This is a genomic window from Staphylococcus caledonicus (genome assembly GCF_016238465.1).
Classification (GTDB): domain Bacteria; phylum Bacillota; class Bacilli; order Staphylococcales; family Staphylococcaceae; genus Staphylococcus; species Staphylococcus caledonicus.
Genome location: NZ_JABTXV010000001.1, coordinates 115,344 through 173,014, shown reverse-complemented (window position 1 = coordinate 173,014; position 57,671 = coordinate 115,344). Strand labels below are relative to the sequence as shown.

General features: G+C 32.9%; 56 protein-coding genes (1 of these 56 only partly in view). 10 read left to right on the top strand and 46 right to left on the bottom strand.

What is annotated here, in order from left to right; genetic code table 11:
• Positions 1-123 precede the first annotated feature (123 nt).
• The 4 genes from HS848_RS00840 to HS848_RS00825 all read left to right on the top strand — a co-directional run bounded on the left by HS848_RS00840 (position 124) and on the right by HS848_RS00825 (position 2,949).
• Complete coding sequence (locus tag HS848_RS00840) at positions 124-993, top strand: undecaprenyl-diphosphate phosphatase (protein ID WP_198610926.1); 870 nt, start codon at positions 124-126, stop codon at positions 991-993.
• A gap of 247 nt (positions 994-1,240) precedes the next feature.
• Entirely contained in the window at positions 1,241-1,915 is a 675-nt protein-coding gene (locus HS848_RS00835; protein ID WP_198610925.1) for a hypothetical protein, read from the top strand.
• A 6-nt stretch (positions 1,916-1,921) separates the two neighbouring features.
• Positions 1,922-2,383 (top strand): YaiI/YqxD family protein, encoded by a 462-nt coding sequence (locus HS848_RS00830; RefSeq protein WP_198610924.1) that lies wholly within the window; start codon positions 1,922-1,924, stop codon positions 2,381-2,383.
• Entirely contained in the window at positions 2,383-2,949 is a 567-nt protein-coding gene (locus tag HS848_RS00825; protein ID WP_198610923.1) for a TIGR00730 family Rossman fold protein, read from the top strand. Before HS848_RS00830 ends, HS848_RS00825 begins: the two co-directional genes overlap by 1 nt.
• Before the next feature lie 124 nt (positions 2,950-3,073).
• On the opposite strand, the gene HS848_RS00820 is transcribed toward HS848_RS00825, so the two are convergent.
• The 3 genes from HS848_RS00820 to HS848_RS00810 form a co-directional block, all read right to left on the bottom strand.
• On the bottom strand, positions 3,074-3,619 hold the full coding sequence (locus HS848_RS00820) for a GNAT family N-acetyltransferase (RefSeq protein ID WP_107507802.1): 546 nt from the start codon (positions 3,617-3,619) through the stop codon (positions 3,074-3,076).
• A gap of 105 nt (positions 3,620-3,724) precedes the next feature.
• Positions 3,725-4,021, bottom strand: coding sequence for a hypothetical protein (locus HS848_RS00815; RefSeq protein WP_107507803.1), 297 nt, complete (start codon positions 4,019-4,021; stop codon positions 3,725-3,727).
• Between the two features lie 361 nt (positions 4,022-4,382).
• Positions 4,383-4,910, bottom strand: coding sequence for an SA0632 family lipoprotein (locus HS848_RS00810; protein ID WP_198610922.1), 528 nt, complete (start codon positions 4,908-4,910; stop codon positions 4,383-4,385).
• 333 nt (positions 4,911-5,243) lie between these two features.
• Here HS848_RS00810 and HS848_RS00805 point away from each other — a divergent pair, with 333 nt between their 5' ends.
• A complete protein-coding gene (locus tag HS848_RS00805; protein ID WP_198610921.1) occupies positions 5,244-5,933 on the top strand; it encodes a DUF1129 family protein in 690 nt (229 codons plus the stop codon).
• 249 nt (positions 5,934-6,182) lie between these two features.
• Here HS848_RS00805 and HS848_RS00800 read toward each other — a convergent pair whose 3' ends face one another.
• The 10 genes from HS848_RS00800 to HS848_RS00760 form a co-directional block, all read right to left on the bottom strand.
• A complete protein-coding gene (locus tag HS848_RS00800; RefSeq protein WP_198610920.1) occupies positions 6,183-6,671 on the bottom strand; it encodes a DUF456 domain-containing protein in 489 nt (162 codons plus the stop codon).
• Positions 6,671-7,891 (bottom strand): sugar efflux transporter, encoded by a 1,221-nt coding sequence (locus HS848_RS00795; protein WP_198610919.1) that lies wholly within the window; start codon positions 7,889-7,891, stop codon positions 6,671-6,673. Before HS848_RS00795 ends, HS848_RS00800 begins: the two co-directional genes overlap by 1 nt.
• 97 nt (positions 7,892-7,988) lie before the next feature.
• Positions 7,989-8,843, bottom strand: coding sequence for a LysR family transcriptional regulator (locus tag HS848_RS00790; protein ID WP_198610918.1), 855 nt, complete (start codon positions 8,841-8,843; stop codon positions 7,989-7,991).
• 153 nt (positions 8,844-8,996) lie between these two features.
• A complete protein-coding gene (locus HS848_RS00785) occupies positions 8,997-9,599 on the bottom strand; it encodes a DUF402 domain-containing protein (protein WP_198610917.1) in 603 nt (200 codons plus the stop codon).
• Positions 9,600-9,907: 308 nt separating this feature from the next.
• Positions 9,908-10,393 carry a cupin domain-containing protein gene (locus HS848_RS00780; RefSeq protein WP_198610916.1) on the bottom strand — a complete coding sequence of 162 codons (486 nt, stop codon included), beginning with the start codon at positions 10,391-10,393 and terminating at the stop codon, positions 9,908-9,910.
• Positions 10,393-11,109 carry a YebC/PmpR family DNA-binding transcriptional regulator gene (locus HS848_RS00775; RefSeq protein WP_198610915.1) on the bottom strand — a complete coding sequence of 239 codons (717 nt, stop codon included), beginning with the start codon at positions 11,107-11,109 and terminating at the stop codon, positions 10,393-10,395. The genes HS848_RS00780 and HS848_RS00775 overlap by 1 nt, the downstream gene beginning before the upstream one ends.
• A 153-nt stretch (positions 11,110-11,262) precedes the next feature.
• Positions 11,263-11,607: a transcriptional regulator, SarA/Rot family gene (locus HS848_RS00770; RefSeq protein WP_408642063.1), complete on the bottom strand. Its 345-nt coding sequence runs from the start codon at positions 11,605-11,607 to the stop codon at positions 11,263-11,265.
• Positions 11,608-11,766: 159 nt separating this feature from the next.
• Positions 11,767-12,960 carry a hypothetical protein gene (locus HS848_RS12655; RefSeq protein WP_232806046.1) on the bottom strand — a complete coding sequence of 398 codons (1,194 nt, stop codon included), beginning with the start codon at positions 12,958-12,960 and terminating at the stop codon, positions 11,767-11,769.
• A gap of 14 nt (positions 12,961-12,974) precedes the next feature.
• Positions 12,975-13,916: a helix-turn-helix transcriptional regulator gene (locus HS848_RS12650; protein ID WP_232806045.1), complete on the bottom strand. Its 942-nt coding sequence runs from the start codon at positions 13,914-13,916 to the stop codon at positions 12,975-12,977.
• A 448-nt stretch (positions 13,917-14,364) separates the two neighbouring features.
• Positions 14,365-15,042, bottom strand: coding sequence for a Bax inhibitor-1/YccA family protein (locus tag HS848_RS00760; protein WP_198610914.1), 678 nt, complete (start codon positions 15,040-15,042; stop codon positions 14,365-14,367).
• Positions 15,043-15,551: 509 nt separating this feature from the next.
• On the opposite strand from HS848_RS00760, the gene HS848_RS00755 reads away from it, so the two are divergent.
• Positions 15,552-16,379, top strand: coding sequence for a LysM peptidoglycan-binding domain-containing protein (locus HS848_RS00755; RefSeq protein WP_198610913.1), 828 nt, complete (start codon positions 15,552-15,554; stop codon positions 16,377-16,379).
• Between the two features lie 241 nt (positions 16,380-16,620).
• Here the strand turns inward: HS848_RS00755 and HS848_RS00750 are convergent, their stop codons facing one another.
• The 7 genes from HS848_RS00750 to HS848_RS00720 all read right to left on the bottom strand — a co-directional run bounded on the left by HS848_RS00750 (position 16,621) and on the right by HS848_RS00720 (position 23,943).
• On the bottom strand, positions 16,621-17,625 hold the full coding sequence (locus HS848_RS00750) for an inorganic phosphate transporter (protein WP_198610912.1): 1,005 nt from the start codon (positions 17,623-17,625) through the stop codon (positions 16,621-16,623).
• 14 nt (positions 17,626-17,639) lie between these two features.
• On the bottom strand, positions 17,640-18,257 hold the full coding sequence (locus tag HS848_RS00745; RefSeq protein ID WP_011276491.1) for a DUF47 domain-containing protein: 618 nt from the start codon (positions 18,255-18,257) through the stop codon (positions 17,640-17,642).
• 275 nt (positions 18,258-18,532) lie between these two features.
• Positions 18,533-20,422 carry an FtsX-like permease family protein gene (locus HS848_RS00740; RefSeq protein ID WP_198610911.1) on the bottom strand — a complete coding sequence of 630 codons (1,890 nt, stop codon included), beginning with the start codon at positions 20,420-20,422 and terminating at the stop codon, positions 18,533-18,535.
• The gene (locus HS848_RS00735) at positions 20,412-21,173 is read right to left on the bottom strand and encodes an ABC transporter ATP-binding protein (RefSeq protein ID WP_198610910.1); all 762 of its coding nucleotides are present in this window, start codon (positions 21,171-21,173) and stop codon (positions 20,412-20,414) included. The genes HS848_RS00740 and HS848_RS00735 overlap by 11 nt, the downstream gene beginning before the upstream one ends.
• Before the next feature lie 124 nt (positions 21,174-21,297).
• On the bottom strand, positions 21,298-22,338 hold the full coding sequence (locus HS848_RS00730) for a sensor histidine kinase (protein ID WP_107507133.1): 1,041 nt from the start codon (positions 22,336-22,338) through the stop codon (positions 21,298-21,300).
• Positions 22,331-23,005: a response regulator transcription factor GraR/ApsR gene (gene graR, locus HS848_RS00725; protein WP_198610909.1), complete on the bottom strand. Its 675-nt coding sequence runs from the start codon at positions 23,003-23,005 to the stop codon at positions 22,331-22,333. The genes HS848_RS00730 and graR overlap by 8 nt, the downstream gene beginning before the upstream one ends.
• Positions 23,006-23,019: 14 nt before the next feature.
• The gene (locus HS848_RS00720) at positions 23,020-23,943 is read right to left on the bottom strand and encodes an NAD(P)H-binding protein (RefSeq protein WP_107507135.1); all 924 of its coding nucleotides are present in this window, start codon (positions 23,941-23,943) and stop codon (positions 23,020-23,022) included.
• A 112-nt stretch (positions 23,944-24,055) separates the two neighbouring features.
• On the opposite strand from HS848_RS00720, the gene HS848_RS00715 reads away from it, so the two are divergent.
• Positions 24,056-24,562, top strand: coding sequence for a GNAT family N-acetyltransferase (locus HS848_RS00715; protein ID WP_107507136.1), 507 nt, complete (start codon positions 24,056-24,058; stop codon positions 24,560-24,562).
• Between the two features lie 250 nt (positions 24,563-24,812).
• Here the strand turns inward: HS848_RS00715 and HS848_RS00710 are convergent, their stop codons facing one another.
• The 12 genes from HS848_RS00710 to HS848_RS00655 all read right to left on the bottom strand — a co-directional run bounded on the left by HS848_RS00710 (position 24,813) and on the right by HS848_RS00655 (position 40,706).
• Entirely contained in the window at positions 24,813-25,859 is a 1,047-nt protein-coding gene (locus tag HS848_RS00710) for an alpha/beta hydrolase (RefSeq protein ID WP_198610908.1), read from the bottom strand.
• A 137-nt stretch (positions 25,860-25,996) separates the two neighbouring features.
• Positions 25,997-27,064 carry a YkvI family membrane protein gene (locus HS848_RS00705; protein WP_107507138.1) on the bottom strand — a complete coding sequence of 356 codons (1,068 nt, stop codon included), beginning with the start codon at positions 27,062-27,064 and terminating at the stop codon, positions 25,997-25,999.
• A gap of 338 nt (positions 27,065-27,402) precedes the next feature.
• The gene (locus HS848_RS00700) at positions 27,403-27,903 is read right to left on the bottom strand and encodes a hypothetical protein (RefSeq protein WP_107507139.1); all 501 of its coding nucleotides are present in this window, start codon (positions 27,901-27,903) and stop codon (positions 27,403-27,405) included.
• Between the two features lie 100 nt (positions 27,904-28,003).
• A complete protein-coding gene (gene dhaM / locus HS848_RS00695) occupies positions 28,004-28,384 on the bottom strand; it encodes a dihydroxyacetone kinase phosphoryl donor subunit DhaM (protein WP_198610907.1) in 381 nt (126 codons plus the stop codon).
• Between the two features lie 289 nt (positions 28,385-28,673).
• Positions 28,674-29,690, bottom strand: coding sequence for a FecCD family ABC transporter permease (locus tag HS848_RS00690; RefSeq protein ID WP_198610906.1), 1,017 nt, complete (start codon positions 29,688-29,690; stop codon positions 28,674-28,676).
• A complete protein-coding gene (locus tag HS848_RS00685; RefSeq protein WP_198610905.1) occupies positions 29,687-30,691 on the bottom strand; it encodes a FecCD family ABC transporter permease in 1,005 nt (334 codons plus the stop codon). Before HS848_RS00685 ends, HS848_RS00690 begins: the two co-directional genes overlap by 4 nt.
• 32 nt (positions 30,692-30,723) lie before the next feature.
• Positions 30,724-31,521 (bottom strand): ABC transporter ATP-binding protein, encoded by a 798-nt coding sequence (locus tag HS848_RS00680; RefSeq protein WP_198610904.1) that lies wholly within the window; start codon positions 31,519-31,521, stop codon positions 30,724-30,726.
• A 547-nt stretch (positions 31,522-32,068) separates the two neighbouring features.
• Positions 32,069-32,902 (bottom strand): YitT family protein, encoded by an 834-nt coding sequence (locus HS848_RS00675; RefSeq protein WP_198610903.1) that lies wholly within the window; start codon positions 32,900-32,902, stop codon positions 32,069-32,071.
• Positions 32,903-33,462: 560 nt separating this feature from the next.
• The gene (locus tag HS848_RS00670) at positions 33,463-34,695 is read right to left on the bottom strand and encodes a NupC/NupG family nucleoside CNT transporter (RefSeq protein WP_198610902.1); all 1,233 of its coding nucleotides are present in this window, start codon (positions 34,693-34,695) and stop codon (positions 33,463-33,465) included.
• A 327-nt stretch (positions 34,696-35,022) separates the two neighbouring features.
• Positions 35,023-37,191 carry a bifunctional glycosyltransferase/CDP-glycerol:glycerophosphate glycerophosphotransferase gene (locus HS848_RS00665; RefSeq protein WP_198611669.1) on the bottom strand — a complete coding sequence of 723 codons (2,169 nt, stop codon included), beginning with the start codon at positions 37,189-37,191 and terminating at the stop codon, positions 35,023-35,025.
• Between the two features lie 27 nt (positions 37,192-37,218).
• Positions 37,219-38,709, bottom strand: a complete 1,491-nt coding sequence (locus tag HS848_RS00660; protein WP_198610901.1) for a glycosyltransferase — start codon at positions 38,707-38,709, stop codon at positions 37,219-37,221.
• A gap of 269 nt (positions 38,710-38,978) precedes the next feature.
• Complete coding sequence (locus HS848_RS00655; RefSeq protein WP_198610900.1) at positions 38,979-40,706, bottom strand: ABC transporter ATP-binding protein; 1,728 nt, start codon at positions 40,704-40,706, stop codon at positions 38,979-38,981.
• 187 nt (positions 40,707-40,893) lie between these two features.
• Between HS848_RS00655 and pbp4 the strand changes: the two genes are divergently transcribed.
• A complete protein-coding gene (pbp4, locus tag HS848_RS00650) occupies positions 40,894-42,186 on the top strand; it encodes a penicillin-binding protein PBP4 (protein ID WP_198610899.1) in 1,293 nt (430 codons plus the stop codon).
• Positions 42,187-42,292: 106 nt separating this feature from the next.
• On the opposite strand, the gene tagD is transcribed toward pbp4, so the two are convergent.
• The 4 genes from tagD to HS848_RS00630 form a co-directional block, all read right to left on the bottom strand.
• Positions 42,293-42,691, bottom strand: coding sequence for a glycerol-3-phosphate cytidylyltransferase (tagD, locus tag HS848_RS00645; protein ID WP_107507149.1), 399 nt, complete (start codon positions 42,689-42,691; stop codon positions 42,293-42,295).
• A 110-nt stretch (positions 42,692-42,801) separates the two neighbouring features.
• Entirely contained in the window at positions 42,802-43,866 is a 1,065-nt protein-coding gene (locus HS848_RS00640) for a glycosyltransferase family 2 protein (RefSeq protein ID WP_198610898.1), read from the bottom strand.
• A complete protein-coding gene (gene tarB / locus HS848_RS00635; RefSeq protein WP_198610897.1) occupies positions 43,863-44,948 on the bottom strand; it encodes a teichoic acid glycerol-phosphate primase TarB in 1,086 nt (361 codons plus the stop codon). Before tarB ends, HS848_RS00640 begins: the two co-directional genes overlap by 4 nt.
• Before the next feature lie 131 nt (positions 44,949-45,079).
• Positions 45,080-45,892, bottom strand: coding sequence for an ABC transporter permease (locus tag HS848_RS00630; RefSeq protein ID WP_107507152.1), 813 nt, complete (start codon positions 45,890-45,892; stop codon positions 45,080-45,082).
• A 318-nt stretch (positions 45,893-46,210) separates the two neighbouring features.
• Here HS848_RS00630 and tagH point away from each other — a divergent pair, with 318 nt between their 5' ends.
• Positions 46,211-47,005, top strand: a complete 795-nt coding sequence (gene tagH, locus HS848_RS00625; protein ID WP_107507153.1) for a teichoic acids export ABC transporter ATP-binding subunit TagH — start codon at positions 46,211-46,213, stop codon at positions 47,003-47,005.
• Between the two features lie 835 nt (positions 47,006-47,840).
• Here tagH and tarA read toward each other — a convergent pair.
• Positions 47,841-48,602 (bottom strand): N-acetylglucosaminyldiphosphoundecaprenol N-acetyl-beta-D-mannosaminyltransferase TarA, encoded by a 762-nt coding sequence (gene tarA, locus HS848_RS00620; protein WP_198610896.1) that lies wholly within the window; start codon positions 48,600-48,602, stop codon positions 47,841-47,843.
• A gap of 212 nt (positions 48,603-48,814) precedes the next feature.
• Here tarA and HS848_RS00615 point away from each other — a divergent pair, with 212 nt between their 5' ends.
• The gene (locus HS848_RS00615; protein WP_198610895.1) at positions 48,815-49,558 is read left to right on the top strand and encodes a M50 family metallopeptidase; all 744 of its coding nucleotides are present in this window, start codon (positions 48,815-48,817) and stop codon (positions 49,556-49,558) included.
• 95 nt (positions 49,559-49,653) lie between these two features.
• Here HS848_RS00615 and HS848_RS00610 read toward each other — a convergent pair whose 3' ends face one another.
• From HS848_RS00610 to HS848_RS00570, 9 genes are all read right to left on the bottom strand, one after another.
• Positions 49,654-50,301: a metal-dependent transcriptional regulator gene (locus tag HS848_RS00610; RefSeq protein WP_107507156.1), complete on the bottom strand. Its 648-nt coding sequence runs from the start codon at positions 50,299-50,301 to the stop codon at positions 49,654-49,656.
• Positions 50,302-50,538: 237 nt separating this feature from the next.
• The gene (locus HS848_RS00605; RefSeq protein ID WP_107507157.1) at positions 50,539-52,581 is read right to left on the bottom strand and encodes a cation:proton antiporter; all 2,043 of its coding nucleotides are present in this window, start codon (positions 52,579-52,581) and stop codon (positions 50,539-50,541) included.
• A 319-nt stretch (positions 52,582-52,900) separates the two neighbouring features.
• Entirely contained in the window at positions 52,901-53,380 is a 480-nt protein-coding gene (locus HS848_RS00600; protein WP_198610894.1) for a Na+/H+ antiporter subunit G, read from the bottom strand.
• Positions 53,355-53,657 carry a Na+/H+ antiporter Mnh2 subunit F gene (gene mnhF2 / locus HS848_RS00595; protein WP_107507159.1) on the bottom strand — a complete coding sequence of 101 codons (303 nt, stop codon included), beginning with the start codon at positions 53,655-53,657 and terminating at the stop codon, positions 53,355-53,357. The genes HS848_RS00600 and mnhF2 overlap by 26 nt, the downstream gene beginning before the upstream one ends.
• A complete protein-coding gene (gene mnhE2 / locus HS848_RS00590; protein ID WP_198610893.1) occupies positions 53,654-54,136 on the bottom strand; it encodes a Na+/H+ antiporter Mnh2 subunit E in 483 nt (160 codons plus the stop codon). Before mnhE2 ends, mnhF2 begins: the two co-directional genes overlap by 4 nt.
• A complete protein-coding gene (gene mnhD2 / locus HS848_RS00585) occupies positions 54,133-55,632 on the bottom strand; it encodes a Na+/H+ antiporter Mnh2 subunit D (protein ID WP_198610892.1) in 1,500 nt (499 codons plus the stop codon). The genes mnhE2 and mnhD2 overlap by 4 nt, the downstream gene beginning before the upstream one ends.
• Positions 55,625-55,972 (bottom strand): Na+/H+ antiporter Mnh2 subunit C, encoded by a 348-nt coding sequence (gene mnhC2, locus HS848_RS00580; RefSeq protein ID WP_103166131.1) that lies wholly within the window; start codon positions 55,970-55,972, stop codon positions 55,625-55,627. Before mnhC2 ends, mnhD2 begins: the two co-directional genes overlap by 8 nt.
• On the bottom strand, positions 55,969-56,394 hold the full coding sequence (mnhB2, locus tag HS848_RS00575) for a Na+/H+ antiporter Mnh2 subunit B (protein ID WP_107507163.1): 426 nt from the start codon (positions 56,392-56,394) through the stop codon (positions 55,969-55,971). The genes mnhC2 and mnhB2 overlap by 4 nt, the downstream gene beginning before the upstream one ends.
• On the bottom strand, positions 56,381-57,671 hold the 3' portion of the coding sequence (locus HS848_RS00570) for a DUF4040 family protein (protein WP_198610891.1). 1,118 nt of this gene lie beyond the right edge of the window; 1,291 of the gene's 2,409 nt are visible here — the last part of the coding sequence; the start codon falls outside the window, past its right edge; it ends in the stop codon at positions 56,381-56,383. Before HS848_RS00570 ends, mnhB2 begins: the two co-directional genes overlap by 14 nt.

The following is a 57,671-nucleotide window of genomic DNA, read 5'->3' as shown; positions in this document are numbered from 1 at the left end:
TTCTTCTTTATAATCATTAGCAAAGTCGCAATTTAATGTGATATTATAGTAAAGTGAATTTTGACAACAATCTATTTTTTAAAACTATAAAATTAATTTTTAAATAAAAGAAAGAGGTTTCTTATGATTATTATTGAGTTTATCAAGGGGCTTATTCTAGGTGTCGTTGAAGGCTTAACTGAGTTTGCTCCGGTATCTTCTACTGGCCATATGATTCTAGTTGATAACATGTGGTTGAAATCAACAGAATTTTTAGGTCCCCATTCCGCTTTTACTTTTAAAGTCGTCATCCAATTAGGTTCAGTCTTTGCAGCCGCATGGGTCTTCCGTGAACGTTATTTCGAAATGTTACATATCGGAAAATATAGACATGCTTCGATTAATGAAGAGTTTCGTTCTAAACCACGTCGTTTGAATTTATTACATGTGTTAGTAGGTATGATTCCAGCAGGTATTTTAGGTGTCTTATTCGATGATTTTATTGAAGAACATTTATTCAGTGTACCTACTGTTATGATTGGATTATTCCTTGGTGCAATTTATATGATTATTGCTGATAAATACAGTGAAAAGGTTCGCAATCCTCAAACTGTAGACCAACTTAGCTATGTTCAAGCCTTTGTAATTGGGATTTCTCAAGCCGTAGCGATGTGGCCTGGATTTAGTAGATCTGGTTCAACTATTTCAACAGGTGTCTTAATGAAGTTAGATCATAAATCAGCTTCAGATTTCACTTTCATTATGGCTGTACCTATTATGTTAGCAGCGAGTGCATTATCATTAGTTAAAAACTACCAATATATTGAACTTGCACATCTACCATTCTATTTAATCGGATTTTTAGCAGCATTTATTGTTGGTTTAATCGCGATTAAGACATTCTTACATTTAATTAACAGAGTTAAATTAGTTCCATTTGCGATTTATCGTATTGTATTAGTAATCATTATTGCTATTCTTTACTTTGGCTTCGGCATCGGTAAAGGAATTTAATTTTTCTAAGTAAGTGTGAAATCTATATTTAATAATGATAAGCTTGAAGATGAATTTCAAATTAGAAATAATCTTCAAGCTTATTTTTATATCGTTATTGTATAGTCGGTGATTTTTACATTAAAATACAGGACACGCTTATGTTATGAAGTGATCAATGATATGAGTATTATAGCTAGTGAAACCGTTTAGTTTCATGTATCATAGGGTATTGAAGAGAATAATAAATCTAATGGAGGCAACGCGTATGGACAAAAAGAAGATGATTAAAACAGCGATTAATGTATTACCAATTTTTATTGTGCCACTAGTAGTGGAACGCAAACGTATTAAATCGCATCCTGAGGTTCAAAAAGCGACAAATGCTACTACAAACGCTGGTCATACAATTGCTAATAAAGCTTCAGATGTAAAAGACTATGTTGGCGATAAAAAGCAAGAGTTTGATAATAAACGCGAATTGAAAAAAATCGCTAAAGAAAATGATCCTGAATACATCGAAAAAAAAGGCGAAAAATTAGCGAAGAAAAATCGCAAAGAAGCTGACAAAATGAATAAAAAGCTTCAAAAAAATATTGAACAACGTCACAAAGATGAAGAAAAAGCCCGTGAAAAGAACGAAAAAGAACGTATTAAAGACATGAAAAAAACTCAGAAATATCAAGAACAAGTAGGTTTAACACCTGGTAAACTTGATGAAGATACTGAGAAAAAAGGCGAAAAGCTAGAGAAAGAAAATAAAAAAGAAGTTAACAAATTAGATAAAAAACTTCAAAAAAATATCGAACAACGTCATAAAGACGAAGAAAAAATCCAAAAGCAAAATGAAAAAGCGCGTATTAAAGAAATGAAAAAATACGAGGATTATGATGCAGATAGCGTTGTTACACAAAATAAATTAGACGACAATAATAAGGCGTAATTTATTATGACAACGGTACTTATTGATGGAGATGCTTGTCCAGTAGTTGATTCAGTAATTGAGTTGACTACTGGGACAGGCATTTTTGTTACGATTTTACGCAGTTTTAGCCACTATTCAAATAAGATATACCCTGAACATGTTAATACGCTATACATTGATGACGGACCCGATGCCGTCGATTACAAGATTGTTCAGCTCGTTACTAAAGACGATATTGTCATTACGCAAGATTATGGTCTAGCTAGTTTATTATTAACTAAAGCTAAGATTGTAATGCATCATAAAGGACATATATACAATCATAGTAATATAGATATGTTACTTCAACAGCGTTATAATAATGCTCAGATTAGGAAACAAGGCGGTCGACACAAAGGGCCTCCCCCTTTTTCAAAGGAAGATAGACATCAATTTAGAATGGCATTTAATCATGTAGTGAATCAACTTAAGGAGGATGATGTGTAATGAAACGTATTGCAGTGTATTGTGGGGCTAGTAAAGGTAAAGATGAGACTTACGTTAAAGAAGCGTATGAATTAGGTAAATATATGGCTGAACAAGGTTATGAACTTATCTTCGGTGCTGGGTCTGTTGGTATAATGGGCGCTATTCAAGACGGCGTGTTAGACCATGGTGGCCACGCTATTGGTGTCATGCCCAAAATGTTAGATGAGAAAGAAATTACAAGCCAAAATGTCAGTGAACTCATCTTAGTCGATTCCATGCATCAACGTAAAGAAAAAATGGCGGACCTTGCTGATGCATTTGTCATCGCGCCAGGTGGTGCTGGTTCACTTGAAGAATTCTTTGAAATGTATAGTTGGGCACAAATTGGTATTCACCAAAAACCAATTGGCGTCTTTAATTTAAATGGTTTCTTTGAACCGCTTCAAGATTTAATCGAGCATATGATTAAAGAAGGATTTATTGATGAGAAATATAGCGCACTTGCGCCTCTATATGATACTAAAGAAGAATTAATCGAAGGATTACTTAATTACAAACCACTGGGTGTTCGTACGTACGATTAATTGCTTACGAGGTTTAACATTTATAATTACAAAAATAAGCCGTGGCATAATAGTCAATCTGAAGAAGTAAAAGAATTTCACCCTTGTCTTCTATTCAGCACTATTGATGCCACGGTTTATTATCTTATAGTGATAAGTCTTTATAATAACGGACTTGTCTTTTTAACATATGATATTTACTAAGCTCTGGCATTTCAAAGTTATCATAAAAAGTCATCCCAATTTTTTCCATTACTTTTCTGGAAGGCAAATTATTCTCAGCTGTAAAACTATACACCTCGGTGATGCCTTTCTCTTTGGCATATTTTAACACGGCCGTTGCGCCTTCTGTAGCTAGGCCATTTCCCCATACTTCAGGAATAAGTCGCCAACCAATTTCATAAATAGGCAATTCGTCAAAGGGATATTTACTATCGTCCGGCAAATAGTTCACGCCTATATAACCAAGCCATTCTCCAGTTTCTTTTAATTCCACTGCAAATAACCCTATTTTCTCTTTTTTAAGAATATCGTCCATCTTATGCATATCCAATTCAGAGCGACGATAGCTTAACAAGCTTGGAAAATAGCGTCTTACTTGTGGGTTAGCATTCATTTTTTGAAATGGCAATAAGTCAGTTGCCTCCCAATCTCGTAACTTTAATCTTTCAGTTTCAATGTAAACTACCATAATCAACACTCCATTGCAGAGAAAATACAATTAATAAAAAAGTGCGATATGGGTACTGTTCCATAACACACTTAATTTATAATTAATTTTAATTAATATGTTTTATTAAGCTTTAGAAATGTAACTTACAAGTTTAATATGGACAGGTATTTCTTTTAAACGATTGCGTTGATCCTTTGGTGCAACAACAGTAGCATCCACAAAATCATTGCGGTGATTAAGTTTGAATGTTGCGACAAACGTATCTGTATCTGATTCGAAATTTGGTAAATGTGCTACAACACGTTTAATTTCTCCTGTTGAATCTACAATTGTACGCCCAGTGATATTTTCAATTTCACGGCCTAATTCTGGTAAGGTCATTTCACGACCTTCTAAAATATGAAAATCTTGTTCATGCATATCTCATCTCTCCAATACATTATTTATGTTTTTAAATTATCAAATATTAAAACTATTCTAGCTTATATATTCTTAAAATATGTAACCGTATCGAGGTTGGGACAAAAGTGTTTAGGATTTGAGCAAAACCGAACGATGAGCAAAATTGTTCTTCAAATTTTGTCGAATTGTGACGGTATCTGCCGAGAATCCTACTTTTGGGACACCGTTTATCGGTTTTCCAGAGCACAAATGATTAATGTCTTAGTCTCAAGTTTTACCCTTCGCATCCTCTAGTCAAACTTAATCGCCTATTAATATTAGGTGTTGGACACAATTTATCGTTTTCCGAGAACACAATACATTAAAGTTTCAACTTCACTTATTCATTACTACTTTGCGTTCCTTCATCAGAACTACTTTGTTCGCTAGAAGTATTAGCGTCTTCAGTTTCACTTGAATTGTCCTCAGTAGAACTGTTTTCAGTAGAGTTTGCAGATTGGGTCGTAGTCTCATTTGAGTCAGAAGAGTTAGCGTTACTATTAGCATTCATACTTTTCGAATCACTATTTGACTGGTCATCAGACGACATACTACTTTCAGATGAACTAGCATCGCTTGTATCATCGGAAGATTCATCCGAACTATTATTACTCTCTTTATCCTCATCATCTGAACTTGCTTTAGACGACTCATGGGCTACCGATTCATCAACCTCTTTTTGTAGTTTTTCACGTTGATCATTCAATTTTTCTTTTTGTTTTTCTAAATCTTTCTTTTGACTTTTCAAATCATCATTTTCTTTTTGTAATTGCTTAATATCCTTTTCCAATGATGCTCTTTCATCACTTTTACCACATGCTGACAACATAATCGTAGCAGACAGTAAAAGTACCAACCATTTTTTCATGCTTTTCTCCTTTAAATACAAGTCAATATAACTTATTTTAACATGAAATTGCCGTCTAATCATTTATTCACTCACTGTCCCCAGCAAGTTTTCACACATTTATTATTGAACAATTATAGTCGCAAATCTATTTTTCTTGTTTTTTGAAAAGAAGTATCGCTGCATTCAATATCGCGAAGAAAGAGTAAAATATTATGTCTATATTTAAATATCGTTGAACTCCTTTTCAATATTATAATCTCAACTTATCTATGATATGATTATTCATAATTCACATATATTAACCTACTATTTTAAAAAATAAAAAGTTTTAGACGTTGAGGAGTTTAGCGAATGAAATCCACTGCAAAATTAACACGTGAAAATAACGTGAAATCATTGCGCCTAAATAATACAGATAGAGAGATTTTCGAAAATTATATGACCTATGTACGAGCTGATTTACGTGTAAATCCTCATGACAGTGAATTAATGCTAAGTCGCATACTAAAGAGGCTATTAGCGGCTGAAGACGAAGGCACATTGGCGTTAGAATTCTTTGAACATAACCCCAGAGCACATGCTGAAAAAGAAATTAAATCTTTACCGAATGAAACGTTCCAAAATATTATTAAATATATTTGTAGAAATTTTATCTTTCTTATTGGTATATTTTGCTTTTTTAAAGGGTTTATTGGTTTCTTTATTGGTGGGAATAATAACGAGGTTTATTTATATACCTTCCCACTTATCGTTATTGCAGGATTGTTTATTATCTTCTTATTTATCTTAGTTATTTTTAAGACCGTTCAACTTCAAAGTTTTAACAATTCTCATTGGGTATGGTGGTTCAATTATTGCATCATTGCACTTTTATTAGTAGCACTTTTCTATGTATTTTTCATACCACAATCATTTTTAGCTTTTGGACCATTTATATTAATCAGTAATTGGTCATTTATTATACTATCTTTAATTATTACGCCTATCGCATTTTATATTGAACATCATTTTGGAAATAAAAACTCAAACACAGTACTATAATTTTCAATCAAAAATAGGAGCGAAACTGAAATGTCGTGTACTTCACGGATTTCTAGTCTCGCTCCTCGTTATATTGGTTCTATACTAAATTGAACTGATGAAAATCAGTTCAATTTTTTTATGTCTTTAAGAATATAAAAATGGCGCAAATATCTCTATAATTGTAAGTGCCTAAACCAACAATAAGGAGAGATATTGCGCCTATAAATGATTGTATATCAAAAATACTTGGAATTAAAGATGTTATATTTATTTAACTAAAAACACATCAATAAAGAACCAAATTACCATAATAATCATGATAAGTGCTTGGGCCACTGTACTGGCTAAGAAAGCCATGAGTGATCCTAAGCTTGCTTTTAATGCTTTTCCAAAATTAAAATCTTGTATCAATTCAACAATTAAGACAGCTAAGAAAGGCACGATGATAATACCGAATGGTGGGAATACAAAGCACCCAATAATAACTCCAATAAGCGCTGCATATTCACCTAGTTTCGAACCTCCAAAGCGATTGACAAAGTATTTATTCATTAAAAAGTCTGATACTAGAATAAATACTGTAAAGAGTACCATGGCTACGTAAAATATCCATGACAAACCTTGGTCACTAAATCCAAATTGATAGATTAAAAATCCTACCCATAGTACTAACACTGAAGGAATAATCGGCTTAATTAATCCAACAAATGCCAGAATAAACGCTAAAATAATTAATATCCATAAAATCGCTGCCATTATTTCACACTCACATTCTCTTTAGTATATTTTTGTTCTTTCGTAAAGAATATTAAGATCATGCCTAGGAAAATAGATGATGCTGAAACGTAAAAGACATTTTCCAAGCCAACCCAATGACTCATAGCCCCACCTAATAAATTTCCTAACAGTTGTCCAATAACCATTGCGTTCGCAAATAATGTGGATGCATAACCCGGGAAATCAGGTAAAATATCTTGAAAGTAACTAATCCCTAATCCTAAAAGAATGGCTAAGAAGAGTGCTAAAAAGATTTGGCCAACCATCATCATATAAATGTTCTCAAAAAATCCGATACTAAAGTAAAATGTTCCGCCACTAATCGCGCCAATAATTAATAATGTGCGCGTTTCAAGTTTAGACGCTAGAACGCCTAAAATAACCATAAATGGCACTTCTAAGCCAGCACATAGACTCGCTAATGTTCCGACATAACCTTCTTGTTCTTTTAAATAATCAGTCACGAATAATGGCATATTCATCGTATACATCCACTGGCCAATATGTAATAAAATAAAGGCAATAAAAGGCACAAATAATGTTTTATCTTTAAACATATTCGGTGCAGTTTTCTCGATATTGGTAGTGCCACTTACATGTTCAGTTGGCGCTAAATTCAAATCTTTATAGAAAAAGATTTGTAGTATTAATGTGAATAGTAAGATGCTTACTGTGCCTCCGAATAAACCAGCATATCCTAGAAACTGAATTAAATAGGCGCCGATTAATGGACCAAATAAAAAGCCAAATGAAAACATTGAACGTAAGACGGTATTAGCGAACTTCGCATTATCTTTAGAGGAAGACACATTGATAGATTCTCGTGCAGATGCATACAGTTGAGGCATTGCCGGCGCAAATAGTCCTTGGAAGATTGCATAAACAATGATAAACAACCAAATATGATGGATATAAAAATAAATTGAGAAACTGATAGCACCCATTAATAAAGCGCTAATAATTAAAAATTTCCTGTTAATATTATACGTATCTGAAAATCGGGCTACAATTGAATTGACAGTAAATTGACTTACCGCAGCTAAAGCGAGTAGGATACCAAATTCATTCGTCGACATCCCTAATTCTTTTGTCGCAAATAATACGAAATAAGGTACGGTAATGGCGATACCCATTCCTAAAAGCATCATATTAACAACAAACAATTTATAGTTTTTAATTTGTAATAGTGCTAAAAACATAATTTCTACCTCTATTCCAGACTTTAAACAAACGTTATTACGTTTCATTATCTTGTGCATTACTGAGAAGATGGAGGCGAATGTAGCATTTCTCCATCTATCTGATGAAATTAAGCATGAGCGTCACAAATGATTCAACTTGTGGTAGTTGTAACATACTACCGTCATAACTCATATAAGTTGAACGTATTAGAGGTTGAGAATCAATATTTACCTTTTCAAATTCAAACATATTCTTATCTATATTCTTCATCATTATTTCAGGTAAAATAGTTACTCCTACACCACTCACTAACATTTCTTTGCAAGTAGCAACTTGGTCAACTGTAATGGTGGCATGATAATCTTGACCAAAGTTTTCGTTATACCATTCTTTAATCTGACTAATATATATAGGATCAGCTTGAAATTCTATAAATGGTAATTGCGCAACCTCGTCTTTCTTTTCTTTCGGAAAAATAAAATAATGATCATCATCAAATAAATGAGTATTCGTTAAATTCATTACTTTATTACCTCGCGTAATCATCACATGATAATCTCGATGATTAGCTTTAATTTGTTCCGTCGAGCCAACTTGTACTTGAATTTCAACATTTGGAAAGTGAGAATTGTACAAACTAAGCACCTCAGGTAATAAGGTTTGCCCAATCAGTGATGAACAGCCAATTGAAATCGTTCCATTCACTTCTCCAATATGTGCTTGCATTTTATCGAAAAATAATCGCTCACGTTTTAACATATCACGTGCATGTTCAATAATCATAACGCCCTCAGTCGTAGTGATTAATTGCTTTTTTGTACGAATAAATATATCTACGCCAAATGAGTTTTCAATAGCTTTTAAACGTTGTGTTACAGCAGGCTGCGAAATATATAGAATCTCTGCTGCTTTACGTAATGTTTTAGTTTCATCTAATGTAATTAACAATTGATAATCTTCAATTTTCATAGCGTTCCCCCTACTTATGTTTATCCATGAACGTGGCTATGAGCGATAAATTTCAATTCAGAAACTTTAATCTTACGTTCGTGAAGCCTATTTTTGATTCGCTTTCTTATTTTATTTCTCTATTTTCATATAAAACTAAGTATAAAAACATATTTATTTTGTATGGGAACTATGATGTTTAATATGTTCTTTATATGTTTTATGATTTTTCGGTTTCTTCAACTTACTAATCATCTTGTTATAGCAGTGCATAATACGATGATGAACATCCTCGAAATTTTCATTAATTTCTATCATTAATTGATGCGCTATAATATATGCTTCATGATATTGTTTCTGAGTGATTTGCCCATTTTGCAATGCAAGTTCTAAATCTTGTTCATCTACTAATTCATATTCACCCGTGGAGGGTAAAACTAGAACATCTAAAAATAAATCTAAGGTTCTAGCGTTCCCCTTTTGAATAATATTTTTTATATTAATATCGAAATAATATTCCAATGGATTACCTTTATCATCAAACATTGCAGTAATACTATAGCGTTTCTTTTCTGGCAAAATCTGTAACCATTGATAATTGTCATTAGCAACAATTATGTTCTGGCCAACCACCGTCACCTCTAGAGGCTCACGGACCTTCTTCATCGTGACCAATCCAATAATACCCTTGAATCTATTATTATTTACCTTAACTTCTATGTAATCACGTTCTATAAGGCGACGCCAGTGACGTTTATCTATATATTTAATTTTCATAAAGCCACCAACTCCTTGTAATTATTATATTAAACTGACCTATTGATGTCATCTTTAGTCATTCCTATTTGAAATACGCACGTAAAATCTTTTAAATTTTCATATTTATTTTACTACATCTCTACAAATTTTAGGGAATATTGATAAAAATACTCGTATTTAATAGGTAAATTCTTTTTTATCTTAACTTTTAGAAAAACACCTAAATTAAAGAAAGGCTAGATAAAGCCATAAAGAAAAAGCTACATGAAGCCTTGAAGTCATGAAAGTAACCACCAGGCTGTATGTAGCTTTATCTGGACTGCATATTATTGTTTATTTTTAAGCGCATAACGCTGAATAATCTCTTTATGTTGAGGATACTCATCGAGTAGTTCTTGTTGGCTAAACAACTCAAAGTGATTGAAGTCGAATGCTGGTTGACACATACATCCTACCAAACTGTATCCTTCTGTCTCTATTAAACTAGAGGCAAAGATTGTACCTTTAGGCACGATACACTGCATTACATTGCCTTTTGATATAAAAGGACCTAGATCTACCGATTGATAGTCACCTTGTGGTGTAATCATATGGATTGTTAACGGTACGCCAGCATGATAATACCATATTTCATCAGCATCAATACGATGAAAATGTGAAATGTCACCTGTTTTAAGCATAAAATAAATACTGCTAACGGAACCACGCATTTGGTTAGTAGCGTCAGTTCGTATAGTTTCTTTATAATAGCCTCCTTCAGGATGTGGCGTAAGGTTAAGCTGTTGTACCCAGTACTCCGCACTAAAGTCCATTATTTTAAGTCCACGTTGTGGAAGACATTTTGTACATCTTCAAGGTCTTCAAGCGCATCTACTAATCTTTCAAACGTTGCTTGGTCATCTTCTGATAATTCGATATCTGTTTGAGGTAACATTTCGAATTCAGCAATTTTAAAGTCTTCAACGCCTGATTGACGTAACGCGTCTTGAACTTGGGCAAATTGATCTGGTTCTGCATAAACGATAGTAATATCGCCTTCCTCAGTGACATCTCTAACATCGACATCTTGTTCCATTAGTACTTCTAACACATCGTCAGCTGATTTACCTTCAAAACCAAAGGTAGCGGTATGATCAAACATATAGGCTACTGAACCTGATACACCCATATTTCCGCCATTTTTACCAAATGCTGCTCTAACATCTGAGGCTGTACGGTTAACATTATTTGTTAAAGCATCAACAATTAACATTGAACCACTTGGACCAAAGCCTTCATAACGTAAGTGGTCGTAATTTTCTTCGCCAGCACCTTTCGCTTTATCAATTGCTCTTTCAATGATGTGGTTAGGTACTGAATAAGTTTTAGCTCTTTCAAGTACTAATCTTAAGGCTTGGTTAGACTCAGGATTAGGTTCACCTGATTTAGCTGCAACATATATTTCTTTACCAAATTTTGCATATATTCTACTTGTATTTTTATCTTTTTGGGCTTTTTTCTCTTTAATGTTGTTCCATTTACGTCCCATAATGTCATCTCACTTTCATACTCAATAATCACTATTATATAGCATTCATAGAACGTTGTCTAAAGTGATAAGCAACGACCATGTATTTCATTTTAAACATAAAAAAATACTGACAAAGCATTGCCTCTGTCAGTACTCTCCCAATTAGTACAATTAAATGTTTAAAAATTCTTCAACATCATTAAATAAAGCATCGAATTTTTCGTTATTCGTTTCATCCATATAAATAAAAATTTTACGTTCATCTTCAGTGGAACGAACTTTACTTAATCTCTCTTTTTCTATAAGTCTACGTATTGATACTAATAATTTAGTTCTACTTAAATCTAACTCGTCTATTGCAATTTTTAAAAATGATTGCATAAGTATTTGATCATCAATCGTATATTTATGAGCTAATTTTAATAAAGCTAAATCATTTAATGTCAACTTATATTGTTTATCTATATATTCTGATAATGCTTTATATTGTTTGTAAAAATCTAATAATTTATTCATCTTGTCATTGTTCAATGCTACTTGCACCTCCAAATATAAGCAGACAACTTACTATCCATTATCCTTTATATTTGAAAGCCTGTCGTTTTCATTTGTTTTGAAATTTTTGTTAAATTTACTAACAAAGTCAAATATTGTTGTGCAATACTCTTTTCGTCATCATCTTTTTTTGTAAATTTTGATAATATAAAGTGAATTATAATTTAGTTTTATTTTTAGCGGACCTTTTTTAAAGTTATGTTCTCGAATTTTATATGCTGGGTGGGTTAAATCATTCATATTGCGTAAAAATTTTGTAGACCATTGGTATTTTTCTCTAATATCTGGCGAAATAATATGGTTAATATTGCCATGATAGTCATCTATCTTTTGAATCTTCACAAGGTATTTATCTTTTAAATCTGCGTTTTTAAAATCTATGTGTGTGTCTGTTTGTTCATAATCTACCTCACGCGACTCACTTTCTAATACACGCCAATCATACAGAAATACCGTATAACTGTCCTCGTCATTAACAATAATATAATTATCTTTAATCAATTTTGGTTGTATATTTACTGAAACCAACTGATCTATCATGGTTCCTAAAATAGATTTGAAGCCATTTTCATCAAATAAGTACAATGCGTTAAACAAATCAGTGTAATGTTTAAAATTAAAACTAATGCCATTAAAATACCTAGCTGTTTTTACGATTGTTTCTATTAATAATGGTGCACTATTATTTAAATTGCCATTTTGATTATTTATAAAATTATGATTTTCAAAGTTAAGGAATATTATTTTCTTATTTTCTAAGTCTATTTGCTGTAAGATTTCTCTAATATTCTGATAACGTAATATATTTTTAACTAAAAGACGCTCATTTTTCTCAATTAAGTATGGCATTTTCAATTTAGCATTATCTATATATAAAAACTCGAAATTAATACGTTTAATTTGCGATTCTATCGTTTTAAACAGTACGGGGTCATTTAATAGTTTACTAATTTCTAGACCGAAAGAAAAACGACTTGTTTTATGTTGAATTTTTAATATGACACGATAGATGGTTTTTAAATCTATTTCATCTAAATCAAATACAAGACCTAGCTCATGTCCACCGTCCACCGGAATGTTATTCGCTTTGAAATGGTCCATCACATCTTCATAATTAGATTCTAGAAAATCAACTAATCCTAAATCTTCTAATCTGAAAATTACATTTAAATCATTTTTTATAATGTATTCGAACATAAGTTGACGCTCATAAATGGTGAATTGGTCTTTTATATCACGCATGTCCACTTTTAAATAGTACATAAGTGAAGAATTTTCATGATGTAACGGTCTCGCAAAATCTTGTAAGAACAATAATTTTATTTCTTCTATGGTATTAATTTGTAATACCAAATAGTATGGTTCGACGACTTCTTCTGTCTCCGAATCGACATATATATTATATTCAATTTTTCTTGGTAATATTGGTGCTTAGAATGTATAAGATGATTGATTTTTTCAAGACTATCGTCTATATGACTTTCATAGTCCATATCAATATCTTTCTCGTATTTACTACAGGATCGATAATCATTTGGCGTGATGCCCACGTAGCTTTTAAATGTTTTAGAGTAGCTCGACGCATTACTAAATCCTAAGTTTTCACTAATCAAACTAATTGTATAATCGGTAGTTAACAATTGCTCAAACGAAGTGGCTATTTTAAGCGTATCGACGTATGATTTAAACCCCATATTTAACACTTGATTAAACTGTGCCGACAAATTAGATTTTGATGTAAATAAATGAGATGAAATATCTTTTAAAGTTAATCGTTTATCTATATTTTTATTAATATATTCCAATACATCGCTTAACTCACCATAATATGAAAAATGATACTGATTATTAGCAATACTTTTTTCCATACTGCCCTGTTTACCAATAATATTAACAATATCTCTTATATGTTTTGCATCTTCAGAGACATTAGCATCTTTTAAATGATTAATTGCTAATTGAAGTAACGCCTTTTTTATGGCATTCACTGATTTAAGCAGATTTGTAGAATATTTATAATCGAAGAAATCGAACCCTTCGTCTCTAAACCAGTCGCTAGCAATATAAACCATCAATGTTTTACTATTCTCTTTTATCGAAAAGATATCCGTATTATTGATAATATATATTTCATTTTCAATTGTAATATTTTTGGTAAAGTGCTGAATTTTCAGTTGGCCTTCTATTGGAAAAAGTAAAATAATACCATCTTGACAGCGCGTCATTTTATACTCATGTTTGGTAAGTAAATGAAAATAGGCATTAGACATATATTAACCTCTTTCTATTCATGATAGCCTTTCTTTTAATTGTACTAAATTATCTTCAAGAACATAACTTATATATATTGTTTAAATGTAAATCTACCACAATATTAATTCTAAATCAAAAACACAAGTAAGAATATATTAATTTTTTTCTAAATTGGGTATCTACTAATTTTAAAAAAAGATGTTACGATATTGCCTCAATTTTAAATGATTTGTAGGAGTCTCAGTCATTTATAATCAAATGTGCTAGACTGCTTAATTTGGCAATAGTTAGTCGAAATGATCACATACTACAACTTCGATTGTCATTTCTAGTTAAGTTTGCCGGAACAGGACGGTGAAATCTTTCAATGCATACTGGATTTCTGCACCACTCCCTACAAAATCGAAAATGAAAACAATTCGTCAACATCTTAAATTCGTAATAATGGATTATATGTGTTTTTGTTTAGTTTTTAAAGCGATTGGCTAATCGTAAAACGTCTTTAATAATATTAAGCAGGTTAATAAATAAGTTAAAGCCCATTTCCCTAGGCGTAAAACTACCACGCTTCATTCTATTAAAATCATATAATGTGTACATTAAGAATAAAATTAAGCCGATAATAGTAATCGCTGTATGATAAATTGGATTATGAACAAACATTCCAATTAACCCACCAATGATTAAAGCAATAAAAGCTACAAATAAGTATTTACCAAGACTTGAGGCATCATTGATTATAAAGTACCCCAATATTCCGAAGATGATAAATGCGCCAATTGCTAGTAATACATTTTTATAAAATACATCTGGACCTAAGTTTTGCATATAGGTTGTAAAGGTAGCGTAAGACAATAAGCCTACTATAATGGCATAGATATGTGAAATGACTAGACCGTACTTACGTGCGCGTTTTATAAATAAAGTCGCTAGTATAAGTACGAATAAACCAATTGATAATGGTCGTCTCCATTCCATTGGTAAGTATTGGCCAAAGTAACAACCGATACCAAAGATAATCCAGTAATATGTAAAGAATAACCACACTTTAGCATAAGCGTGAGTACTTTGGCTATGATGACTTTTATTTTTTACTTTTTTATTAGACGCTGCGTTTTGCGCCGTATTTGAAGACTGAGACATTTTTGACCCCTCTTTGATTTTCATACTAAATATTTATCTTGATTGTACATTATCTTACTAAAGATTAAAAAGGTTTATTTTATCTACTTTTACAGTACCCAATTATCTTTAAATTATTTATTTTCAAATTAATCCACCTTTTTAAAAGTGTTTATTGCAACTATGTTTTTTACAACTATAAAGCCCATTGTTGAGCCATTTTTAGTACTTTTAATTCACAAGTAAATTGTCATTTTTCGAGCTGAAATGTTACAAATTTATTTTCTTATAAAATTTATATATTATTTCCACAAGGCTTCACATCATGTGTGCCAATGGTTATAGGACTTTTACATATAATAGGACAAATATTAACAATATTACAAGATAATAACAACGCCCACAGTAGTCTACATTTTTGATAGTATGAATACGTGATATACGAATTAATTTATAAAGGATATATAAAGAGTTTGGAATGATAAATTCTAATTTTTATAAAATAAAAAGTTTCAAGGAGGACATCAAGTTTGAAAAAGTTAGCAGTCGCAGTTTCTGTTGCATCCGGGGCAGTAGCAGTATTCTCGCATCATAACGCTGAAGCATCCACACAACATACGGTAAAATCTGGTGAATCTTTATGGAGTATTGCTAGTAAATACAACACATCAGTAAAAAATATTAAGCAAAGTAATAATTTATCTAATAACGTGATTTTACCTGGCCAAGTACTTACTATTGGGGGCAATAATAGTAATAGTACATCAAATGGAAATCCAACGACAGTAGCTTCATCATCTACTTATACAGTTAAAGCTGGTGATTCACTTTATGCTATCGCTAATAAACATGGTGTTTCAGTGAATGCGATTATAAGAACGAATAAGTTATCTGGATATTTAATTTCACCTAACCAACAATTAAAAATTCCAAATAGCTCTACAACGCCTAAAAAGACACTAACTAATCCAAACCCTAACAATGCTACTTCAAACCAAAGTAACGGTTATCAAAGTCCAACTTTTAACCATCAAAACTTATATACTTCTGGTCAATGTACTTGGTATGTATTTGATCGTCGTGCGAAAGCTGGAAATACTATCAGTACATATTGGTCAGATGCTAAATATTGGGCTGGCAAGGCTGCTGCAGATGGCTATAGTGTTGATCATAGACCAACAGTAGGTGCGATTATGCAATCGACTTCTGGTTATTATGGTCATGTAGCCTATGTTGAACGTGTGAATGCAGATGGTAGTATTTTAATTTCAGAAATGAATTATGCTAATGGTCCATATAACACAAATACACGTACCATTCCTGCGTCTGTAGTTTCAAGTTATAATTATATTCATTAATATCAAATCCGATAAAATTAGATTCGTTAAAATTATGAACGTATAAAACAATATTCAAATATACAAACCATAAGCCTATCAATATTTTTCAGTAGAAAAATTTATTGATAGGCTTATTTTGTATCGTTTTATAGTTTCAGTTAACTACAGTATGAATTACTTAGACAAAAAATGAGGTTGAGACATCAATTGTTTATACGCTAGAAAATCGATAAACGACGTCTCAACCTCATTTTAAATGTTATAAGAAAATATTCATTATTAAATAAATAATTGCTGCTAAAATTGCAGATATAGGTAATGTAATGACCCATGTAATAATCATACGTTGTGCAGTACTCCATTTAACACCTTTAGCACGGTTAGAAGCCCCTACACCAAGGATTGATGAAGATACAACGTGTGTTGTTGATAATGGGAAGTGTAATGATGACGCTACGAAAATAGTTAACGCTGATGAAATATCAGCTGCCGCACCATTAGCTGGGCGGATTTTCATAATGTTTCCTCCCACTGTTTTGATGATTTTCCAACCACCAATAGCCGTACCTAGACCCATTGCAGTCGCACAAGCAATTTTAACCCAAAGTGCTGGCTCTACATTTGCAGGGTCTTGTATATTAGCCACAATTAAAGCTAACGTAATGATACCCATTGATTTTTGCGCATCATTCGTACCATGTGAGAATGATTGTAATGCTGCAGTAAATACTTGGAAGAATCGGAAATTACGATTCGCTCTAGTAAGGTTTGCATTCTTAAAGACAATTTTTACAATTGTATACATAATAAAACCAACACAGAATGCAATAATTGGTGAAATGATTAATACAATGATAATTTTAGTAAATCCTTGATAATGTAATACACCAAAACCTTGAGCCATTACTGCTGCACCAGCAATTGAACCAATTAATGCGTGCGATGAAGAACTTGGGATTCCATATAACCATGTTAATAAGTTCCAAATTATCGCTGCTAAAATGGCCGCTAGTACTACTACTAATCCGTTATCTAATTTAAATGGGTCGACGATATCCTTTGTGATGGTACCGGCAACTCCAGTAAACGTTAAAGCACCGACAAAGTTCATAATCGCTGCTAAGAAGATAGCAGTTCTAGGGGTCAATGCTCGTGTTGACACTGCTGTAGCAATCGCATTGGCTGTATCATGGAAACCATTGATAAAGTCAAAGATTAAAGAAAATATAACGATAGCTATAGTGATGATTAATACGTACTCCATAAATTAAAACTCCCTTAGCTATTTTTCATGATAATCGTTTCGAAATTATTTGCTACAACCTGACATTTATCAGCGATTTCTTCCATACTTTCATAAATATCTTTTATTTTAATTAATGTGATTGGGTCAGTTTCGCTGTTGAAAATGTGTTTAATTGATTGGCGTAAAATACCATCACAATTTGTTTCAAATTCTTTAATATTAATTGAATGAATACGCATGTGAGATAATTTCTTTTCAACTAATAAACCAACAGCTAACTTCATTTCCGCTACTGCTTTTTGGATATTTTCTACGAATTCAGCCATGTACTCATCAGTATATTCAATTGAATACATTTCAAACATTGCAGAAGTTTCTTCCATTGCGTCAAGCACATCATCAATGGCATTACATAATGATAAAATGTCCTCACGCTCAATAGGTGTAATGAATGTTTGATTTAGATCCGTAATAACTTGGTGCATAAGTTCATCACCATGTGACTCATAAGTCTTGATATTGTCAGAATAAGCTTTGAGATCTAAATGCGTATTGAAGTCCATTTTCCCGAATTCAACGGCTGCACGGTCCAAGTTGAATACCATTTCTTCTAATTGAACCATGAACTTATCCTTTTTCTTAGTAAACATTATAAAGCCTCCATTATAGCGATTGTTATCAATCACATTGTTAATTTTTTTATTCTTGTAAGACAACTTAAATCAAGAATACATTTACAATAAGAACTTTTCAAAAGCCTATTTTCTGACTATTTGTAAATTTTATGTAAATATAATGTTTTACTGTTTTTTACGTCATACTCCATCATTGAATTTGTTCCTATTTGAAAATATCACAAAATTTACATATCCACAATTGCATTTACAAATTCTTTACAAATACGAAACATTCCTTCAACTTTAGCTTAAATTGAGTGGTTAATCGTCCGTTTTGAATGGTTATAAGCGATGATTGCAAAGATGCTATAAATAACCGTATAAATCGCCATTACCACAAATATTGGCGTTTGATTTGCGAACCCAATGAGCTTCATAAAAACGAGTGAAGCAAAATAGGCATGCAATAGTGCAATAATTAAAGGCAGACCGAAGTTAAATGCGACTTTAAGCATTAACCCTCTCGCTATATCTTTCTGTGTAAATCCTAATTTTCTCAAAATTGAATAACTCTCTAGTTCATCTTCTGTCTCATCTATTTGTTTAATATAAATAATACATCCTGTCGCAATTAAGAACGCTATTCCTAAGAAAGATGTAACAAATAATAAAATTCCAGTTAAACTTGAGGCTTCACTCACTACTTCGCTTCGTGTTTGTACATCTCCACTAATTCCGCTAACTATTTTTTCTAATTTTGGAATATCCTTGTTATGTTTCAGGTCAAAGCCATATTGAGGCACAATATATTTATTTTTAGCATGGGCTTTCAAATAATTATATTCTTTATCACTAAGAACTAACGTTGGTCCTCCCAAATCTATACTCTCTTTAAAGTATATTTTATTTATCACTTTATGCAGTTTTACATTTACATGTGTTTTCTTAGTTCCTATTGCCATAGTGCCATTTTCTCTATGTTTTGCTAAATCATGAATTAAACCTTCTGGGATAATTAAATTCGCTTGTCCCTTTTCCAAAGAAATATTAGGAAAATATTTGTCACTAGTCACTGTAACTGCATAAGGCTGTGCTTGACTCACATCGAATAAATGATCTTTATACACTTTAGAATAAACCACTTCTTTAAAATCATATTGATACGCGATATGATGTCTTCCAAGTTCAAAACCCAGTTCATTAGCAATATTTTCATCTTTCAATGTCACTTCATGAGGAGATTCTAGTAATACTTCATTACTTAAAGAGCCCCGGCTAAGCGCTGCGAAACAAAGAACAGATACAGTAATCGCCGAAATAATTGCCATTACGGTAAGTGAAAATGCATTCTTTCGAATACGAAACATGAGCGATGATGTAAAAATAACATCATTTACAGTCACATTTCCACCTTTAAAGTGTTTGATGATTTTTAGTATGAGAGAAACTGTACTTCTAAAGAAGAAGTACGCACCGATAACAGTTAAAAATAAAATTACGAATGGTAACAAAATATGATCTAATAATTCCATAAATCGTGTTGATAAATAATAACCTGCTAAGATAAATAAAATGCCAAGGATACCTAAAACGACTTCGCCCAATGTAATATTAACTTGGCTTTCTTCTTTCGTATCTTGAAAACTCATCAAACTTTTTATTGAATTTTTATTTAGATAAATCCACGCTTGCACAATGATTAAAATATAAGAAATGATCAAAATAAATAATGTTTGTGCGATGGCTTGAAAACTAAAAATAATAGACACCGAGGTATGAATACCTAATAATTTCAACACAATCATTAAAAGAATTTTAGATCCTAACACGCCAATGATCATGCCTAAAATAGCTGTAATCAAGAATATAAATAATTGTTCTAACATTAACATGTAAATAATGCGCTTTTTATTTAAACCAATCGTTTGTAATAACCCAAACTCATAACTACGCCGTTTAATAAACAACATATTCGTATACATAATAAAGACGATAATAATTATGAATAAAAAATAACTGCCGACTTGCGTACCTTGTTTAATAACCGACATGGATTGATGTAAATGTAGATGATGTACATATTTAATCGTTATAAAGCTATAAAATAAGACGATGCTTAAAATTAATGAAAAGATATAAATCGCGTAATGCGTAATATTTTGTTGGAAATTTTTCCAAATAATGTGACTAAAACTCATACATCATGCCACCTAAAATACTTTGCGCACGCAATATTTCTTTATGAAACACTTGTTTATCATCTTCACCTTGATATAACTCTGTGAAGATTTGGCCATCTTTTAACATGACAACCCGATCTGAAAAACTTGCCGCAAGAGGATCATGTGTCACCATTACAATCGTCGCATTATACAATTGATTAATTTTTTGAAAACGATGTAACAAATCTCGCGTATTTTTAGAATCTAATGCTCCTGTGGGTTCATCTGCAAAGATAATCTTTGGATGTGTGATAAAAGCACGGGCAGCTGACGCACGTTGACGTTGGCCTCCTGAAATTTCAGATGGGTACTTATCACTAATATCAAAAATATTAAGCGTTTCTGTAATTCGTTGATAGCGCTCATTCATTTCTTTTTTATTCAATTTTTGTACGGATAAGGGTAATACGATATTTTCTTTTACTGTTAATGTATGAAGTAAATTGTAATCTTGAAAGATAAAACCGATATCCTTTTTTCTAATTTCCGATAAAGCTTTGTTAGATAATTTTTCTAATTGTTGATCACCCAAGACGACTGATCCATGAGTTAAATAATCGATAGAACTCAATACATTTAGCAACGTTGTTTTGCCTGACCCTGAAGGCCCCATAATAGAGATAAATTCTCCCGCTTCAATGGATAAATCTATCCCTTTCAAGACTTCTTGTTTCATATTTTTTGCACCATATGTTTTGGTTACTTGTTTCGCCTGTAAAATGGTCACGTCATTACTTCACCTCCTCATTCATAATTATTTTCCTCAATTTTGATATTTTCACCTTTAATTCACTTTAATTATATAGGTTGTGTTCTATTGAAAAATGAAGATTAAGTAACAAATTGCAGGTTTAAAATGACAGTGTTGTCACTTCAGACATACGTTTTAATATTTCATTTTGCTTAGGAAACGTCAAAATAAAAGTAGTGCCTTGACCAACCGTGGAGTCTACTTTTATTTTAATGCCTAGTTGTTTTTTTACACTATCGACTAAATACAAGCCAATCCCAGAAGACGTAGTTTCATTACGGTTGGCTGTTGACGTAAACCCACGTTCAAATATACGAGGTAAATCTTTGTGACTGATGCCTCTTCCTCTATCAGTTATTTCGAGAGCGACATGCCCATCTTGTTCAAAAGAACGAATGCGAATATCCTGACCTTGTGAATACTTCAATGAATTAGATAAAATTTGACGAATCATCATGCGACACCATTTCACATCGGTGTAGACAGTTGGATTAATGTCAAAGTTCAAATCATATCCTATACCTTTCGTTTGACTAATATGACGCGTCAATTGAATTTCCTCGATAACAAGTCGTTTTAGTGCTACTTCTTCGAAATACATATCGCGATTTTTAGACTCTAATCGTGTGAGATACAATTGCTTGTCTAACAATTCATTGATACGCGCCCATTCGTATAGCAACGCTTTTTTTCGTTTAACGTCCTCTTCTTGATCAATCAGCAATTTCATTGCAGTAACCGGCGTTTTAATATCGTGCACAAATTCGGTTAATGATTGTTCAGACGTTTGAATATGTAATTGTTGCTCAACGACGCGTTCTTTTTGACTTGTTAGTTTGCGATATAGATAATTTACGATTTGTTGTTGAAAAGGATCTTCAGCTAAATCTTTATGTTTAATTTCTTCAATTTCTTTATTGTTGTATAAATGTTGATATAGTTTTACTTCTTTTAGAAAAGCAAAAATTAGAAACAGACATGTTAGACCAAGGTTTAACATGACGATATAGCTCACACTTTCAATCGAAATATCGTAATCGATATAGGCCATACCTAATAAGATAAGATGTAAAAATACTATCCAAAATATCCAATTACTGCGTGTCTTAAGAAATAACCAAAACCACTTTACATTACTCATGAGCCATATAACCTTTACCTACTTTAGTTTCAATCTGCGTATCCATGTCGATTTCGGATAGCTTTTTACGCAGACGGTTCACGTTAACGGTTAATGTATTATCACTTACAAAAGCCTCATCATCCCACAATACTGTAATTAATGTGTCACGTGTGACGATCTGATTTTGCTTTTTAATCAACATTTCTAAAATAATCATTTCAGTTTTAGATAAGTAAATAATTGTATCGCCTTTTTGGATACTGTCTTTCGATAAATCAACAAGCGTATCTTGCCAATTAAGCGTGCGCTTTTCTTCTGCACCGAATTCGTAAACGCGACGATAAATCGCTTGTAATTTGGCTATTAGGACATTGGTATAAAATGGCTTTTGCATATAATCATCTGCACCTAGTTCCATACTCATTACTTGATCCATTGGATTGTCACGGGAGGATAAAAATAGTATAGGCACATTAGAAATTTGTCTAATTTTGCGACACCAATAAAATCCATCATATTTTGGTAATTGTATATCCATAATCACAATTTCAGGCTTAGCTTCTTCAAACTTATCCATTACAGCACTAAAATCATCGATGCCCGTAACATAGAAATCCCAATGTTCTAATTCTTTCTTCAACTCTTGGAATAATGTTTGATCGTCTTCAACTAATAATATTTGCATGAGTGTATCACCTGCTATTTTGTATATTTCATTTTCTCGCCTGATTGCACACGTCCATTAAAGTGCTTAATACGACAATCAATTTCAAAACCTCTCATTATTAATCCTTGTAGCGGAGCTTGGACAAAATAATAAATAGGCCAAAACAGTCTTGGAATATAATCATATAAATGCACAACAACTAGACGTGTTCCTTTAATATGTCGAAATTCTAATTTACCTTGTTTCTTCAAGTTCGGTTTTATCATTGATCCGCCAACTAAATGAAATGTTATAAAATCTTCAGCATTAGTTACTTTTTTTAAAATTAACAACGGCTTAGATTTCTTACGCGAATATACGATATAATTATCATTTTCTTTATACGTATGCATGAATGTTCCACGTGTATCATTAATCCAAGTCATAAAGTAGTCGACTAAGTGAGATAATGTCCATTTCCTAGGTAATACCATTTTTAATGCCGTACGTACATCGTCGTATTTTGAAACTTGTAATTCAACATTAATATGAGGACGTTTGATATAGGTTTGCGTCGTTTCAACGGGCACACCATAACTTTCTAAACGTTGAATCGTTTCATTATCAAAACGGCTTCCTTTTACATAAACAATTTTATCTAACCCTTGTTTCATTGCCGCTCTGGCAAAATTATCTGCAGCAATAAGGTTCAAATCACGCGCTGTAGCTTGTGTTAATTTAGCCGAATGTTTATTTGGATCTAAATAGAAATAGGCGATATCCATGCCTTCCATTGCCGTTACCACGTCTTCATAGTTATAGATATCACGTTTGAGCCAGATAATTCGAGTATCTTCTTTCTTCTTAGAATGAGGATATTTGGATAATGCATAGACATTCGCATCTTTTTCAAGTGCATTACTTATATATTTACCAATATAACCACTACCACCAGCTAATAAGACATTTGGTTTCATGTTAGAAATTGCCCTTTTATCTTTTGAAAATTTATAATTATATGTATCGTTAAGATTTATTGCTATAATGTTATGTAAGGCAATATAGCTTAACATATTGGGAGGAAGCCGCATGGCTCATAATATTCGTGAAATCAGTATAAAAGACGTTGAGAATTTTATTAAACTTTTAAGCAAGATTTATGATGAATCTGACTATACATTATATAATCCTGGTGAATATACACCAAGCATTTCAAGCGTTAGTGACCATCTAGAACGTATTATTACGTCTCCAAGAAATACAATTTACGTGGCAGAACAAGATGACCAACTCGTAGCTTATGCTTTTGTGACTACTGAAGATTATGAACGTACACGTCATCAAGCTTTTATCACTATCGGTGTAAAACAACTCTATCAGAAACATGGTATTGGCCTAGCGTTAATCAATGCCGTTGAAGCCTGGTCTATTAATCATAATATTAGACGTATCGAAGCTTCGGTTGTTCCTGAAAATGCTCGCGCCGTAGAACTCTTTAAAGGCGCTAATTTTAATATCGAAGGTGAATTAAAAGACAAATTATTCATCAATGGCACTTATTACAGTCAATATGTTATGGCTAAATTACTCATTTAAACTATTCGTTTCGTATTTATTATACTCTAGTCACTATAATATTAAACTATCTTAGCGAGATGTTTAAACAATTATCATCTAAGAAAGTAAAATTCATATACTTATCTTGAAGATAGAGGAATATAGATTACAAAAGGCGTAGAAGAGTTTGGGACATAAATCTCAAAATAATAGCGTAGAGATGATTGAATCACCTCTACGCCTTTTATATGGAGACTTCGTATTGTTTGGCTCGCGTTTCAAACCTAATTTAATATGGAGATAATGAAAAGTTTTTATCTGGTTCTGTAGCACCATCGAATGGTGAACGTTGATTTTGTTCCACACCAGATGACGAAGTATTTCGGCTTAGGAATGCTAGTACTCTTTTCATATTTTCTTTAGATTCCGGTTTATCTAGATGAAATTGATATTGATGATGTAAATGATGTGAACCATCATAGAATAAAGTATTAACAGGAACCTCTTCTTCTTTTAACTTACGATAAAATGCAATGTTTTGACTATAGAATGGATCCGCATCGCCTACTGATAAATATGTTGACGGATAATCTTTTGTTACCTGATTAACCGTTGACATCTGAGAAATGTCTTTAAAATCCGTTTCCCAATGTGTAGCTCCAGTATAACTATGCATAAACATTTTAATTCTTGGGAATTCTGTAGCTCTTACAGTCTTCATATCATAAAATCCACCAAAGAAGATGGCCCCTTTAAGTTGTGAAGGCATAAATTGCTGTTCAAAATTCATCTCTTGGCGTAATGCTTCGTTGGATTGCATTGCTACATATTGACTTGTAAGCTGCGCACCTGCAGAGTCCCCACCTATAACTACTTGATTTAAATCAATTGGGAAGCGCTCTTTATTATCTTTAATGAATTGGACTGCATCGTTTAATTGAATGAGTGGCGTCGGATATTTATTATGTGGCGCTAATGCATAATTGACATTGACCACTACATAACCTTGCTCAGCAATTTGTGCGAGCAACGGATTTTTATATTGTTTATCCCCCGCAACATACCCTCCGCCATGCATCCAAAAGATAACTGGTAATCGAGTCTTACTATTGAAGTCAGAAGGCATAATAATATCTAACTGACTATTCGGAATATGTTTGTTATAAGTAATATTTTGAAATAACTTAACATTAGGATTATTAATTTGTACCTTTTCATGTTGTTGTACGTTTTTTTTATTTTGTTGATAATGACTGTATAAATTCCATGCGATTAAAGCTCCGACCATAATTATGAATACAAATGTAATTATCGTCCACTTCCGTTGATTATTCATTTCTTGCAGTCCTTTCAACTCTTTATATAATAGATTACTTCTCTTTTTTAAAAAGAAAAGCAATCCGTGACGTTATCACGAATTGCTTTTAAGATTAAAACATTCAATTTAAATTGTAAAGTTTAGTTATTTTAAAACTAGGCAATGTGGTCTTTGTTATCATTTTTACGAACGTAGTACTTAATAAGTACTGCTACAACGATAAATAAGCCAACTACACCCATAATATTATATAAGAAGTTAATTAAGTCTGCGAAACCAACGAAACTTAGGATAAATGCAGCAATCATCATAATAACGATGAAAACATGATATTTTTTACTGTATGTTTCTGTAAAACGTGCAGCAAATGAATAGCATAGACCTAAAATTGTGTTATACATTACCGCAAGCATAATGATAGTTAAAACAAGACCAATCCATGGATTAATATCATTTGCAAGTGTGAGCGTTGGAATTTCTGCGTTCTTAATTTTTGGATATTCTGATTGTAATGCAAAGTTGATTAATGCAAGTAAGATAGTATAAACAACGCCACCGAACATTGCGCCTGCACCAGAAACTTTACGTTTAGATGCGTCGCCACCAATGGCAACTACCGTACTGAATCCGACAGCAAATGCTAGTCCACCGTACATTAATCCTCTAACGGCACCCCAGAATATACTTGTTTTTTCTACTGTACTATTAACTTCACTTATTGGAACACTACCTGCAAATAAGTAGTAAACCGCAATAAGTACTACCATAATAATTAAAAATGGTGTAACGATTCCAAGTGCACTAACGATTTTATTAAAATCTAATAATAGTGTTAAGTAAATCACTACTGTCATAATAAGTGCACCTAACCACGTTGGAATTCCAAAACTTTCTTGGAATGTAGAACCCGATCCGGCAATCATAGTTACTGCTATACCGAATAGGAAGAATACAAGTATATAGTCGAAGATTTTACTGAACTTCTCTCCAAATAAATATTGTAACGTTGACTCGTGATTCGTAGCTTCAAAGGCAGTACCGATTTTAGCTACTTGTCGGCCAATAAAGCCAAGGATTAACCCTGAAATTAATACACCTATATATGACCATAGACCATAAGGCGTAAAGAATTGCATTACTTCTTGGCCAGTTGAGAATCCGGCACCAACTACGATGCCGACATAGGCGAAACCAATTTTTACAGCTTCTCTATTTAAACCCATGCGAAAAAATAACCTCCTTAAATTTGACACATTGAGAATTATAACGTACTAAAAATATTATGCAATAGCGTATAACAGTAGCAACTCAACCTTTATCGGCTGAAAGTACTGAGCTAAATACTATTAGAAAAGATTGAAAAAAATTGAAAAACTATTAAATTTGTTAACAAATTCATAAATGAGTAACTAGTAGTGGGCATAATTGTTAAAGTCTTATAATTAAGAGAAGCTAATTTATAATAAATGATAACCAATAAAAAAACGATATGAAAACGTAAATGCTGTCTTCATACCGATATATGTAGCTTAGTATTGGGTTATATGGTGATAATTAATGATTATTGTGAGCCACCATATTGTTGTAGTTCATTAATATCAACGACTACATTATCCATACGTTTTGCCGTTTCTTTTAGTGCGTTTCTAGCGACATGGTTACTTGGGTCTAATTTCAAGATTTGTTTCGCTACTTTAAATGCTTCAGAATCTGAAATAACGGGCTCAGGTATAGCATGTAATAATAACATTTGTAACAAGCTTTTGATTTCTTTTCCATTGGTTAATTGGATGGAAGATTGTGCGTGGTAATATGCAGAATCTATTGCACCTTCCACTTCACTCAATGGATATACTAATAAAAGAAATGCTAAGTCATGTAACTCTGCCGTTTCTTCGAATTTAATCATATATAAGATACATGTATAAAACATCATACTTTCATGTTCATGTGCACATGAAATGTAGGCTTCTTCGAAATCCATAAAATCAGCTTGAGACATTATTTGTCTCACCTGTTCAAATTCGCCACTTAACACATATTGTTCAATGCTTTCTTGCATGACAAGGCTCACCTACTCTCCACCTATTTTGCAATACTACTATTCTATCATAATTAAAGTTCATTTTCATATTATAATAATTTAGTTAAATTCAACTGTTTTATTTAAATGCAGTTGTTTTAAATGAAGTTTTTTCTACTTCTTGTATAACTTCATCTGTAGAACCACCCACTGATAATTTAACAGCAGCCGTAAAACTACCTTCTACGATAGGAGCGTTCATTTTCTTAATATTATACGGCCCTTTATATCTTTCAATGGCTAAGTTAATATTCATTTCCGAAGATCCTAAATCGTAAAAACATAAAGCATCCTCTTCCACACTATTAATGAGTCGTTGTACTGCACTAAATGACGTGCCAATCTCCCCATCGACACCACCATATGCTAATATATTAACACTACTTGCCATCTTATTCAGTAGTGCTTTAGTCCCATTTGCGATATCTTCACTATGACTAATAATGATAATTGAGGTCACTTATATTCATCTCCAATTCATGCATTAATTTCTTATATCATATTGTTTATCTAGCGTTATATCGTAAATTAAAACATTCGATTTTCTTCTATTTCTTCTCTCTGTCATTCCATTATAGATTAAGTACTATAGATGTGCTAACTTTTGAATAATTTAGCGTTTAAGCCTATACTCTTTTACTTTTGAAAATTAAAAAAATACACTTCAAAAAGTTGGATGATTAGCCATTTTCACTAAAAAATGGTTAACGATAACCCAACCTATTGAAATGTACATTAAACTACAAATACTAAACACTTTTAGATTTATACATTAAATAAATAAAATATGGCGCGCCGATAATCGCCACAACAATCCCAGCAGGAATACCAGTTGGTTCAAGAATGATTTTACCAAGTGTATCTGCAAATACTAATAAGAATGCGCCTACTAGTATAGAAATTGGTAAAAAGAGTTGATGTCGTGGTCCCACGATAGACTTAGCGATATGAGGACCCATTAAACCTATAAATGTAATCGAACCTGCTACGGCTACCGCTACTGAAGATAATACTACGGCAATGAAGAAGAGAACGATACGTTCACGCTCAATTTTCACACCTAAACCTTTCGCAATATGCTCGTGTGTATTAACTAAATTCAATACATTCGATTTATACATTAAGAAAGGGAACAGAATAATTATCCATGGCAGAGTAGCAATCACAAAGGCCCATTCATCGCCCCAAATATTACCAGCAAACCACGTTGCGATAAATTCAGATTGATCTTCATCAAATTTAGACATTAGGGTAATAGAGCCACCATATAAAGCTGTTTGCATACCTACACCAATTAACACCATACTCGCTGGCGTAATACCATCTCTTTTATTCATGCTAAATAAAAAGATAATAATTGCAGTTGCCACACCACCAATTACACTAATAATTGGTAGAAGATAAACAAAATTGTCAGGGTCGATTTGACCAACTGATAAGAATAAAGCAATCGCAAACCCACCGCCAGCATTAATACCTAAAATACCTGGTTCGGCAATTGGATTCTTAGTCACACTTTGAATAATCGCACCACTTAAACTTAAAGCTGCACCAGCTAAGATAGTGATTAACATTCGTGGAAAACGAAATTCCATTAAAATTAATTGATCATAGTATTCACCTTGGCCAATCAATGTTTTAAAGAAATGATCTACTGGAATTTTGTATTCACCAGATGCCACACTCCATGTGCATGCTGCAAATAAGAGTATCGCAAAAATAATAAAGGTAATAATTTGTTTGCGTCTCAATTTAGGATGTATCATATTGTGCGGCCTCCTCTTTTAACTAAGTATAAGAAGTAAGGCACACCAATAAATGAAATTACTGCGCCGACTGGAGCTTCACCTAGCATTCGCGCTACTGTGTCGGCTACTATCATTAATAAACCGCCTGATAAAGCTGTTAATGGTAATACCTTAGCGTAATCTGTACCGACTAAAAATCGTACGATATGAGGTACCATTAGACCTACGAAGGCAATCTGACCAACCATAGATACGGCCACACCTGCAAGAATCATTGTTAACACTAAGCTCACACCTCTTATCAGTGTGATATTTTGACCTAAACCTTTAGCTAATGTTTCTCCCAAATTTAGAATCGTTAATTGCTTACTCATTGTTAAGATAATGACAACTGCAATAACAATGACTGGCCCGCTCCATAGTAATTGTTGCCAAGTTGTTCCTGAAACACCACCTGCACTCCAATATGTAAGTGATTGATTCAATTTAAATGTTAGTGCTATACCTTGGCTAAGTGCTGTTAATAGCGCACTTACTGCCGCACCGGCTAATATAATCCTCATAGGGTTAAACCCATCGCGTCTTGAGCGCCCAATCATTAAGACAATAAAGCCACCTAACATTGCGCCAATAAAACCAGCGAACATTAACATTAGAAATGGCGCTTCAGGATAAAATGCGAACGTACATGCCAATGCAAAGGAAGCACCTGAATTCAATCCGATTAAACTTGGATCCGCAAGACCATTTTTTGTAACACCTTGAATAACGGCGCCCGCTACTGATAAAGCCATTCCTACTAACACTGCTCCCAAATCTCGAGGAATACGAATTTCACTAATAATATTGTGTTGCTGATTCTTGGGGTTATAGTGAAAAATAGCATCGCTTATTGTAGATAAGCTGATTTTAGCGTCACCAATTAAAATAGAAACTAAAAGGGCACCAAATAATAACACTAAGACTAAAATAATATAGCCTATAAACCCAAAATTAACTTTCTTGTCCTTCCCTGTCATATTAAAATCCCTTTTCTTTATTTGTTTTTAAATTATGAATAATTTTTTTGGAATAGATCATAAGTTACTAAAAGCGGTTTCCCAGTTCGTGGGTCTGTACTAAGTACCACATCAATATTAAATACTTTTTCTAAAATATCTTTAGTTAGCACATCTTCTGTCGCACCACTTGCTACAATTTCCCCTTTTTTCATTGCAATGAGGTGATCTGAAAAACGGATAGCTTGGTTGATATCATGTAACACCATAATAATCGTACAACCTTGTTCTTCATTTAATCGTTGTACTAACTCCAATATTTCTAGTTGATGCGAAATATCTAGATAAGTTGTAGGCTCATCTAAGAAAATAATATCTGTTTTTTGGGCTAATGCCATCGCAATCCATACACGTTGGCGTTGCCCGCCACTCAAATCATTAATTGAACGATGTCTAAATTCTGATGTGCCGGTTACGCTTAATGCCCAGTCAATTTCTTTTTTATCTTCGGCAGATAAACGACCAAATCCTTTTTGATGTGGAAAACGACCATACGACACAAGTTCGCCCACTGTAAGACCATCCGCTACTTCAGGTGTCTGCGGTAAAATTGCAATCTTTTTAGCAATTTCTTTTGTCGATTGTGTGTGAATATTTTCACCGTCTAATTGAATTTCACCCTTTTTAACCGCCAACAAACGTGATAATGCTTTTAATAAAGTGGATTTACCACAACCGTTCGGGCCAATAATCGAAGTTATTTTCCCGTCAGGTATTTCAACATCCAAGTTATTAATAATTGTGTGATCCCCGTAGCCAATTTCAACTTGTTGTCCTCTTAAACGATTCATGCTCTCCCTACTTTCATGAAAAATAAATCTATTAATAAAATCTAAACTTAATTGATAATAATTATCATAGTCAACAGAAATATTATAACATCTTTGTAAACCACTGACTATTTCTAAAATGCTAAAAAATAGAGGCTAGGAATTATTAAATATGTTCAGTCGTACTATAATTTTTTTACATAGACTCTTCATTAATTTAGTTGATTAGGTTTTAAAGATTTTTATATAAAATTACATATAATAACGTAGTATTGTTGGCGAGACTCCTGAGGAAATAGGTCTAGGCAAAGACTATAGGATAAAGCTAGCAGTAGTTGCCTGAAATGAAGAGGCGTTCGAGCCTCACTTTCTTCATTTCTAGTCAACCTTGCCGGGGCGGGACTACGAAATCTTAGAAATTACATTAGATTTCTGTCCCGCTCCCTCGGAAAGTGAGCCAAACAATACGAAGTATAAATAAAAATAGAGACTAGGAATTATATATTGAACATCGCTCTAAGCTAATATTTCAATATACTTGATATCCTAACCTCTATAAACTAACGTATTATTCATCTATTAAGAAACCATTACCATAAACATCACGCACATCGTGAACGACAAGAAAAGCCTGATTATCTATTTTACGTATGATTCGTTTAGCACGTGAGACTTGAGTCTTTGCTACTACCACATAAAGAACATCCTTTTCCTCACGACTATAATAACCATGTCCATCTAAAATCGTTAGACCACGTCCTACTTGCTCGTCGATTGCTTTTGCTACTTCATCGGGTTTACTAGAAATAATAGTCATTGCTTTCTTCGTATTTAATCCTTCAATAACATATTCCATTACTTTAGTTCCGATGTATAAAGAAATCACTGTAACTAACGCTTTTTGTAAAGGTAAAACAGTTAATGAGATAAGCACTACAATCAAGTCGAAGAATAATAGCGCATATGCTGTACTTACTTCTAAATATTTATTAGCTATACGTGCCAAAATCGTTGTACCTGCAGTTGTACCTCCAGCTAATACAATGACGCCAATACCTAATCCAACACACGCCCCACCAAATACAGCATTAATAATGACATTGTCTGTGGCCACATGCCAAGATTCTGTTAAACTCAAAAATACTGAAATAAGTACCGTCGCAATAATTGTTAACACTGTACTTCGCTTACTTAAAAACTTATAGCCTAGAACAATTAAAACAGCATTCGCTACGAAGTTTGTAATGGCTGGCGAGATGTGAAAAGCATAGTATAATACGATGGCAATCCCAGTTACTCCACCTTCACCTAGATTACCTGAAATGATAAATGAATTTACTCCTGCTGAAAATATGAAAGAGCCTAGTATGACTAGTATTAAATCTTTAATAGTTTTATTCACATATACCAACCCCTTTTATAGAATGTATTAATAAAAATGTAGCATATTCCTTTGTTAAGCTACAATATTTATTTTGAAAATATGTAAATTAATAATAATCGAATAAAATTATATAGTAATAAATCATACGTGATAATTGAATAGTGACGACAATATCGTTATTCCAGAGACCTCTGCAGCACTATCCATTAAATATTTTTAAATTTTCTGAATTTTTTATTTACTTCTTAATCTTATACTGCTATAATGTGTATAACTTCTTAATAAGAGAAGTTATCTCCTTTGTGTTGTTTATAGTAACAAAACAAATTTTGCTCGAAGTACTGTGACAGTACCTAGTCCTTACCGTTACAAGTACATTAATATTCATTTCCCATAAAAACCAAGTATATAAAGTGTCTCCTCACTTTTTGTGCTTGGTTTTTATCATGTATTTCAAGTCGCTTACAATTAAAAAATCTGCATACTAAAAAAGACTTGAAGAGGTTTTCATTTAGAAAACCTCTTCAAGTCTAAAATTTTGGTGTTAATATCCCAGATACTTAATTTTACAATGATTCTTACCAAGCAAATAAACCAACAAAGGCTGCAGTAAGTAATGATACTAAAATACCAGAAAGAAGCATCATCGGTACATATTTAGCTACGAAATCCGACGTTTTCTTATCGACGATACCTTTTAATGTACCTACAATCATTCCGATTGTTGAGAAGTTCGCAAATGATACTAAGAATGTTGAAATAACTGCTTGTCGGTGAGGACTATATGTATCGACAACTTTAGTAATTTCGCCCATAACTACAAATTCGTTTGTCACGATTTTTTTAGCCATTTGTTGCGCTACAATCCATGCTTCGTCCCAAGGTAAGCCTAAAAGTAAAGCAAATGGATACATGAAAACGCCTAAAATTTGGTTTAATCCAAAGCTACCTTTCACACCTATGCCACTAGCAATAAGTCCAGTAATTAAATTAATGAAACGGTCTATTAAATCTGCTAATGCTACGAAACTAATAACAAATGCAATAATGATAAGTACTAATTTACCAGCATTTAATACCGAATCGCCTAAGAAAGAGAAGAACGGTTGACGTTCTACAGTTTCATTATTGTTAATGCTATAAATAATATCTTCTTGTTCTTCTACAGTCACTGGATTCAGAATAGAAGACACAATAATCGCATTAATAATATTTAGAGGTATTGCCGTTAAAACAAGTTCCCCAGGAATCATTTGTACATATGCACCAACAATAGCTCCTGAAATCGAGCTCATTGACATCATCGCAACAGTTAACACACGCATTTCGTTCATACGTTTCAATTGTGCGTTTGAGACTGCTAATGCTTCAGTATTACCTAAAAACATCATTTCAATTCCGAAAAATGACTCGAACTTAGGTTGACGTGTAATTTTAGCTAGTAACCAACCAATGCCACCAATAATCTTAGGAAGAATATTAAAGTACATTAGAACGTCGAATAGTGGTACAACAAGTAAAATTGGGAATAATGCGCTAATCGCCATGTCCATTTGTTTGCCACTTGTAAAACTACTAAATGCAAATCCTGTTCCCGTATGCGCCGATTGAATTACCCATGCAATTGCAGCAGCTAAGCCTTCTACAATAGTTCTTCCAATTTGGAAATAAACAAAGAACCATGCCAAAAATACGTTTAAAATAACAAGAATTAAAATAGATTTCCATTGGATATTTTTACGATCTCTAGAAAATAAAACTGCAATTCCTAAAAATACAAGTAACCCAATGATATTAATCAACAAAAACATAAGGCACCCACCTAAATATAAAATTTTTAAACTCACTATGTAATAGCGTGTCTATTTAACAGAACCGTACTTTGTCTCTTATAATAACGTTAACATTCCGTAAATAACTTAATTATCATTATACCATGCGCTAATGTTCGATAAAATAAAGTTTTTAGAGATTTCTGTGAAAATTCACGAACAGTAAATAACAACCTTGATTCTAAAACAAAGATTCTAACAAGTTTCACTAAAAAACAGACGCAAAGATGCTCTTTCTAATGAAAATCACCTTTACGCCTGTATTTTGAGATTTATGCTTAATCTCTGTTTCGCTTCATAATAAAGCTATTTATTTTTCTCAATATCGTTATAGATATAGTCACCGATAAATTGAGAAGATTGTCCTTTTTCAATAGAGCAAAAATCATTATAAAACTTCTCAATTTTATCTTTATATTGCACTTTATGTTGATCTAATTGTTTTAATTCTTCAGCTAGTTTAAATTCATCTGTAATGATTTCGCCTGGTAAATCATTCATATAGTCCATATAGAAACCACGTAAACCTTTGTCATATTTTTCAATATCGTATGCAAAGAAGAATTGTGGTCGTTTTAAGATACCAAAGTCAAACATCACTGATGAGTAGTCAGTGATTAATGCATCAGAGATAAGATATAACTCAGAAATATCATTATAATTTGATACATCAATCGCAAAGTCATCAAATCCATTTAAATCTAACGCATTTGCAATCAGATAATGCATTCTTAATAAAATCACATAGTCATCGCCAAGTTCTTTTTGAAGGTTAGCAAGATTGATTTTCAAATCAAATAAGTACTGTCCTTTTTTAACAAACTCATCGTCTCTCCACGTTGGCGCATACATAATTACCTTTTTACCTTCAGGTAAGTTCAAGTCACGTCTAATTTGAGCAAGGTATTCAGTATCATGTTGACGATTAACTAAAACATCATTTCTTGGATATCCAATTTCCCAAATTCTATCCTCATCCATCCAGAAAGCTGTTTTGAAAATGTCTGAAGAATATCTATTTGGAGAGACTAAATAATCCCAACGAGATGCTTCTGCATAAAAGTTTTTCTTATAGTTCGCCGTCGTTGTACCTGGCATTCTAACCACTTTCATATCGTTAGCTAAACGCTTAAGTGGTGTACCGTGCCAAGTTTGAATATAAGTTTGATTGTCTTTTTTATTTAAATAAAGTGGCAATCTAGCATTTGAAACCCAATATTTTGCTCTAGAATACGCTTCATAGTATTCTTTAGACCCTTTTTTAACTTTAGTTGCATTTCCTGGAACGACATTATTCTCTGGTTTTAAAAATACCCAAATATAATTAAGTTGTGGGTAATGTTGTTGCATATATTCATAAATATATTTAGGACTATCGCTATAGTTTTTACCACCAAATGCTTCAAACACAATTGTGTTCTCATCAACGGTATCTTCACTATCGCTTAATTGATATCTTGAACGTTCTTTCATCTTACTATTAGTAACAATATTTTTAACTAAACGCGTTTTATTACGTAAATTATTTACATATTTAGCATTTTCAACATTGTCCATAGCTAAGAATAGCACTTCAAGGTTATACAATACTTTTCCATCGCTAATAATATTCCATTTTAACGCTTTTACTACTCTGATAAGTGGTTGTTCAAGTGTAATATAGCGTGCTTTAATATCTCTTAATGATGGATCAAAGCCAGTCTTAATTTCATTCTTCATTTTTTGAATTAAAAATTTTCTAACTTTCTTATCATCTGTTCTTTGCATCGCATCAAAGAAACTATTGACATGGTCTTCAAATTTATTAGTAAAATCTTGCCCACTTAATGTATTACCATTAAATGGATCGTACACTTCACCACGATAGTAGAATGGGAAATTAGTAATTCTTACAAAACTTTCAGCATGCTTTAAATATTCTAAAGTAAATGAATGATCTGTATAGATATTTAACTCTTCATTAAATTTGATGTTATGTGCTTTTATAATCGCATTTTTAAATAAAATATTACATACAGATTCTTTTCTTAAAATCGTGTTAGGACTTTTCTTATGAGATGCGTACTGTAAACGCACTTTATCTTTATCAACATACTGCGCACGTTGAGTAGTAAATTTATGAATTGGTGCAATTAAAGTATCTAAACCATTAATGTGACGTAAATAGAAGTCAATTGCATATGATGCTAATTGGTCATCTGCATCAAGGAACATGACATATTGTCCATGAGCCTCATCTAAAGCAATATTTCTAGCATGCGCGTGACCACTATTCTCTTTTAATTGAATAAACTTAACATCTTTATCATAATTTTTTAGTTCTTTTTGTAAAATTTCTGTCGATCTATCAGTAGAATCGTCATCTACGATAATAACGTCAAAGTCTTGATTTCTCTGGCTTTTTAAACTATTGATACATTCATCAATATATTCTTCATTATTATAATACGTAATAATAATTGATATTTTATTCAACATAATTCTCTCCATTTTCTAATTGTACTAAGTATTTGTTATGTCATCGAGGAGTGCTTGATAATTTTTGAGTGCTTTTTTCACATCAAATTTTGTACTTAATTTTACATCTTTGAAGTCTGTATTTCTAGCCATTTCTATTCCGTTAGCAAATGCTTCTACATTATCTTTTTCGACTAGTATACCATTTTCACCATTAGTGATTAATTCACTAGGTCCATAACGCATATTATAAGAAACTACAGGACAGCCAGTGTTTATACTCTCCATTACAGTTAAGGCAAAACCTTCATATTGACTCGTCAATAACGAAGCTCTAACAGTAGCAAACACTTTTTTCGGTTGATCCGTATGACCTTTAAACTGCACATTATCTTTAATATTTAACTTAGCGACTAAGCTTTTTAATTTCTTCAAACTACCATCTTTATCATTACCATAAATCAATAATTTTGAAGTGTAACCTTTCTTTAAATACATGTCGAATGCACGAATAATATGGTCAATTTGTTTTTCCTTCGTAATTCTACCTATAAAACAGAACTGGTCTTGCACATTTTCACGAGTCGTTGCTTTAGCTATTTCTAGAAAATGAGGAATGACATCTATTTTATCATCATTGATTGAAAATTGTGATTGGATATCATTTTTTTGGTAATCAGTTAAAACGATATATTTATCGATTGCTTCATTCTTCTCAAGGGCCAATTGATAAGATTTACGTATCTCATCATTAATCAAATGATTGCTATGAAAGACCAAGATACGCTTAATATTATTTTTACATTCAATAAGCGGTCTATCTAATAAGCGCGCATCATTAAATACAATGCTACCATCTTTTAAAACTTGATTATAATAATATGTGAATAACTCTTTTTCCTTTTTAAAGACGAGTATTTTATTTTTCTTTTTAAAATAACGTATTTCGATTAACTTATTGTCTTCATCATTATTAAAACTTTTGTTCAAATACATTTTACCTTTGCGGTCATAGTATTCTTCATTAACCTTAAAAGTGGTTTTCTCATCATAGTAAGTTATTTTATGTAATTTACCATTTAACGTATATTCTTTTCGCTTACTAATGTTAGAAGTTCCTTTAACGATAGTGTCTTCATACTTAATCACATTTGAGTCTTTATAATATTTTCTAAACATGACACGAGTCTTGGCTTTATAATACGTTACGTCATCTCCATATCTTTCAGCTTTCAAACCTAACACCTTAATTTTAGATTTAATAGCTGCTTTGTCTATAGAGGAAGGTGGCGTCGGTTCTTCTAACAATTTATAATTCGCTAGCCAATCATAAATATTGTCTAATTTTAAATTGTCAGTTATAAAACCTTTTCGTCTAAAGATTTTATAAACGTTTTTATAATTTGCATTATAGTTAGTGGTTAATATCGTTGATGGCTCATTTAATTTCTCTTCCAAAAACTTTATTCTGTATAATAATGCTTTTGTTCTTCCGCCATGCACTGGAGGCAATGTTGATGTTATCGTGTATAGCATAGTCTTTCACTCCATTCTCTAACTTCTCACATCATGTGCGAGTTTTACTATTATGCATATAGTTTCAAAAAAACACATATATACTATTAAGGTTGATTATTTCACATTCGTTAAGTGAACTCAATCCAAAGCTATGTTATTTGTAAAATTGAAAATAATATAAATAATAAATATTTTCATTCAAAGTACAGATCGAAAAATAGCTCTAAGTTGATTTCTACTTACTTCAAAATCAACTCAGAGCCATTTTATGATTCTTACATATTCAATTATTCGCTTAAGTTTTGTGTTGATACGAATTGACGGTATTTTTCATGGTTCGCCATCAATTCTGAATGTGTACCTTTACCGGTCACTCTACCTTGATCTAGGAAAATAATTTGACCAGCTTTTTTAATAGTTGAGAGTCGATGCGCAATTACAATTGTCGTACGCCCTTCCATTAAAATTTCTAAGGCTTCTTGAATTTTTTGTTCACTTTCACTATCTAAGTTCGCTGTTGCCTCATCAAGTAATAAAATATCAGGATTTTTAACGAAACTACGTGCAATATCAATACGTTGACGTTGTCCTCCAGATAACTTGAGACCGCGTTCTCCAACTAACGTATCGTAACCATCATCAAATTGCATAATAAAGTCATGACAGTTAGCAAGTTTAGCATATCGAATTAACTCTTCATCAGAAACTTCACGATTAATTCCATAAAGAATGTTATCTCGAATCGTACCGCTCATCATCGAATTAGATTGCATAACATATCCAATTTTTTGACGCCAATTTGTAACCGGTATGTCGTAAATACTTTGTTCACCATATTTAATATCTCCCGCTTCAGTTTCATACATGCGTTCGATTAAGTTAAAGATGGTACTTTTCCCTGAACCAGAAGGCCCTACAAACGCACTCACTTTACCTTGAGGGATACGGAATGACACATCATTCAAGATAGGTTGAACATCATATTTAAAGTTAACCTCTTCGAAAGCTAATTCGCCATCAGTAATTGAAACATTAGCTACTGGTTCTAAGTCTGTCATTGGTTCAACAGGTTCTTGCATAATTTCAAAAATTCGACTACTAGCACCGACTGCTTTTTTATAGTCTGTAACTAATGTAGATAGATTCATTAACGGCATAGATAATTGCATCACATAAAATATCATAGCAATTAAGGCGCCGGCAGTAATCGCTCCAGTAGCAATTCTAATTGCACCAAATCCTAAGATAATGGCAATCATGAGTAACATAATCACACTTGAAATCGGTTGAATAATAGCCACGATTTTAGCTTGTTTTAAACCTAAATCGTATATTGCTCGCAAGTTATAATGCGCATTATTCAATTCCTTGCGCTCTGTATTAGAAACTTTTACTAAGCGCATTTCAGTTAGCACACGCCCTAACAAACCACTAAAGTTAGCAATTTCTGTTTGTGTATTAATCGAAATCTTTTGCATTTTTCGACCTAATGGAATCATAATCGCCATAAATATTGGAATAGCGATAAATGTTAATAACGTCATTTGCCAATCCATAATGAATAACATAACGATTGATCCTACTAATGTAATCACTGCTGGTAATAGTTGCGGTAACTTTTGTGAAATAAATTCATTAATCACTTTTGTATCGTCAGTTAAACGACTCATTAGTTGTCCACTTTCGTTTTTATCGAAAAATGGCATTTTTAATTTAATAATGTGTTCCCATAAAATCGAGCGAATATCATAAATCATTTTCTCGCCAATTTTGCTGAGTAAGTATATGCCAATACCACTTAATAATGCATTAACTATAAATATGCCGGCGAATAATATAACAATATTCCAATTAATACTACTTGTGGAGAATTTATCTACTAAACGCCCTGTAAATAATGGAATAAGTAATCCGCTTATACTGCCTAATGATGAAATAATAATAGCAGTAATAATTAACGCATACGGCCATGATAGCCGTTTAAATAAGAAAAATAATGGATTTTGCCCTTTCATAAACTAACCCTCTTTTATATTCATTTTAAATTATATTGTTTCTGTCTTAAGTTTGAGGTAGTTAATCTCAAATATTCAATAATACTTTTACACCCTATTTTCTTGTGAGCAATTCAATTATGTTTATCTCAACATTTCGCTATGTTAAACTATTTTCACTGAAATTTTTAACAAAAGGAAAGAAAGTATGAAACGAATTATTACACTTATCTTCAGTACGCTCTTAACGGCTACTATTATAACACCTATGACGAATGCTGCTGAAGAAACGCTCACACCTACTGAAATCACACGCCAATATGGTTATCCGAATGTCACAGATACCTATCAACCAGAAAGTGCTATCAACGTTAGCCAATCCGGTCAAATACTTTATAGCTATCAGGCGAATCAAACTTGGCAACCCGCTTCTATGACTAAGCTTATGACCATGTATCTCACGCTTGAAGCCGTCAATAAAGGTAAGCTTTCGCTAAATGACAAGATACATATTACGCACAGACATTATCGAATGTCAACTTTACCGGAACTTAGTAATACTAAACTATATCCTGGTGAAACATATACAATTAAAGAGTTGCTTCAAATTACAGTTTCCAATTCAAGTAATGGAGCAGCATTAATCTTAGCTGAGAAAGTTTCAGGTAATGTAAATGACTTTACTGATTTGATGAATAAGAAAGCGAAAGAGATTGGCATGCATCATACCCATTTTGTTAATCCGACTGGTGCTGAAAATCATAGATTAGCAGGGTTCGCTCCTTCGAAATACAAAAGTCAAGATGTCTCTACCTCTACGGCAAAAGATTTCGCTATACTTGATCACCATGTGATTAAAGAAACACCAAAGATTTTATATTTTACAAAGCAATTAGCACCTACGCAACACGGTGTGACGTATTATACATTTAATCATTCACTAGAAGGTGCCAAAATGAGTTTAGAAGGTACCGATGGGTTAAAAACTGGTTCAAGTGATACGGCAGATTATAACCATACCATTACTACAAAACGTGGTAAGTTACATATTAATCAAGTACTTATGGGAGTTGGAGATTACAAGAAGTTAGGTGGTGAAATGCAACGTAACATGATAGGTAACGCACTCATGAATCGTTCATTTAACCAATATGAGTATAAAAAAGTGTTACCTCAAGGTAAGCATAAGATTAATGGCAAAACTTATTACGTCCGAGACGATTTGTATGACATCATACCTCAACATTTCACTTCCAAAGATTATAAATTTGTAGTGAAAAATGGAAATGTCCACCTAAATTATAATCGTCAATTCTTAACAGATAGTGATGGCCCTCCTACTGTCAAAGTTACACGACCTGCACTACACAAAGCGAATACATTTGTTCAACATATGTGGCATAATTACCCAACACTAACTATACTTGTGGGAGCGTTAGTTTCTATTATTTTGATTTTAATTATTTATTTAATTGGTCGCCTAATCTCTAAACATCGCTAATGCTTTAAAATTAAAAATGACATCCATCACAAGCGTTATGTTACTACCTACGCAAATGAGGGATGTCATTTTTTATTATTGCTAAATATTATATTCGAATCGTTTATTATTTAGCGTCTTTACCGTACAATTCTTTTTTAATTTGAGTAGTTGAAATACCTTCAGTACGTTTTAAGTATACAACTTCACACTTATCTTTTAAGAAGTCGAATTCGCCTTCCCAGTCGTGGCCCATTACAAATACATCAACATCAAATCGATCTACGTCAATTTCTTTTTGTCCCCAATCACTCTCGGGGATAACTAAATCGACATAGCGAATCGATTCTAGCATCATTTTACGTTGTTCAAAATCATAATAAGACTTCTTGTTTTTAATTTGGTTAAACTCATCTGTTGATAGCGCAACAATTAAGTAGTCGCCCATTTCACGAGCTCTTCTTAATAATTCAATATGACCATAATGTAACAAGTCATATGTGCCGTAAGTAATTACTCTTCTCATACCTAGTTGTCTCCTTAACTAAATTTTTAACAGTGCTTCATAATCTTAATGTAGCATAAATAAAATTTGCATACCATTATTTCTATAATGCGCTCACTTAATACGTTGGGTTATCTTTTCAATATTTTCTTTAAAGATTGTTTACCATTGAATGCTAATTTTTTGGGCATAACTTGTGCTTTAAAAAGCAGATATCTAGGTCTTCCAATGCCTACATTCACAAGCGTTTGACGCCACTTTTCATAACTCTCTTTATCCCAATTTGTCGCACCTTGTTCGACTGCTTGAACAATTCTAAATAATGCATCACCTGAATAATCAGTATGTTGCATGTCTTTAATATATTGCGTTATTTTATCAGTAAACTGTGATGTTATTCGGCTATATTTTAATAAATAAGCTTGTATCAAATAACTTACAATTAAATTATCCATGCGATAGCTATAATATGCTTTCTCGTTCGTTAATAACAACATTTCCATCACACGTTGACGCACTCGTCGTGCATCTTCGATATACGATAAGAACGTATCAGCACGTTTATCCGTCACTGAACCTTCTCGTTCATTGTAGCCATAGACGATTAAAGGAAGGAGTTGAATATCTCGTGCCGTTAAATAAGCACGTGTAATAAAGGTATGTTCTTCGCAAAAAACAACATCCTCATCAAATTGTAAGGCTTTAAATTTTGAGTTAAATAATTTCCCGCCTGGGCCTATAGATTGCAAAATTTCGGGAGCTTGCGCTAACGTCACCATAGCGTTACGATTTATCTCTTCATGAGTAGGCACAACTTTCCAATCACCGTTTACGCCTCGTCCAATTTGTCCAATTACAATATCAACGTTCTGGTCGCTTTCATAGTAATTTATCATTTGATCTAATCTTCCCGGTAAAAATTGATCATCTGCATCTAAAAACATAAACGCTTCGACATCATCAGCCAGTGCGGCTAAACCTACATTTCTACTTTTAGCAGCGCCTTGGTTGTCTTGATTATAAATCACAAGATTTTTAACTTCTTTTTGTAATTGCATTAATACTTCTCTAGTACGATCGGTTGAACCATCATTGATACAAACAATTTCCACTTCATGCGTAGTATCAATTGATTTAACAGCCTTTCGAATCGTATGTTCTGCATTATACGCTGGAATAATCACGGCTATTTTCATTCTTTCACCAACTTTTCAATAAATTGTACTGTCTGTTCTAAACTATTCAAGCTATTGTAGCGATGCCAATCTTTAAATAATGGACGTAGTTGCGTCTCATTTTTAATTTTGCCTATCAATTCTTCTTCATTATTCACTTTATACGCTTGTGGTATGGCATCGTAAAATCGATTTAATCCTCGCACACGTCTATACTTTTCTTCATCATATACATAAAATAATGTTGCTTTATTTAATAAACTAGCTTCAATCGGTAAGGAACTATAATCACTAATAATCACATCAGCCATCACCATTAACTCTGAGGTAGGAATCTCTGGTGTGTAGCCACTAATTGAAGGATGTAATTGATTGATCAATGTATAGTTCGGTAGTTCCTTTTCAAAATGAGTTTTATCTAACTGTCGATTATCTGACGCATCTTCGCGATATGTTGGCACATATATCGCCAATTTATTAGGAATATTATAATATTCTTTCAATCGTGTTTGCTCAGCCTTGAGGTCGAAATTCATATAGTTAACTAAACGTGGTAGCCCTAGTTGTAACATTTGATTGTCTGTCGCGCCAAATGATTCTTTAAAGCATTCCCCCATCTCATTGCCACCAATAAGATAATAATCTGTAGCGTCATACACACGTCGATACTGTTTCACCATTTTAGAATTATTTAAATCAACTTGATGGTCGGTTAAGCCAAAGTTTTTTAATGCGCCGGAAGCATGCCATGTTTGGATAATCGATTGTCCTTGTTTCTTAGTGTATCCCCCAAGCATTAAGTAATACGTATCGATGACAATTACTTTAGCGCTACTCAACGCTGCAATGTGTTTTACAACATGTTTATTCCCCGCCGGCAAGAATGTCGTATGTTTAAGATGGGTTAAGCGCGCTTGCTCTTGAGCTTTCGCAATTACAGTAATCGCATAGCCTTTATTGTCTAATTCTTTAATAATCGGCATCATGTCTTCAGGAAATGTCATTAAACACACGATTTGTGTTTGGTTAACCTTTCTCCCTTTGAAAATGAAGTTCAATACCGCAATCATTAACATATACACATTTTTAATAATGATTCGCATACTTATACCTCTCAATTTTAGTTATTTACAAAATGATAATTCCTTATCTTCATCACAATATCATGTAATCTTTAGCCAACTCCTATATTAAAAGCTGAGACACTTTTATAAATGTCCCAGCTCTTAAAATATTATAAGAAATCAGCGAAATGATCGCGATATTTACGATGTAAAATAGAACCTAATACAAAGAAGACTAAAATAACTACTACGTTATATAGGAATAATCTCCAATGTTCAATAAAGTACCACTGATGGAATAAAATAGCAGCACGATATGATTGTGCTAAGAAGTAAACTGGATTAAATTTCATAATATCATTAATCACACCACTAACGCCTGTATCTTTAGGTATCCATAAGATAGGAGACATATAGAACAGAATTCTTAATAACGCTTGCATCACCATTTGTGTATCACGCACAATAATACCCAATGTTGAGGTAAAGAGTGCTACTGAAGCGGTAAAGAAAAATGTAAGTGGTACATAAACTAATAATTGCACAATATGTATTGAAGGAATAATTCCATTTCCTAAACAAATGGCAATAATTAACGCTAGTAAACCTATGTGTCCATAAAATTTACTTGTCACTGTATATGTAGGAATAATTGATAACGGGAAATTCATCTTAGCAACTTGATTAAATTTCATAGATACTGATTTCGTACCTTCAAGAATCCCTTGGTTTACAAAGAACCACATGCTAATACCAACTAATAACCATAAGATAAATGGAACGCCATGAATAGGCGCATTACTACGAATACCCATACCAAATACAAACCAATATACCATGATTTGTAAAGCAGGATTGAGTATTTCCCAGGCCATACCAAGATAGTTATTCTTATTGCTTATTTTAATTTGGAATTGTGCAAGTCTTTGTACTAAATAAAAGTTTTTGATATGTTCTTTAAAAACTGACCCTACTGCCGACATTGAAATAAACCACACTTTCAATTAAATATCCACACTGGCATTTAAATTCTTTAATTTGTCATTTGAATAACTTTATTATATAGTATTTCTTCAAAAGTTTAATGTATTTATACGTACTATTGAATTCGTATTTCATTTTACTCGTTCAATTATCGAAAGTCTCGTATTTGTGAATTTCATTTTCCAAAATGTAAAATCTACTTTCCGATAACTAAACTATTCAAAATCTCTAATACACTTTACACTAGGTTAATAAATTTAACAACACTTGTGTAATGTATTATAATCTATATGACTACTTATAAGAAAGGAATAATCATGAGCGTATCCGTTAATATTAATAATGTGACAAAAGAATATCGCATTTATCGCAATAATAAAGAACGCATTAAAGACGCCCTGATCCCTAAAAATAAGAATAATACATTTTTTGCTTTAGACGATGTATCAATAACTGCCCACGAAGGCGATGTTATTGGTTTAGTTGGTATTAATGGTTCTGGCAAATCAACGTTAAGTAATATGATTGGTGGTTCATTATCCCCTACGTCTGGGAATATTGAACGTAATGGTGAAGTCAGCGTTATCGCTATTAATGCCGGTCTAAATGGTCGATTAACTGGTGTAGAAAACATTGAATTTAAAATGCTTTGCATGGGCTTTAAAAAGAGAGAAATCAAAGAACTTATGCCTCAAGTTATCGAATTTAGTGAATTAGGAGAATTTATTTATCAACCTGTTAAAAACTATTCAAGTGGTATGCGTGCTAAATTAGGTTTCTCGATTAATGTAACGATTAACCCTGATATTTTAGTAATCGATGAGGCATTATCCGTTGGGGACCAAACTTTCACTCAAAAATGTTTAGACAAAATATACGAATTTAAAGAAGCCAATAAAACTATTTTCTTCGTTAGTCATAATATTCGACAAGTTCGTGAATTTTGTACTAAAATCGCTTGGATTGAAGGCGGTAAATTGAAAGACTTTGGCGAAATTGACGATGTTCTACCTAAATATGAACAATTTTTAAAAGATTTCAAGAAAAAATCAAGAGCCGATCAAAAAGCATTTAGAAAAGATCTTGATAAAAAACGTTTTATCGTAAAATAAAACGCTAAGTATGGGCTTGGAACATAAATCCCAAAATGATAGAGTCTGGGACATAAATCCCAAAATAATAGCTTAGAGATGATTCATGATTGAATCACCTCTAAGCTTTTCTTTTATCAATACTTCGTATTGTTTGGCTCCCATTTCCTAGGGGGATGGGTCGAGCCACGGTCTCGACGCTCATCCTATTCCCTCAGGAGTCTCGCCAACAATACTGCGTTAGTTACATGTAATTTTACATTAAAGCACTTTTTAAAAAATAGACACTTTCGTGTAATTTAATAAATACCACTAAACCAAATTAACGCGATGTCTTATATAAAAAAATATAACATACCTTAATTGCTTTATTAGAATCATTATTTCTCTAGTTTAATATTCAATGATTTGAAAGATTTCTTATAGATGATTAATCAATATTTATTGATAGCGCTAAGCTAGAATCTAACGTTAATTGATATACACTTGTATAGAATCGAAGTATTCAAAACCATGAAACTAAGATGAATAAAGACTCAAAAGCGCTTTATCAAGGACTGGTAAAAGATAAAATTACATGTTATCCACGGAGTATTATTAGCGAGACTCCTTAAAAAATGACCACAGTAGCTAATTTTGGCAGTAGTTGACTGAGATGAAAATGCGTCTAATCTGGACTTTCTTCATCTCTAGTCAACCTTGCCGGGGCGGGACGACGAAATCTTTGAAATTACATTAGATTTCTGTCCCGCTCCCCAAGAACGCGAACTAAATAATACGAAGTGGAGATAAACGCAACATATTAAAAAAACGTAGAGATAATTCATAATTAAATCATCTCTACGCGCTTATATTTTTATTTCTTTTTCATTTTTCTTTGAACTTTTAACACTTTAAACATGAATTTTGGAATACTTCGCATACGACCAATACGCTTCCAATCGATTAATAAGCGATAAACCCATTCAATATTAAATCGTTGGAATAGTTTTGGAGCACGTTTTTTAGTATCACTAAATATTTCAAACGAACCACCTACACCCATTAATACAGTTTGTTCGAACGCATGACTATTTTTCTCTATCCATTCTTCTTGTTTAGGGAAACCCATGCCCACAAATATATAATCTGGATTAAAGCGTTTAATTCGTTTAATCACTGTTTCATCATTTAGATTAATATAACCATGATGATAGTCAAACTGTGCTTGAGGATACTTTCGTTGTAAATTAGCATGAGCCAGTTCTATTACTTCATTCTTAGCACCAAGTAAATAAACTTTTTGATGATTTGTATGAGCTATCTTCAAACAATGTTCCATTAATTCTATACCTGGCACGCGTCGCTTCAATGGCGTCTTCAGTCTATTTGCAGCTTTAATGATGCCCGTACCATCTGGCACAATATAATCTGCACTATTAATCAATGTTCTATAAGTAACATGTTCCGTTGCATAATCTACAATCTCAGGATTAGCAGTCACAATAAATAAGTTTTCTTTAGATTCTTGTGTGAAAAATGTTTTAACATTTTCAATCATATCTAACATTGTGACATTGTCGAAATGCACGCCTAAAATATCTACCTTGTCAGTTTTAGTCTTTATTTGATCACACATTAAGCAATCTCCTTACTCTCCGAACGTTTTCGTCTTCATATATTATATGCAAATATAACAAAAATTCATAACTTTTCCTCTTACTTATGTCTATGAATTTATTTGTAAACTTCAAAAGGTTCAAGTTTAAAAATACGGCTAAAGTCCAAACGCCAAAACATTATCTTTGGCTTATAATAGAAACTATAATTTAAAATTGAATGAGGTCAACTATGCTCTATTTAGAAAATTTCTTTACTACAGTTATCGATTTAAAGCTATATTTAATCATGATTATAGCTATTATATATATTATTATCCATCAAAATAGACACCATCAATTAAATCAATATTTAGATGTCTATCTTAATTATATTCCAGTATTAACTCATGAATTTGGCCATGTTTTATTCAATAAATTGAGTGGTGGTCGTGCTAAAGATTTAGTCATCGTTACACGTCCTAGCGAAAGATTACAAACCATGCAACAAGGCTACGCAATCACCCAATCTAAAGGTACTTTAGGACAAATCATTACTACTTTAGGTGGCTATATCATGCCTCCAGTAATGCTTTTAATCGGGTTAAGCGCTGCATACTATGGTCATCCAAGTCTCTTTCTTACTGCTTATATCATCATTTTTGTATACTATTTTATTCTAACATCTCGAAAATTGTCACCTATCATCGTATTAATCATACTAATAGCAGTTTTATATTTTTTATTACATCATGAAAATCAAGCAACACTTTATTATTTAGTGCTCTTTATTTATCATCTTATATTAGGTGTCTTATTAGGCGAAGTCTTACAATCCAGTTGGACCATATTTAAGCTTACTTTTCAAAAACCGTCTCCAAGTTGGGATGGTCAAACACTAGCAGATATGACACATATTCCAACAGTGTTCTACAGTATATTATGGATTGCAATCAATTTCTATTCTCTTTATTTAATGTATCAATATGCTTTCTAAATTCAAAATTGTATAAAACAATCTCCAATAAGAATGTTAACGTCCTTATTGGAGATTGTTCTATATATAATATAAGTACGTTTCAATACGTTAAATTACGCTTGCTCAGCAAAGATATTCATCGCATTATCGTAACTTAAAATTGTAATGACATCTTTACGTTTAACGATAATAACCTTATTCGTTTCATCTTTAGTAACTATTTCCACTTCATTACCTATTGAAATATCCTTACTTGAAAGATATACAAGTAACTCTGTTTTATCACGCACACGCTTAATCGCTACAGTATCTCCAGGCTCATACTCTAAAATTGAAGTCGTGTATTTCTCAACAAAATGACTATCACGCGGAATGATACCCCCGTGCGGACATGATTCAGGGTAATCTAATATTTTATCTAATCTTTCAACAAATAAATCAGAAACTCGATGCTCTAAGATTTCCGCTTCTTGATGCACTTCTTCCCAATTATATTGTAAAACTTCTATTAAAAATAACTCCAACAGACGATGACGTTTGATAATATCTAGCGTATGTTTCAGGCCTTCATCTGACAGTTTGACCCCTTTATAATGCTTGGTTTCAACGTATCCGGCTTTCTCTAAACGCCCTACCATTTCACTAACTGAAGGAGGCTTAATATTCAAATACTGAGATAATATTTTATTTGAGACAAAGGATTTATCACCATCATTCGCTAATATCGCTTTAAGATAATCCTCTTTTTCTTCAGTTAACATCATTTCACCTCACCACATACATTCACTTTATTGTACCACGATTTTGCCCTTCGTGTTATGCCCTCAGTATTGAAAAAGTAGTATCAAATAGTCCTAAAATCTTCATATATAGGATAATCGTTTATATTAACATTTTCAAAAATAAAGAGTGAGTTGGAACATTAGTCATGTGCCTATTACACAAATTCTAATGTTTACCTCCAACCCACTATATTAAGTGTTTGATAAGTACTTGTTTTAATCCGTTAAGCTATCCACTATAACCATTTCATCATAATTTATCGCTTCTCTTAATTTTAATGCTGTACTTTCAGTAATTTCATCATCGTCAACTAAGTCAGCTAAAATACGGCGTTGCTCTCTTAAAGCATTTAATTTAATTTTAGTAATTGAATCTTCCGCACGTGTGTTGAAGAAATTAGAAGGAGATAAGTTATCAATTCTCATAAGATAACCATCACAAATCATTCCTACTTCTAATTTATTATCTTCGTTGGCCTCATTAACTAACCGACTCACTACATTATAATGAACAAGTTTGTTGATCTTAGATAATTCCATCAAGTTGTCCGTTACACTTAATGAAGAAGCAGCGTTCGTACGTATACGTATACGACGTTTTAAGAGCATTGCTCTCACGCCAACAATCATACGTCGAATTAATGAAGCTTGTTTATATACTTGAGTACGTTCAGCATAACGCATATAGTTTTCTAAAACACTCGCTGTAATCTCGCCTTTATTAGCTAATTGTTCAAGTGTTTTAGTCTCTACATTAAATGCAATACGTTGAAGTCGTTCAAGTTCTTTTGAGTTTTCGTCATCCTTTTCAACGGAATTAAGGAAAGTCAATTTATCATGATATTCTTTAATCACGTTGCCGTAACGATAACTCGTTTCGAATGCAGAATGTTGATTTAAATAGTCTATAACATGTTCAAGAATATATATTCTGGCTTCTTTAAAGTTCATACTTCCGATTTTAGCTTTCGGTTTACTAGACGTCACGAACGGTAGAAGTACTTGTGCTATAACCAGACTGATGATGACCATACCTGATGAAATAAATAACAAGTCATTACGATAAGTAAACGCATGATGATTTGCTAAATAGTACGGTAATGTCAGTGCGATAGCCAATGAAATTGTACCGTGCACGCCACATAGTGTCATGATTAATGCATACATACTACGTTTAGGTGGCTTCTCTTTCTTCTTATCTTCGCCTTCATCATTCATCAATTTTTGGAATGGACTGATAGATAAGTAGAACCATGGATATAAAACATACACCCAGATAAATCTAAATAGATAAACAGCCAAGGCAACTAAAGCAGTAATGGCAACTAAGAATAATAAGTTATGTGGTTCAGTTTTTACAATATTTCCAATAACTTCTGGAACTAAAAATCCTAATATTGAAAAAACAAAACCATTTAATGCATAACCTAGAATATTCCAAGTATGGTTGTAACTCATTTGAAGTCGTGTACGTGTTTGTGCAATACGATCACGTTCGAATCCATGCACTAAACCAGCAACTACTGCAGCGATAATACCTGATGCGTGGAACATTTCTGCCACTAAGTAAGTCACGAAAGGTGTCAATAATTGGAGAAATGTAAACATATTAATGTTTTCAATACCACGTCTAGTAAGCGTCAAACGAAATCTTACAAGAGCAATACCTATAAGCAAACCGACAATTGCCCCACCAATAGAAGCAATTAAGAATTGTTGAACCGCTTCAAATAATGAAAATGTTCCAGTAATTAATACACCAACTGCAATTTTAAAAGAAATGATACCAGCCGCATCATTAAGTAATGATTCGCCTTCTAAAATAGTCATAGCGCCTTTCGGTAGCACTTTTCCTTGAGTAATAGCTTGGACCGCTACAGCATCGGTAGGACATAGAATGGCAGCTACTGCAAAGGCTGCGCCAATTGGTAAGTCAGGCCAAATCCAATGAATAAATAATCCAACACCAATTACCGTTGTGATAACGAGTCCTAATGCCATTAACATCACTGGTTTAATATAACGACGTAAATGAACTCGAGAAACATTAACACCTTCTACAAATAGTAAAGGCGCGATGGTCGCTACCATAAACAGCTCGGAATCGAAGTTAAATTCCACAGGCACTGGTAATAAAAAGAGGAGCATTCCTAATGCAATTTGTATGAATGCTAGAGGTACTTTAGGAATAAAAGTATGAACAAAGGAGCTTATAATAACTACAGCCAGAAATATTAGAATCGTTTCAAATATTTCCAAACTTCCACCCCATTATTTTTTGTTATTTAATTGGAGAAATAAGACGAACAAAGTGTGAAATGATTTTCTGTCTATTTATATCCAAAATGATGTATCTTACACTCTCAATTGATTAATCACTATTTTACCATTAATACGGCAGTGACGTAACTAACTTGCACTATCTATAATAAAAATAAAATTTAATTGTTAACGCTTATTTAGCTTATAAAAAATAGAGATTGAAGACACGTTAGGTTATCTCTTTATGTTTAACCTTTAAGACAATGTTTCAATCTCTTTTGTTGCTTATTTCTTAATTATTTAGTTCATTTTTGAATTAGTCGTCTTGCTTTACTTCTGTGTCTTTTTCACGTTCTGCTTGGCTTTCATAGTACAGTTTTTGACGATGTTTTTCTCGCATTTTTGCTCTAGTTTCTAACTCTTCTTTTGTATTATATTCTTTTGAGCTTAAAAGTATCGTGCTTTGTCTTGGCACATCGTCTTTTCGATACATATAAGCACCTGTACGATAGGCAGCTCGAGCTACAAGATGCATGCCTACTGGCGATGTTAAGTTAATAAAGACGATAGATAATAGCAGTCTGACACTGAAGAAACTCTGTTCATTGGTAAAATAGATTAACACGCCTACTAATGTTAATAACACAGATAACGTCGAACTCTTTGTAGAGGCATGACTCCGTAAAAATACATCTTGAAATTTAACAATTCCAATTGCACTGATAACGGCAATAATACTTCCTAGGAAAATGAGGAATGCAGCGATTAGATCAACGATTTCGTTTATTAGTTCCATTGAACACGCGACCTCCTCCAATAAATCTTGAAATAGACACAGAGCTTACAAATGAAATAATAGCAATCAGCATTATGGAATCTAGGAATGATACTGTATTATAAATCACGCTAACTACACCTACGATACACATGATTACGGCACTTGAAGCATCGAATGCGACCACTCTATCTGCGGTTGTCGGCCCCTTGATTAAACGAAATAAGCCAATTAAAAACGCAATCCCGAACAATATTAGAGCACTTGTAGTAAAGAAATTTGTGAGTGTCTCAATCATTGTGACACCTCCATAATCAAGTTTTCATATTGCTTGATACTCTTTAACAAACTTTCTTTTTCTTTTTCAGAGACATCTATACTATGAATAAAGAATTTATTCGTTGTCTTAGAAATTCGAATAACTGTAGAACCGGGCGTAATAATAATTAATATAGTTAAAAATGTTATCGCCCAATCATTTTTTAAATTGGTTTCATACGTTAATAAACCTGGATTCATATCGTTTGTCTTAAACAAAATATAATTAATAATACTAAGACTAGATGTAAGTAACTGGTACAAATATACAGCTAAGAACTTAATAGCTACCCATATCTTTTTAGGATAAAATTCTTGGTCAAAGAAACGGTGCAAGATGTAGATAACAATCAGACCAATAATAAACCCAGTCACGAAAGTGGAGAATAAGAAAGCATCTTCATCTTGAAAAAGGACCCATAAAAATGCAATCAAGATATTTAATACAATTTGTCTCATTTATTCTCCTCCTTCAAGTGTGGGTTAACAACGCTATGATAGTATTTGTCATCTGTATTAAGTTTTGCAGCATTTTCCGTAGCTGTCATAACCACCGGCGCTGCAATACCCATCATTAATACGATGGCAATTAATATACCTAGTATTGTTTTACGTCGCTTGGGTAATGGGTTAAAGTTCACTTGCTCGCCATCATTATCTCCGAAATACATAATAAATAAAATTCTAAACAGACTGTACATAGCAAGTAAACTTGTAATAATCATTAAGGCTAAACCGATATAGTTTCCATTTTCAATCGCTCCCTGGAAGATGAGTACTTTTCCTGGAAAACCACTAAACGGAGGCACACCACCAATAGCGAAGATCACAATCATGAATGCTACACCATAAAATGGCTCTCTCTTAGCTAAGCCACATAAATATTTAAATTCACGATAACCCGACATGTAGACCAAACTACCGATGACGAAAAATAACATTGTCTTCACTACAATATCGTTAGCTAAATAGAAGATAGCGCCGTGTATACCAGCAAAGGTGTTTGAGCCTAGTCCTAAAATAACGAAACCGATGGATAAGATAACCTGATAAGAGGCAACTTTCTTAATATCGTGATAGGCAATGACACCAAAAGCTCCGATAATCATCGTAATACAAGCCATAAAGACTAATAATGGGTGCGTAATACCTGGATGTTGGTCAAATAATAATGTAAAGAAACGAATAAGTGCATAAGCACCTACCTTCGTCATTAAGGCAGCAAATAGCGCTGCAAGTTCAGTGTTTAAAACTGAGTACGCTTTAGGTAGCCACATAAATAATACTAGTGCTGCTTTTGAACCAAACGCTACCATAAAGACGATTGAGATAATAATAATCGATTTATTGTCTTGAAGTTGGTCTAAACGTAAGGCTACTTGCGAGAAATTCAATGTGCCGACTGTTTTATATAATAGTCCAATTCCAAGTAGAAAGAGCCATGAACCAATAATATTTAAAACGACGTAAATAATCGCAGCACGTAATTGTTCGACGGATTGTCCTAATGTCACTAATACAAATGAAGCTAGTAACATAATCTCGAACATGACGTATAAGTTAAACAAGTCAGATGTAAGGAATGAACCGATAACACCTGTAGTTAAGAACAAGATAAACGTTGGTAAATAATATCTATTCACACGTTTCTCACCACGTCCAAAACCGTAAGACATGATTAATGTCACTACAAATGAGGCAACAGTTACCATAATTAAGCTCAGTGAATCACCAAGAAATTGAATACCAAATGGTGCTGCCCAGCCACCAAAATCTAAAGTAATAGGTTTATGGTGTAACACATAGATAAGTAAGCATAACGAAATAATCGTGTTAAGTGACATTGTTCCAATATATAGAATCTTCGATATTCTGTTTTTATTCTTCGTAAAGACGAGTACAAGTGCGCATAGTAGAGGCAATAGGATTGGAAGAATTAATATATTACTATTCATTATTTTCCTCCTCTCCTCTTAATACATCGATATTAGCCTCTTTGGTAACACGATATGTTCTATAAACAAGTACGAGTAGAAATGCAGTCATCGCAAATCCAATGACAATTGCCGTTAGAACAATCGCTTGTAGTAAAGGGTCTACATAATTTGTATTTGAACCATGAATTAACGGTTCTGTCATATGATTATCATAATGACCCATGCTCATAATAATTAAGTTTCCTGCGTGCGTATATATTGAAATGCCTATCACAATTCGAATTAAGTTTAGAGATAGTATCATGTACGTTCCTATAAATACTAAGAATCCTATCACAAGTAGTAAGATTAAATTCATGATTTACCACCACTTAATGCCAACATGACAGTTACGATAACACCCACAACCGTTAAAAGAATTCCTAATTCAAATAGCGTAACGGTTGTGACGTGTATTTCTCCTAATAACGGTAAATGCACATGTGCATCTGTTTGGTATAAGAAGGCCTTACCAAAAAATATAGGAACAATAGCCGTTAGTACTGAAATCATAGCACCGATAATCATTAACTTTTTAAAATCGATCGGGAGGCTTTCTAACACTTGGCGTACATCGAAAGCTAGGAACATTAAGATGAAAGCTGAGCTAAAGATTAACCCGCCAATAAAGCCTCCGCCTGGATTATTATGCCCGGCAAAGAACACATAAAATCCAAATGTTAATAATATAAAAACGACGATTTTGGTAACGGTTCTTAATACCACATCATTTTCTTTCATCTTGGCCCCTCCGATCTTTGTAATGTAATAGTGTGAAAATGCCTAGACCAGCAATGATAAGAACGACACCTTCAAACATAGTATCTAGTGCTCTGAAATCGCCGAGAATGGCGTTGACGATATTTTTCCCACCAGTTAATTCATAAGCTTTTGTGTAGTATTTCGAGATAGTTTCGAACCCATCACCTTGTTGGGCAATAAAGATGAGGGTTACGACTGCGCCCGCCATAATAAAGGACACGATAATTTTAACGGCTTCCTTTTTCAAGATAGCATTCGTACGCGCAATGTTTGGTAAGCGTGAGAAACTTACAATAAAGAGAATTGTAGTGATTGTTTCTACAACTAACTGCGTAAGTGCTAAGTCTGGCGCTCTCATTAGTAAGAAGAATAACGCCACGCTATAACCAATAATACCGTTTAAAATAACCATCGTTAAACGTTGACGAATAAAGACGAGGGCTACTCCGACAATGCTAATGGTAATCGCCAATATGACTTCTAACGGTCCGAACTCAGATACTTCAATTTGATGTAACTTTGGAAAGCCGACTCTCATAAGTCCATACGCTACAAATAATGAAAAGATTAAAAGCGTAATAATATTGTAGTGATTTAAACGGTTATTCATTAACCCTTGAATACTTTTTCCAGAGTAATGTTCAAATACACGGTACGTTTTACGATAACTATTCGTAATTGAAGCATATTTAATAAATCTGTAAATGTGCGCTTTCCAATTAATTTTCAATGCTAAAATGGCACCTACAACAATCACAATCACGCTAAAGATGAGTGGTAGATTAATACCATGCCACTGTGACACGTGTGGCGCTATTGCATCTACTTTAGTACCTAAATTGGTTACATTACGTAACGCTGGTAATACGATATGTTCTGTAAAGAAATTAGGTATAAAGAAAATGATTGGTATAAGAACCATTAAAACAATTGCAGGTAAACTGAAAGCCCATGGTTCATGAATATGTTTCTTAGGCACTTTCTTGTCGTCAAATTCGCCCCAATACGTTTCTTTTAACATGTAAACTGCATAAACGAAGGTGAAGATACTTGCAATCACACCTAATAGGACTATTATCACAGTTAATGTTAAGCCAAATTGTTGTAAATAAGTGGCGCTTACGAGTGAGTCAAAGAACATTTCTTTACTTAAAAAGCCATTTAAAAATGGAACGCCCGCCATAGATAGAGCAGCTAACGTCATGACTAGATTCATTTTAGGGAAGTATTTACGCATACCGCTTAAACGATAAATA

Excerpts from the sequence above, each read along its gene's own strand:
- HS848_RS00840 (WP_198610926.1), top strand. The coding sequence starts at position 124 with ATGATTATTATTGAGTTTATCAAGGGGCTTATTCTAGGTGTCGTTGAA.
- HS848_RS00835 (WP_198610925.1), top strand. The coding sequence starts at position 1,241 with ATGGACAAAAAGAAGATGATTAAAACAGCGATTAATGTATTACCAATT.
- HS848_RS00830 (WP_198610924.1), top strand. The coding sequence starts at position 1,922 with ATGACAACGGTACTTATTGATGGAGATGCTTGTCCAGTAGTTGATTCA.
- HS848_RS00825 (WP_198610923.1), top strand. The coding sequence starts at position 2,383 with ATGAAACGTATTGCAGTGTATTGTGGGGCTAGTAAAGGTAAAGATGAG.
- HS848_RS00820 (WP_107507802.1), bottom strand. The coding sequence starts at position 3,619 with ATGGTAGTTTACATTGAAACTGAAAGATTAAAGTTACGAGATTGGGAG.
- HS848_RS00815 (WP_107507803.1), bottom strand. The coding sequence starts at position 4,021 with ATGCATGAACAAGATTTTCATATTTTAGAAGGTCGTGAAATGACCTTA.
- HS848_RS00810 (WP_198610922.1), bottom strand. The coding sequence starts at position 4,910 with ATGAAAAAATGGTTGGTACTTTTACTGTCTGCTACGATTATGTTGTCA.
- HS848_RS00805 (WP_198610921.1), top strand. The coding sequence starts at position 5,244 with ATGAAATCCACTGCAAAATTAACACGTGAAAATAACGTGAAATCATTG.
- HS848_RS00800 (WP_198610920.1), bottom strand. The coding sequence starts at position 6,671 with ATGGCAGCGATTTTATGGATATTAATTATTTTAGCGTTTATTCTGGCA.
- HS848_RS00795 (WP_198610919.1), bottom strand. The coding sequence starts at position 7,891 with ATGTTTTTAGCACTATTACAAATTAAAAACTATAAATTGTTTGTTGTT.
- HS848_RS00790 (WP_198610918.1), bottom strand. The coding sequence starts at position 8,843 with ATGAAAATTGAAGATTATCAATTGTTAATTACATTAGATGAAACTAAA.
- HS848_RS00785 (WP_198610917.1), bottom strand. The coding sequence starts at position 9,599 with ATGAAAATTAAATATATAGATAAACGTCACTGGCGTCGCCTTATAGAA.
- HS848_RS00780 (WP_198610916.1), bottom strand. The coding sequence starts at position 10,393 with ATGGACTTTAGTGCGGAGTACTGGGTACAACAGCTTAACCTTACGCCA.
- HS848_RS00775 (WP_198610915.1), bottom strand. The coding sequence starts at position 11,109 with ATGGGACGTAAATGGAACAACATTAAAGAGAAAAAAGCCCAAAAAGAT.
- HS848_RS00770 (WP_408642063.1), bottom strand. The coding sequence starts at position 11,607 with ATGAATAAATTATTAGATTTTTACAAACAATATAAAGCATTATCAGAA.
- HS848_RS12650 (WP_232806045.1), bottom strand. The coding sequence starts at position 13,916 with ATGTCTAATGCCTATTTTCATTTACTTACCAAACATGAGTATAAAATG.
- HS848_RS00760 (WP_198610914.1), bottom strand. The coding sequence starts at position 15,042 with ATGTCTCAGTCTTCAAATACGGCGCAAAACGCAGCGTCTAATAAAAAA.
- HS848_RS00750 (WP_198610912.1), bottom strand. The coding sequence starts at position 17,625 with ATGGAGTACGTATTAATCATCACTATAGCTATCGTTATATTTTCTTTA.
- HS848_RS00745 (WP_011276491.1), bottom strand. The coding sequence starts at position 18,257 with ATGTTTACTAAGAAAAAGGATAAGTTCATGGTTCAATTAGAAGAAATG.
- HS848_RS00740 (WP_198610911.1), bottom strand. The coding sequence starts at position 20,422 with ATGAGTTTTAGTCACATTATTTGGAAAAATTTCCAACAAAATATTACG.
- HS848_RS00730 (WP_107507133.1), bottom strand. The coding sequence starts at position 22,338 with ATGAGTAATGTAAAGTGGTTTTGGTTATTTCTTAAGACACGCAGTAAT.
- graR (WP_198610909.1), bottom strand. The coding sequence starts at position 23,005 with ATGCAAATATTATTAGTTGAAGACGATCAAACATTATTCCAAGAGTTG.
- HS848_RS00720 (WP_107507135.1), bottom strand. The coding sequence starts at position 23,943 with ATGAAACCAAATGTCTTATTAGCTGGTGGTAGTGGTTATATTGGTAAA.
- HS848_RS00715 (WP_107507136.1), top strand. The coding sequence starts at position 24,056 with ATGGCTCATAATATTCGTGAAATCAGTATAAAAGACGTTGAGAATTTT.
- HS848_RS00710 (WP_198610908.1), bottom strand. The coding sequence starts at position 25,859 with ATGAATAATCAACGGAAGTGGACGATAATTACATTTGTATTCATAATT.
- HS848_RS00705 (WP_107507138.1), bottom strand. The coding sequence starts at position 27,064 with ATGGGTTTAAATAGAGAAGCTGTAAAAATTGGTTTCGCCTATGTCGGC.
- HS848_RS00700 (WP_107507139.1), bottom strand. The coding sequence starts at position 27,903 with ATGCAAGAAAGCATTGAACAATATGTGTTAAGTGGCGAATTTGAACAG.
- HS848_RS00690 (WP_198610906.1), bottom strand. The coding sequence starts at position 29,690 with ATGATACATCCTAAATTGAGACGCAAACAAATTATTACCTTTATTATT.
- HS848_RS00685 (WP_198610905.1), bottom strand. The coding sequence starts at position 30,691 with ATGACAGGGAAGGACAAGAAAGTTAATTTTGGGTTTATAGGCTATATT.
- HS848_RS00680 (WP_198610904.1), bottom strand. The coding sequence starts at position 31,521 with ATGAATCGTTTAAGAGGACAACAAGTTGAAATTGGCTACGGGGATCAC.
- HS848_RS00670 (WP_198610902.1), bottom strand. The coding sequence starts at position 34,695 with ATGTTTTTGTTGATTAATATCATTGGGTTACTTGTATTTTTAGGAATT.
- HS848_RS00660 (WP_198610901.1), bottom strand. The coding sequence starts at position 38,709 with ATGCTATACACGATAACATCAACATTGCCTCCAGTGCATGGCGGAAGA.
- HS848_RS00655 (WP_198610900.1), bottom strand. The coding sequence starts at position 40,706 with ATGAAAGGGCAAAATCCATTATTTTTCTTATTTAAACGGCTATCATGG.
- pbp4 (WP_198610899.1), top strand. The coding sequence starts at position 40,894 with ATGAAACGAATTATTACACTTATCTTCAGTACGCTCTTAACGGCTACT.
- tagD (WP_107507149.1), bottom strand. The coding sequence starts at position 42,691 with ATGAGAAGAGTAATTACTTACGGCACATATGACTTGTTACATTATGGT.
- HS848_RS00640 (WP_198610898.1), bottom strand. The coding sequence starts at position 43,866 with ATGAAAATAGCCGTGATTATTCCAGCGTATAATGCAGAACATACGATT.
- tarB (WP_198610897.1), bottom strand. The coding sequence starts at position 44,948 with ATGCGAATCATTATTAAAAATGTGTATATGTTAATGATTGCGGTATTG.
- HS848_RS00630 (WP_107507152.1), bottom strand. The coding sequence starts at position 45,892 with ATGTCGGCAGTAGGGTCAGTTTTTAAAGAACATATCAAAAACTTTTAT.
- tagH (WP_107507153.1), top strand. The coding sequence starts at position 46,211 with ATGAGCGTATCCGTTAATATTAATAATGTGACAAAAGAATATCGCATT.
- tarA (WP_198610896.1), bottom strand. The coding sequence starts at position 48,602 with ATGTGTGATCAAATAAAGACTAAAACTGACAAGGTAGATATTTTAGGC.
- HS848_RS00615 (WP_198610895.1), top strand. The coding sequence starts at position 48,815 with ATGCTCTATTTAGAAAATTTCTTTACTACAGTTATCGATTTAAAGCTA.
- HS848_RS00610 (WP_107507156.1), bottom strand. The coding sequence starts at position 50,301 with ATGTTAACTGAAGAAAAAGAGGATTATCTTAAAGCGATATTAGCGAAT.
- HS848_RS00600 (WP_198610894.1), bottom strand. The coding sequence starts at position 53,380 with ATGGAACTAATAAACGAAATCGTTGATCTAATCGCTGCATTCCTCATT.
- mnhF2 (WP_107507159.1), bottom strand. The coding sequence starts at position 53,657 with ATGATTGAGACACTCACAAATTTCTTTACTACAAGTGCTCTAATATTG.
- mnhE2 (WP_198610893.1), bottom strand. The coding sequence starts at position 54,136 with ATGAGACAAATTGTATTAAATATCTTGATTGCATTTTTATGGGTCCTT.
- mnhD2 (WP_198610892.1), bottom strand. The coding sequence starts at position 55,632 with ATGAATAGTAATATATTAATTCTTCCAATCCTATTGCCTCTACTATGC.
- mnhC2 (WP_103166131.1), bottom strand. The coding sequence starts at position 55,972 with ATGAATTTAATCTTACTACTTGTGATAGGATTCTTAGTATTTATAGGA.
- mnhB2 (WP_107507163.1), bottom strand. The coding sequence starts at position 56,394 with ATGAAAGAAAATGATGTGGTATTAAGAACCGTTACCAAAATCGTCGTT.